At 57.2% G+C, this 57,671-nt stretch carries 45 protein-coding genes (2 of these 45 only partly in view); 26 read left to right on the forward strand and 19 right to left on the reverse strand.

The genetic code is table 11. The features are described from left to right. From SOM40_RS07365 to iagB, 4 genes are all read left to right on the forward strand, one after another. A protein-coding gene (locus tag SOM40_RS07365; RefSeq protein WP_320529739.1) for a type II secretion system protein M crosses the window boundary here: on the forward strand, positions 1–280 show its 3' portion. 206 nt of this gene lie to the left of the window's left edge; 280 of the gene's 486 nt are visible here — the last part of the coding sequence; its start codon lies beyond the left edge, outside the window; the stop codon is at positions 278–280. Next, positions 277–1,047, forward strand: coding sequence for a prepilin peptidase (locus SOM40_RS07370; RefSeq protein ID WP_320529738.1), 771 nt, complete (start codon positions 277–279; stop codon positions 1,045–1,047). The genes SOM40_RS07365 and SOM40_RS07370 overlap by 4 nt, the downstream gene beginning before the upstream one ends. A 158-nt stretch (positions 1,048–1,205) precedes the next feature. Beyond that, positions 1,206–3,887: a glycosyl hydrolase family 18 protein gene (locus SOM40_RS07375; protein ID WP_320529737.1), complete on the forward strand. Its 2,682-nt coding sequence runs from the start codon at positions 1,206–1,208 to the stop codon at positions 3,885–3,887. A 62-nt stretch (positions 3,888–3,949) separates the two neighbouring features. Then, positions 3,950–4,390 (forward strand): type III secretion system invasion protein IagB, encoded by a 441-nt coding sequence (gene iagB / locus SOM40_RS07380; RefSeq protein ID WP_106992817.1) that lies wholly within the window; start codon positions 3,950–3,952, stop codon positions 4,388–4,390. Here iagB and SOM40_RS07385 read toward each other — a convergent pair whose 3' ends face one another. The 4 genes from SOM40_RS07385 to poxB all read right to left on the reverse strand — a co-directional run bounded on the left by SOM40_RS07385 (position 4,391) and on the right by poxB (position 9,701). Continuing rightward, positions 4,391–5,404 carry a 3-beta-hydroxysteroid dehydrogenase gene (locus SOM40_RS07385; protein WP_106992818.1) on the reverse strand — a complete coding sequence of 338 codons (1,014 nt, stop codon included), beginning with the start codon at positions 5,402–5,404 and terminating at the stop codon, positions 4,391–4,393. A gap of 92 nt (positions 5,405–5,496) precedes the next feature. Beyond that, positions 5,497–6,933 (reverse strand): SDR family oxidoreductase, encoded by a 1,437-nt coding sequence (locus SOM40_RS07390; protein WP_320529736.1) that lies wholly within the window; start codon positions 6,931–6,933, stop codon positions 5,497–5,499. Between the two features lie 9 nt (positions 6,934–6,942). Further along, entirely contained in the window at positions 6,943–7,944 is a 1,002-nt protein-coding gene (gene ltaE / locus SOM40_RS07395) for a low-specificity L-threonine aldolase (RefSeq protein ID WP_262673126.1), read from the reverse strand. Positions 7,945–7,982: 38 nt separating this feature from the next. Beyond that, positions 7,983–9,701 carry a ubiquinone-dependent pyruvate dehydrogenase gene (gene poxB / locus SOM40_RS07400; protein WP_320529735.1) on the reverse strand — a complete coding sequence of 573 codons (1,719 nt, stop codon included), beginning with the start codon at positions 9,699–9,701 and terminating at the stop codon, positions 7,983–7,985. A 152-nt stretch (positions 9,702–9,853) separates the two neighbouring features. Between poxB and SOM40_RS07405 the strand changes: the two genes are divergently transcribed. Beyond that, on the forward strand, positions 9,854–10,288 hold the full coding sequence (locus SOM40_RS07405) for a DoxX family protein (protein ID WP_106992553.1): 435 nt from the start codon (positions 9,854–9,856) through the stop codon (positions 10,286–10,288). Between the two features lie 74 nt (positions 10,289–10,362). On the opposite strand, the gene hcr is transcribed toward SOM40_RS07405, so the two are convergent. The 4 genes from hcr to aqpZ all read right to left on the reverse strand — a co-directional run bounded on the left by hcr (position 10,363) and on the right by aqpZ (position 14,908). Beyond that, complete coding sequence (gene hcr / locus SOM40_RS07410; protein ID WP_320529734.1) at positions 10,363–11,331, reverse strand: NADH oxidoreductase; 969 nt, start codon at positions 11,329–11,331, stop codon at positions 10,363–10,365. Positions 11,332–11,341: 10 nt separating this feature from the next. Continuing rightward, positions 11,342–12,994, reverse strand: a complete 1,653-nt coding sequence (gene hcp / locus SOM40_RS07415; protein ID WP_166182001.1) for a hydroxylamine reductase — start codon at positions 12,992–12,994, stop codon at positions 11,342–11,344. A 143-nt stretch (positions 12,995–13,137) separates the two neighbouring features. Beyond that, entirely contained in the window at positions 13,138–14,037 is a 900-nt protein-coding gene (locus SOM40_RS07420) for a LysO family transporter (RefSeq protein ID WP_166182002.1), read from the reverse strand. 175 nt (positions 14,038–14,212) lie between these two features. After that, positions 14,213–14,908 carry an aquaporin Z gene (gene aqpZ, locus SOM40_RS07425; protein ID WP_261642539.1) on the reverse strand — a complete coding sequence of 232 codons (696 nt, stop codon included), beginning with the start codon at positions 14,906–14,908 and terminating at the stop codon, positions 14,213–14,215. Positions 14,909–15,277: 369 nt separating this feature from the next. Here aqpZ and SOM40_RS07430 point away from each other — a divergent pair, with 369 nt between their 5' ends. Further along, a complete protein-coding gene (locus SOM40_RS07430; protein ID WP_320529733.1) occupies positions 15,278–16,936 on the forward strand; it encodes an ATP-dependent endonuclease in 1,659 nt (552 codons plus the stop codon). Here SOM40_RS07430 and SOM40_RS07435 read toward each other — a convergent pair. After that, entirely contained in the window at positions 16,933–17,889 is a 957-nt protein-coding gene (locus SOM40_RS07435; RefSeq protein WP_312188780.1) for a VirK/YbjX family protein, read from the reverse strand. The genes SOM40_RS07430 and SOM40_RS07435 overlap by 4 nt on opposite strands. 159 nt (positions 17,890–18,048) lie before the next feature. Between SOM40_RS07435 and macA the strand changes: the two genes are divergently transcribed. Together macA and macB are read left to right on the forward strand one after the other, a co-directional pair. Next, entirely contained in the window at positions 18,049–19,164 is a 1,116-nt protein-coding gene (macA, locus tag SOM40_RS07440; protein WP_320529732.1) for a macrolide transporter subunit MacA, read from the forward strand. Continuing rightward, on the forward strand, positions 19,161–21,101 hold the full coding sequence (macB, locus tag SOM40_RS07445) for a macrolide ABC transporter ATP-binding protein/permease MacB (RefSeq protein WP_261642544.1): 1,941 nt from the start codon (positions 19,161–19,163) through the stop codon (positions 21,099–21,101). The genes macA and macB overlap by 4 nt, the downstream gene beginning before the upstream one ends. 79 nt (positions 21,102–21,180) lie before the next feature. On the opposite strand, the gene cspD is transcribed toward macB, so the two are convergent. Then, complete coding sequence (cspD, locus tag SOM40_RS07450; protein WP_106992562.1) at positions 21,181–21,402, reverse strand: cold shock-like protein CspD; 222 nt, start codon at positions 21,400–21,402, stop codon at positions 21,181–21,183. 322 nt (positions 21,403–21,724) lie between these two features. Between cspD and clpS the strand changes: the two genes are divergently transcribed. The 3 genes from clpS to SOM40_RS07465 all read left to right on the forward strand — a co-directional run bounded on the left by clpS (position 21,725) and on the right by SOM40_RS07465 (position 25,233). Further along, positions 21,725–22,045 carry an ATP-dependent Clp protease adapter ClpS gene (gene clpS / locus SOM40_RS07455; RefSeq protein ID WP_032617325.1) on the forward strand — a complete coding sequence of 107 codons (321 nt, stop codon included), beginning with the start codon at positions 21,725–21,727 and terminating at the stop codon, positions 22,043–22,045. A 30-nt stretch (positions 22,046–22,075) separates the two neighbouring features. Next, positions 22,076–24,352, forward strand: a complete 2,277-nt coding sequence (gene clpA / locus SOM40_RS07460) for an ATP-dependent Clp protease ATP-binding subunit ClpA (protein ID WP_106992563.1) — start codon at positions 22,076–22,078, stop codon at positions 24,350–24,352. Positions 24,353–24,813: 461 nt separating this feature from the next. Continuing rightward, positions 24,814–25,233 carry a class III extradiol ring-cleavage dioxygenase family protein gene (locus SOM40_RS07465; RefSeq protein WP_320529731.1) on the forward strand — a complete coding sequence of 140 codons (420 nt, stop codon included), beginning with the start codon at positions 24,814–24,816 and terminating at the stop codon, positions 25,231–25,233. 73 nt (positions 25,234–25,306) lie between these two features. On the opposite strand, the gene infA is transcribed toward SOM40_RS07465, so the two are convergent. The 5 genes from infA to trxB all read right to left on the reverse strand — a co-directional run bounded on the left by infA (position 25,307) and on the right by trxB (position 31,133). After that, entirely contained in the window at positions 25,307–25,525 is a 219-nt protein-coding gene (infA, locus tag SOM40_RS07470; protein WP_001040187.1) for a translation initiation factor IF-1, read from the reverse strand. A gap of 286 nt (positions 25,526–25,811) precedes the next feature. Beyond that, the gene (gene aat, locus SOM40_RS07475) at positions 25,812–26,516 is read right to left on the reverse strand and encodes a leucyl/phenylalanyl-tRNA--protein transferase (RefSeq protein WP_225759169.1); all 705 of its coding nucleotides are present in this window, start codon (positions 26,514–26,516) and stop codon (positions 25,812–25,814) included. Positions 26,517–26,563: 47 nt separating this feature from the next. Beyond that, complete coding sequence (cydC, locus tag SOM40_RS07480; RefSeq protein ID WP_320457119.1) at positions 26,564–28,285, reverse strand: heme ABC transporter ATP-binding protein/permease CydC; 1,722 nt, start codon at positions 28,283–28,285, stop codon at positions 26,564–26,566. Beyond that, complete coding sequence (gene cydD / locus SOM40_RS07485; protein ID WP_106992566.1) at positions 28,285–30,051, reverse strand: heme ABC transporter permease/ATP-binding protein CydD; 1,767 nt, start codon at positions 30,049–30,051, stop codon at positions 28,285–28,287. Before cydD ends, cydC begins: the two co-directional genes overlap by 1 nt. Before the next feature lie 113 nt (positions 30,052–30,164). Continuing rightward, the gene (gene trxB, locus SOM40_RS07490) at positions 30,165–31,133 is read right to left on the reverse strand and encodes a thioredoxin-disulfide reductase (protein ID WP_106992567.1); all 969 of its coding nucleotides are present in this window, start codon (positions 31,131–31,133) and stop codon (positions 30,165–30,167) included. A 550-nt stretch (positions 31,134–31,683) separates the two neighbouring features. Here trxB and lrp point away from each other — a divergent pair. The 10 genes from lrp (at position 31,684) to SOM40_RS07540 (ending at position 45,897) form a co-directional block, all read left to right on the forward strand. Beyond that, complete coding sequence (gene lrp / locus SOM40_RS07495) at positions 31,684–32,178, forward strand: leucine-responsive transcriptional regulator Lrp (protein ID WP_002439523.1); 495 nt, start codon at positions 31,684–31,686, stop codon at positions 32,176–32,178. Positions 32,179–32,311: 133 nt separating this feature from the next. After that, positions 32,312–36,199, forward strand: a complete 3,888-nt coding sequence (gene ftsK / locus SOM40_RS07500; protein WP_320457118.1) for a DNA translocase FtsK — start codon at positions 32,312–32,314, stop codon at positions 36,197–36,199. 131 nt (positions 36,200–36,330) lie between these two features. Beyond that, on the forward strand, positions 36,331–36,945 hold the full coding sequence (gene lolA, locus SOM40_RS07505) for an outer membrane lipoprotein periplasmic chaperone LolA (protein ID WP_225759165.1): 615 nt from the start codon (positions 36,331–36,333) through the stop codon (positions 36,943–36,945). 9 nt (positions 36,946–36,954) lie between these two features. Next, positions 36,955–38,298 carry a replication-associated recombination protein RarA gene (gene rarA, locus SOM40_RS07510; protein WP_106992571.1) on the forward strand — a complete coding sequence of 448 codons (1,344 nt, stop codon included), beginning with the start codon at positions 36,955–36,957 and terminating at the stop codon, positions 38,296–38,298. A 93-nt stretch (positions 38,299–38,391) separates the two neighbouring features. Continuing rightward, the gene (gene serS, locus SOM40_RS07515; RefSeq protein ID WP_106992572.1) at positions 38,392–39,684 is read left to right on the forward strand and encodes a serine--tRNA ligase; all 1,293 of its coding nucleotides are present in this window, start codon (positions 38,392–38,394) and stop codon (positions 39,682–39,684) included. A gap of 209 nt (positions 39,685–39,893) precedes the next feature. After that, positions 39,894–42,338 (forward strand): dimethylsulfoxide reductase subunit A, encoded by a 2,445-nt coding sequence (gene dmsA, locus SOM40_RS07520; protein ID WP_106992573.1) that lies wholly within the window; start codon positions 39,894–39,896, stop codon positions 42,336–42,338. Positions 42,339–42,348: 10 nt separating this feature from the next. Beyond that, positions 42,349–42,966 (forward strand): DMSO/selenate family reductase complex B subunit, encoded by a 618-nt coding sequence (locus SOM40_RS07525; RefSeq protein ID WP_166182017.1) that lies wholly within the window; start codon positions 42,349–42,351, stop codon positions 42,964–42,966. Between the two features lies 1 nt (position 42,967). Further along, positions 42,968–43,831 (forward strand): dimethyl sulfoxide reductase anchor subunit family protein, encoded by an 864-nt coding sequence (locus SOM40_RS07530; protein ID WP_225759162.1) that lies wholly within the window; start codon positions 42,968–42,970, stop codon positions 43,829–43,831. Between the two features lie 274 nt (positions 43,832–44,105). Further along, positions 44,106–45,254 carry an MFS transporter gene (locus SOM40_RS07535; RefSeq protein WP_225759161.1) on the forward strand — a complete coding sequence of 383 codons (1,149 nt, stop codon included), beginning with the start codon at positions 44,106–44,108 and terminating at the stop codon, positions 45,252–45,254. Between the two features lie 124 nt (positions 45,255–45,378). After that, complete coding sequence (locus tag SOM40_RS07540; protein ID WP_320457117.1) at positions 45,379–45,897, forward strand: anti-virulence regulator CigR family protein; 519 nt, start codon at positions 45,379–45,381, stop codon at positions 45,895–45,897. 34 nt (positions 45,898–45,931) lie between these two features. Here the strand turns inward: SOM40_RS07540 and pflA are convergent, their stop codons facing one another. From pflA to ycaO, 4 genes are all read right to left on the reverse strand, one after another. Then, complete coding sequence (gene pflA / locus SOM40_RS07545; RefSeq protein ID WP_106992578.1) at positions 45,932–46,672, reverse strand: pyruvate formate lyase 1-activating protein; 741 nt, start codon at positions 46,670–46,672, stop codon at positions 45,932–45,934. 203 nt (positions 46,673–46,875) lie between these two features. After that, the gene (gene pflB, locus SOM40_RS07550) at positions 46,876–49,158 is read right to left on the reverse strand and encodes a formate C-acetyltransferase (RefSeq protein WP_225759158.1); all 2,283 of its coding nucleotides are present in this window, start codon (positions 49,156–49,158) and stop codon (positions 46,876–46,878) included. A 51-nt stretch (positions 49,159–49,209) separates the two neighbouring features. Further along, positions 49,210–50,067, reverse strand: a complete 858-nt coding sequence (focA, locus tag SOM40_RS07555) for a formate transporter FocA (RefSeq protein ID WP_142488914.1) — start codon at positions 50,065–50,067, stop codon at positions 49,210–49,212. 405 nt (positions 50,068–50,472) lie between these two features. Then, positions 50,473–52,233 carry a 30S ribosomal protein S12 methylthiotransferase accessory factor YcaO gene (gene ycaO / locus SOM40_RS07560; protein ID WP_106992581.1) on the reverse strand — a complete coding sequence of 587 codons (1,761 nt, stop codon included), beginning with the start codon at positions 52,231–52,233 and terminating at the stop codon, positions 50,473–50,475. A 139-nt stretch (positions 52,234–52,372) separates the two neighbouring features. Between ycaO and SOM40_RS07565 the strand changes: the two genes are divergently transcribed. The 5 genes from SOM40_RS07565 to rpsA all read left to right on the forward strand — a co-directional run. Then, a complete protein-coding gene (locus tag SOM40_RS07565; RefSeq protein ID WP_106992582.1) occupies positions 52,373–53,065 on the forward strand; it encodes a DUF421 domain-containing protein in 693 nt (230 codons plus the stop codon). A gap of 162 nt (positions 53,066–53,227) precedes the next feature. Further along, complete coding sequence (gene serC, locus SOM40_RS07570) at positions 53,228–54,316, forward strand: 3-phosphoserine/phosphohydroxythreonine transaminase (protein ID WP_106992583.1); 1,089 nt, start codon at positions 53,228–53,230, stop codon at positions 54,314–54,316. A 68-nt stretch (positions 54,317–54,384) separates the two neighbouring features. Further along, complete coding sequence (gene aroA / locus SOM40_RS07575) at positions 54,385–55,668, forward strand: 3-phosphoshikimate 1-carboxyvinyltransferase (RefSeq protein WP_320457116.1); 1,284 nt, start codon at positions 54,385–54,387, stop codon at positions 55,666–55,668. Positions 55,669–55,855: 187 nt separating this feature from the next. Further along, the gene (gene cmk / locus SOM40_RS07580) at positions 55,856–56,539 is read left to right on the forward strand and encodes a (d)CMP kinase (protein WP_032617356.1); all 684 of its coding nucleotides are present in this window, start codon (positions 55,856–55,858) and stop codon (positions 56,537–56,539) included. 111 nt (positions 56,540–56,650) lie between these two features. Beyond that, positions 56,651–57,671: the 5' portion of a 30S ribosomal protein S1 gene (gene rpsA / locus SOM40_RS07585; protein WP_004860074.1), read on the forward strand. Its footprint extends 653 nt past the window's final position; 1,021 of the gene's 1,674 nt are visible here — the first part of the coding sequence; it begins with the start codon at positions 56,651–56,653; its stop codon lies off the right edge, out of view.

Genomic DNA, 57,671 nt, shown 5'->3' on the forward strand with positions numbered 1-57,671 from the left:
CAAAAATCATCTCCAGGTTCAGCAGTTGAAAACCAGCAATCCGCGCAGCGCGGTGGAAAACAGCGCCCATGAGATCAACCTGACCCTCAGCGACGTGCGTCAGGACGGACAGTCCCTGACCTTCGCCATTAACCGGGTGAACGTCTACGTGCTGAAAAACTGGCTGCGGGAGATGAATCTCGCCACCGGCGTGCAGCTGGAGAAGATGAACCTGACCCCGGTGGATCACCTCAGCGACGTGAAGGCGGATATCCAGCTGAGCTGGAAGAAAAGCGCATGATCAGCCCGGCGTTGTGTGCCGCCAGCGGCGTGCTGGGGGCGATCTTCGGCAGCTTTCTTGGGGTGGTGGTGGAACGCCTCCCGGGGTGGATGCGGGAAGAAGAGGGGGCCGGGAACCTGCTGTATCCGCCTTCGCACTGCCCCGCGTGCCAGCACCGGCTGCGCTGGTGGGAGAACATCCCGCTGGTCAGCTGGCTGATGCTGCGCGGGCGCTGCCGCTGCTGCCGCTCAGCAATCCCCCTGCGGGTGCTGATGGTGGAGCTGCTCAGCGCGCTCTTCTTCGCCCTCAGCGCCTGGCTGACACCCGATCTCCCGGTGCTGCTGGCTCTGTGGCTGCTGTGGTGCGGCCTGCTGCCGCTGGCAATGATCGACCTGCGGGAGCGGCTGCTGCCCGACTGCCTGACCCAGCCGCTGCTGTGGTGCGGGCTGCTGCTGAATCTGCATACCCACCTGCTGCCGCTCACCGATGCCCTGTATGGCGCAGTGGCAGGCTATCTGGCGCTGTGGCTGGTCTACCAGGGGCACCGGCTGGTGACCGGGCGGGAAGGGCTCGGCTACGGCGACTTCAAGCTGCTGGCGGCGCTGGGAGCCTGGTGCGGCTGGCAGGCGTTACCCTCGATCCTGCTGCTGGCGGCGCTGGGGGGTATTCTCGGCTGGGCGATCTGTTTCCGGCATCAGGACAATGACAACGTTATTCCCTTCGGCCCTTTTCTGGCGTTTGCCGGGCTGACCATCTTTATTCTGCAGCACGCCATCTTCACTTTTTAATTCATCGGTCAAGTTTTTCCTGAGTTTTTTTCGTGAAAGCGAAGGCGCGAAAAATAATGCAGGGAGCGATATCGTAACTCCGGGTTAAATAACCCTTTTACCATGCCGAATGGATCGCATGGTCTATTTAAGTTCACGTATATCAACAGGAATGAATAATGAAAATCATGCAGCCTAAATATCTGGCTTTATTTGTCGCTGCGGCGGTCAGCCCGGTATTTGCCGCAGTGCCGGGTAAACCGTCGCTGAGTAACGGGAATGACAAATTTGCCATTGTTGAGGTGGACCAGTCAGCGCAGGCCTATAACTCGCTGATTAAGGTCAAGGACGGCGCTGACGTGACCGTAGAGTGGAACGTTTACAGCGGCGATGTCCCGACATCGGCCAAAGTGCTGCTGGACGGCCAGGAAGTCTGGAGCGGGGCGGGTAGCGCCTCCGGCAAAGCCACCTTCAAGGTGAAAAAAGGCGGTCGCTACCAGGAGCAGGTCCAGCTGTGTAACGACAGCGGCTGCAGCACCAGCGACAGCAAGCTGATCATCGTTGCTGATACCGACGGTAGCCACCTGCTGCCGCTGAACACCACCATGAAGGAAAACAACAAATCCTTCGCCCAGCACTCCGATAAAGTGGTAGCGGCGTACTATCCAGAATGGGGTGTCTACGATCGTAAGTTCAACATCGATCAAATTGCTGCTGACAACGTGAACCACATTATTTATGGCTTCATTCCGATGTGCGGCGACAACATCAACGCCAGCGCCGGTAACGCGCTGGAAGCCCTGAAGAAAGCCTGCCAGGGCCGTCCGGATTACACCCTGGCGATCCACGATCCCTGGGCCGCGCTGCAGATGCCACAGGCTGGCGTCTCGAACTGGGATGACCCCTACAAAGGCACCTATGGCCAGATGATGGCGCTGAAAAAAGCGCATCCGGGCCTGAAAATTCTGCCATCTATCGGCGGCTGGACCCTCTCCGATCCGTTCTTCCAGATGCACGACAACGCCATCCGCGCCCGCTTTGTCTCCTCGGTGAAAGAGTTCCTGCAAACCTGGAAATTCTATGACGGCGTGGACATCGACTGGGAGTTCCCGGGCGGCGGCGGTGAGAACCCATCTCTCGGCAACCCGCAGGTGGATAAAGAGACCTACACCCTGCTGATGCGCGATCTGCGCGCGATGCTCAATGAGCTCTCCGCCCAGACCGGTCGCACCTACGAGCTGACCTCCGCCATTGGCGCAGGCACCTCGAAAATCGCCAACGTTGACTACAACGCGGCGCAGAAGTACATGGACTACATCTTCCTGATGAGCTACGACTTCTACGGCTCCTGGAGCATGACCGACCTCGGCCACCAGACCGCGCTGCACGCCCCAACCTGGAAACCGGATAGCGTAACCACCGAAGGCAGCGTTAACGCGATGCTGGCCCAGGGCGTTCAGCCGGGCAAAATCGTGGTCGGCGCGGCGATGTACGGCCGCGGCTGGACTGGCGTTCACGGCTACACCGGCGACAATCCGTTCACCGGCACCGCCACCGGCGCGATCCCTGGCTCCTGGGAGGCTGGCATCGTCGACTACCGCGATATCGTCAACAAATACAAAGGCAAAGCGGGCTGGGAATACAAATACGACGCCACCGCCGAAGCGCCATACCTGTTCAACAAGAGCACCGGCACCCTGATCACCTATGACGATGCCCGTTCCGTCGAGGCGAAAGGCAAGTTTGTGCTGAACAAAAACCTGGGCGGCCTGTTTGCCTGGTCCCTGGAATCCGATAACGGCGACATCCTCAATGCGATGAACGAAAGCCTGCTGAGCGGCTCTTCCTCTGACGTACCGGTGGTGACCAACCATGCGCCAGTCGCGTCCGCCAGCGATCAGACGGTCACCGGTCCGGCGAACGTGACCCTGGACGGCTCTGCCTCCAGCGATCAGGACGGCGATACCCTGACCTATATGTGGACGCAGATCGCCGGTCCTTCTGTCACCCTGACCAACAGCACCCGCGCCCAGGCCAGCTTCAGCGTGGCGGCCGTAGCGAATGACCAGACTCTGGCCTTCCGCCTGACCGTGACCGACAGCAAAGGGCTGAGCAGCACCGCTGACGTGCAGGTGGTGAACAAAGCGCCGAAAGCTAACCAGGCTCCGGTGATTAACACCATGGCACCGGTCTCGGTTGAAGCGGGTCAGCCTCTGTCCCTGCATGCCCAGGCTGCGGATCCGGATGGCGATGCCCTGACCTACGCCTGGAGCGTACCGGGTGACATGCACGCTACCGGCGCCGATACCGCCAACCTGAGCATTACCGCGCCAGAGGTGAGCAGCGACACTGATTACACCCTGAGTGTGGTGGTGAGCGACGGCAAAACTGCGGTGCAGGGTAACGTGGTCGTTACCGTCACGCCAAAAGCACAGGAGCCCGTCGATGACGTCACTCCGCCAGCCGATGATGTGACCCCGCCAGCCGACGACGTCACCCCGCCTGCGGATGATGCGACCGACAACGGCAGCTGTGACAGCAGCCCGGTAGACGGTAACGCCAGCAAATACGCAGCGTGGAGCAGCAGCAAGGTTTATACCAGCGGCAACACCGTCAGCTTCGATAACCTGGTCTGGAAAGCGAAGTACTGGACTCAGGGCAACCAGCCGGGATTCGGCGTGGATGCCTGGGAGCTGATGAGCGACGTGAAAATGGGCTGGATGCCGACCATGGTCTACAACGGCGGCGACACCACCACCTACGAAGGCAACGAGTACCGTGCCAAATGGTGGACCAAAGGTGACAAACCAGGCCAGAACGACGTCTGGGTGAAAGTGGGCGCGGCACCAGATTGTCAGTAATCTTCCGCACCTGATATGACGGGGGCTTTGCCCCCGTCTTTTTGCGTCTGGCGGGTATGAAAATGAAACGCTTACTTCTTCTGCTGTTGCTGCTCAGTCACAGCGCGCTGGCAAACTGCTGGGACAGCGCCGGGCAGCGCTATCACGTTGATCCGTATCTGCTGTTTGCCATTGCCAATGTGGAGTCCGGGATGAATCCCTATGCGGTGGGCTGGAACCATGACGGCACCCGGGATGTCGGGCTGATGCAGATTAACAGCATCCACTTTGCCGAGCTGCAGCGCGCCGGGATCGACGAGTATCGCCTGATCGCCGAGCCCTGCACCTCGATCATGGTCGGGGCCTCGATTCTGTCGGGGATGATCCGGGTGTATGGCTACAACTGGGAAGCGGTGGGGGCCTATAACGCCGGATTAAAAAAAGAGAACTACCCGCAGCGGATGATCTACGCCCACAAGGTGTGGCACAAATACCAGCAACTCAAATCCCGCAGCAGGCGTTAATCAGCGGGGCAGCTTACCATGATCCCGCAGCCAGGCGGCGGTGCGCTCAATGCCTTCATCCAGCGTCACCAGCGGTTTATAGCCCAGCTCGCTCTCGGCGCGTTGCGTATCGAGGGTAAAGTCAAAGTTCAGTTTCGACACCCCGTAGTGGGTCAGGGCAGGCTCTTTGGCCGCCTTATTCCCCAGCCGCTCCATGCTGCGGGCAATGATATCCAGCATCGGGTAGGGCACCGAGCGGATCCGGCACTCAATATTCAGCTCGTCGATCAGCTTCTGCACAATGCTGCGCAGGGAGCGCGGTTCGCCGTTGGTGATGTTATACGCCCGCCCGGAGGGCAGACCGTCGCACTCGCTCTGGCTGGCCAGCCACATGGCGTGAATGGCGTTATCGAAATAGGTCATATCCACCAGCGCATCGCCGCCGCGCGGCAACAGCACGCTGCCGTAGTGGTGCATCATCTGCGCCAGGCGCGGAATAAACACTTTGTCGTGCGGACCAAACAGGCTCTGCGGGCGCAGGATGGTGAAGCGGGTATGCGGGTTGGACTGCGCCAGCAGATCGATCACCTGTTCACTGGCGGCCTTGCTGCGGGCAAACTCGCAGGCGTAGCGCGCCGGACGAAAATCTTCCTGGATATCGCGATGGTGGTGGTAGTCGAAATAGAGCGACGGGGAGGAGAGATGGACAAAGTTGCGCACCCCCCAGGCCACGGCCCACTCGCCCAGACGGCGGGTGGCGCGCACGTTCGCCAGATCGAAAGCTTCCTGAGTTCCCCACGGCGAGGTAAAGCTGGAGCAGTGCCACAGCGTATCGATCCCGGCCAGCATCACTTTTGCCTGGGAAGAGACCAGTTCCGTCAGGTCGGCATGGACAAACTCTGCGCCCATTTTTTGCAGCAACTTACCCATCGCTTCATTGCGACCGGTGGCCCGAACGCTGATGCCTTTATTGCGCAAAAACTCCACCGCATTGCGGCCTAAGCCGCTGGTGGCGCCGGTAACCAGTACCTTCATATCGATCCACTGTTTTGAAAAGAATTTCGTGCGCATTCTTCCGTGAATTACGGCGCTATGCAATGGGAAACGTGAAAGATTCGGAGTTTTAATCAGACTTTTTCTGACTTTTGTTCTGCCAGAAGTGCAATACGCCGGGCCATGCCGCGGAAGATAAACAGGTGCGCCGGGATCATCAGCAGCCAGTAAAACAGGCCCGGCATGCCGTGCGGATGCCACCAGGCGCGGACGTCCAGCTCCCGGTGGTCGCCTTTATCTTTCAGGGTAAAGCATAACCGGCCGAGACCGGGGGCTTTCATGCCAAACAGCATCGCCAGTTGCTTTTCCGGCTCGACGATGATCACCTTCCAGCTGTCGACCGTATCGCCGGTTTGCAGGTATGGCGCCGCCGGACGGCCTTTCGCCAGCTTATGCCCAACCAGCAGATCCATCATCCCCCGGGTTTGCCACAGGATGTTGCCGAAGAAGTAGCCCTCTTTGCCGCCGATCTGATTCACCACCTGCCATAAGGCGGCCAGACTTGCGGGCGTTTTTACCGTACAACCGGCCTGTTTGGGAAAGTAGCCGTACTCCGGACGCCAGCGGGCGAAGGCCTGCGCGTCGTAGCCCCAGTCGCTGGAGTTGACCAGCTTCTCCTCCTCTTTCAGCGTATTGCGCACCGCGTCATCGAAGCGGATTAATTGCTGGGGGATCAGCGCCCGCAGGTCGCGGTCGTCGGCCAGCAGATCGTGCTTCAGCCCCTGAATTAAAGCTTTAGCGGTGGTCGGCGGCACGGAGGTGATAACGTTTAAAAACCACACCGAGATCCAGCGGGTCGGGAAGGGGATGGGGATCAGCGGACGGCGGCGGCCGCTCACCGCCATAAAGTGTTCGAACTGCTGCTGATAGCTCAGCACCTCAGGTCCGGCAGCCTCCAGCACCCGGTGCGCTGTGGCCGGGTGATTAAGCAGCTCCACCAGATAGTGCAGCAGATTCTCCAGCGCAATCGGCGTGGTGCGGGATCGCACCCAGCGCGGGGGCGTCAGCACCGGCAGGTTATAGACCATGTCGCGCATCACCTCGAAGGCGGCAGAGCCCGCCCCGACGATGATCCCGGCCCGCAGCTCGGTGAGGGGGATCCCCGCGCTGCGCAGCACCTCGGCGGTCAGCTGCCGCGCGCGCAGGTGGTCGGACTGCTCATGCTCCGGTGCCTGCAAGGAGCTGAGGAAGATGATCTGTTTAACCGGATGTTCCAGCAGCAGGTCGCGCACGTTCAGCGCCACCTGGCGTTCGTGGGCGATAAAATCCCCGCCTTCACCCATGCTGTGGACCAGATAGTAGAGGGTCTCTACCCCCTCAAGCAGCGCCCCCAGCTCCTGTGGCCAGTTGAGATCGATAGCATGGCAGGTCACGTTGGGCAGGCTCTGCTTTTGCAGACGCTCAACGTTGCGTGCCGCAGCCAGCACCTGATGCCCGCGTGCGCTCAGAGCGGTCACCAGATGTTGACCGATATACCCGCTGGCACCCAGGACCAGAATACGTTGCGGCACGTTAGCTCCTTAGCGCTGCAAAAATGCCTGCCAGTGAGCAACCACCTCGGCAAGCTGCTCGCGGTTGACGTCGAGATGCATCACCAGACGCACCACCGGCGAGGCGTTGATCAGCACCCCGCGCGCCTTCATAAACTCACCCAGCGCCGCGGCGTTGTCGTCCCCGACGCGGATAAACAGCATGTTGGTGTCGTGACGCATCACATCTGCACCGATCTCGCGCAGCTGCGTCGCCATCCACGCCGCATTGTCGTGATCGTCCTTCAGACGGGCGACGTTGTTTTTCAGGGCGTACAGACCCGCGGCAGCGAGGAATCCGGCCTGGCGCATGCCGCCGCCGGTCATTTTACGCCAGCGGTTGGCGCGTTTGATGTAGTCGGCGTTGCCCACCAGCAAGGAGCCCACCGGCGTGCCCAGCCCTTTGGAGAGGCAAATGGTGAACGAGTCGCAATATTGCGTAATCTCTTTCAGCTCGCAGCCATACTCCACCACGGCGTTAAAGATGCGTGCACCGTCGACGTGCAGCCCCAGCTTGCGCTCGCGGGTAAATTCCCACGCCGCTTTCAGGTACTCGCGTGGGAGCACTTTGCCGTTATGGGTGTTTTCGAGGCTCAGGAGTTTGGTGCGGGCGAAGTGAATATCGTCGGCTTTGATTTTGGCGGCGACTTTGTCCAGCGGCAGGGAGCCGTCAGGCGCGGCATCGATCGGCTGCGGCTGAATGCTGCCCAGCACCGCTGCGCCACCGGCTTCGTACAGGTAGTTATGCGCCCCCTGGCCGACGATATACTCCTCCCCACGCTCGCAGTGGCTGAGCAGGGCCACAAGGTTGGCCTGGGTGCCGGTTGGCAGGAACAGGGCGGCCTCGTGGCCGCTCAACTCGGCGGCATAGCGCTGGAGTTCGTTAACGGTCGGGTCGTCGCCGTAAACGTCGTCCCCGACCGGCGCGGCCAGCATCTCCTTGAGCATGGCCTGCGTCGGACGAGTAACGGTGTCGCTGCGTAAATCAATCATGGCATTTCCTTATTATTTTAAAGGCGATGCCGATTGTTTTACCTGAGCCAGTTGGTTTTGGCTAGCTCCAGAACTTCGTCACCACGGCCGCTGATGATGGCGCGCAGCATATACAGGCTAAAACCCTTGGCCTGCTCGAGTTTGATCTGCGGCGGGATCGCCAGTTCATCTTTGGCGACCACCACATCCACCAGCACCGGACCGTCGGTGGCGAAGGCGCGCTGGAGAGCGTCATCCACTTCGGAGGCCTTCTCCACGCGGATGCCGGTGATGCCGCAGGCTTCGGCGATGGCGGCGAAGTTGGTGTCGTGCAGTTCGGTGCCGTCAGTCAGATACCCCCCGGCCTTCATCTCCATCGCCACAAAGCCCAGCACGCTGTTGTTGAAGACGATGATTTTGATCGGCAGCTTCATCTGCGCCACCGAGAGGAAATCGCCCATCAGCATGCTGAAGCCGCCGTCGCCGCACATCGCCACCACCTGACGATCCGGCGCGGTGGCTTTGGCCCCCAGCGCCTGCGGCATGGCGTTGGCCATCGAGCCGTGGTTAAAGGAGCCAATCAGACGGCGCTTGCCGTTCATCTTCAGGTAGCGCGCCGCCCAGACGGTCGGGGTGCCCACGTCGCAGGTGAAGATGGCATCTTCATCGGCATAGTGGCTGATCTGCTGCGCCAGATACTGCGGGTGCAGCGCCTTGTCGCTGGGTTTCGCCAGGTCGTCCAGCCCTTTACGCGCATCGCGGTAATCGCTCAGGGCCTTGTCGAGGAACGTGCGATCGGTTTTCTCCTCCAGCAGCGGCATCAGCGCGGTGAGCGTGGCCTTGATATCGCCCACCAGAGCCATATCCACCTTGCTGTGCGCCCCGATGCTGGCCGGATTGATGTCGATCTGAATGATTTTGGCGTCGGTAGGGTAAAACGCGCGATACGGGAAGCGAGTGCCGAGCAGCACCAGGGTGTCGGCATTCATCATGGTGTGGAACCCGGACGAGAAGCCGATCAGCCCGGTCATCCCCACGTCGTAAGGGTTATCGTACTCCACGTGCTCTTTGCCGCGCAGAGCGTGGACAATCGGCGCCTTGAGCATACCGGCAAATTCCACCAGCTCTTCATGGGCCCCGGCACAGCCGCTGCCGCACATCAGGGCGATATTGCTGGAGTAGCGCAGGAGCTGCGCCAGTTTTTTCAGTTCCGCCTGAGCGGGCGTGACCACCGGCAGGGGAGCGGGATACCAGTGGCTGCTGGCGCTTTCCGGGGCTGCCTGCAGGGCGACATCGCCGGGCAGCACAATCACCGAGACGCCGCGATTTAAAATAGCGTTGCGCAGGGCCAGAGCCAGCACCTGCGGGATCTGCTCCGGCGTGGAGACCAGCTCACAGTAGTGGCTGCATTCACGGAACAGCTCCTGAGGATGCGTCTCCTGAAAATAGCCGCTGCCGATTTCACTCGACGGAATATGCGCGGCGATAGCCAGCACCGGGACGTTGTTGCGATGGCAGTCAAACAGGCCGTTGATCAGATGCAGGTTGCCCGGTCCGCAGGATCCGGCGCACACCGCCAGCTCGCCGGTGAGCTGGGCCTCGGCCCCGGCGGCGAACGCGGCGACCTCCTCATGACGGGTCGGCATCCACTCGATGGTGCCCATCCGGTTCAGGCTGTCGCTCAGGCCGTTGAGGGAATCCCCGGTGACACCCCAGATCCGTTTTACTCCGGCCTGTTCCAGCATTTTCGCGATGTAGTTCGCCACGGTTTGTTTCATGGTAGTCCGTCTCCTGAATGTGTTAACGCTTTCAAGCTTAGATGAAACTGACCGGCATGCTGGTTTAATCCCCCTGATTAATAGTTGCTTTCAATGTGCAATATTTCGTCATATTCTGGTGTTAACTCAGGTAAAAACAGGATGTAAATCAAATGGTTAAATCATTGTTAATTGCTGTTAATAAAAAGCTAATGTGCGACGATGCGGGCAAGCTGTTACTGCGCCTGGCGGTAGGGGGATTAATGCTGTTTCATGGCCTGCATAAGGCCATCGACGGGGTAGGAGGCATTGCAGGCATGCTGGCGGCGAAGGGGCTGCCGGGCTTTATTGCTTACGGTGTGCTGATTGGCGAAGTGGTGGCACCGATCCTGATTATCCTCGGTATTCTCACCCGTCCGTCGGCGCTGGTGCTGGCCTTTACCATGGTGGTGGCATGGCTGATGGTGGGCACCGGTAAAACCTTCGCGCTGGATGCGGTGGGAGCCTGGGCGATTGAGAGCCTGGTTTACTTCTTCGTGGGTGCGCTGGCGGTGGCATTTTTAGGGGCAGGGCGGTACGGGGTGGTGAGCGATCCCGTCTGGAAGTAGCGCCGGGCGGCACTGCGTTTGCCCGGCCTACGAGTTCCGTAGGCCCGGTAAGCGTAGCGCCACCGGGCGTTTTATCAGGCCAGCACCAAATCCCCCTGCGGATGACAGGAGCAGGCCAGCACATAGCCTTCCGCCACTTCGGCATCCGTCAGCGTCATGGTGCTGGAAACGGTATAGTTCCCGTCCACCACCTTCGTTTTACAGCAGCCGCACACGCCCGAACGACAGGCAGCCACCACCGGCACGTTATTGCTCTCCAGCGCTTCGAGCAGCGTGCTGCCCACGCGGCCAAAGAAGGTCTGCGCCGGCTGCAGTTTGGTGAACTTAAGCCCGCTGGTGGCGGCTTCCGCGACCGGGGTAAAGAACTGCTCTTTAAAGAAGCGGGTCACACCGAGGGCTTTCACCTCTTCCTCAACGATGTCCATATACGGCGCCGGACCACAGGTCATCACGGTGCGTGAGGCGAGATCCGGCACCTGTTGCAGCAACTCGCGGGTCAGGCGACCGGCCACGAAACCTTCGGTGGCGTTGGTTTCGGCCACCAGCGTGACCGGGTAGTTACGCCATTCGTCAGCGAAAATCACATCCTGCGGTGAACGCACGCTGAAGATCACCGCCACGTCGGCCTGCGGGCGGTTCTTCGCCAGCCAGCGACGCATCGACATCACCGGCGTCACGCCGCAACCGGCAGCCAGCAGCAGGAATTTATCTTCCGGCTTGTCGTCACAGGTAAAATCACCCTGCGCATCCGACAACCAGATGTAATCCCCACGCTTCACGTCGTGCGTCAACCACTGCGAGCCTGCCCCCTCATCAATGCGGCGGATGGTCAGCGTAATGTACTCGCTGATACCCGGCGTGGAGGAGATCGTGTACGCCCGCAGCGTCTCTGCTGAGTTACGCACGCTGACCAGCGCGTACTGCCCGGCACGATACGGATAATAGTCGTGACACAGCAGCGAAATCGTCCAGACATCCGGCGTTTCCTGATGGATGTGGTGAACCTGCATCCGCCATGGGCACTGATGGGTTGGCATTGTCATAGTTTACTCCTTACGCGCTCAGCAGTTGCTTCATGTCTTCTTCAACGGTGGTCACGGAACGCAGACCAAATTTCTCGTTGAGGACTGCCAGCAGGTCAGGGGTAAAGAAGCCAGGCGCGGTCGGGCCGGTGACGATGTTTTTCACGCCCAGCGACAGCAGGGTCAGCAGGATCACAATCGCTTTCTGTTCGAACCAGGAGAGCACCAGCGACAGCGGCAGGTCGTTCACGCCACAGCCGAGTTTTTCCGCCAGGGTCACGGCCAGGATGATCGCCGAGTAGGCATCGTTACACTGACCAGCATCGATCAGGCGCGGCAGGCCTTCGATATCCCCGAACTCCAGCTTGTTGAAACGGTACTTACCGCAGGCCAGGGTCAGGATCAGGCAGTCGTCCGGCACGCTGGTGGCGAAGTCGGTGAAGTAGTTACGCTCCCCGCGTGCGCCGTCGCAGCCGCCGACCAGGAAGATGTGACGCAGTTTCTCGCGGCTCACCAGGTCAATCAGGGAATCCGCCGCGCCCAGCAGGGTCTGACGGCCAAAACCAACGGTGATCAGGTGAGGAATTTCGCTGTACGGGAAGCCCGCCATCTGCTGTGCCTGGGCAATCACCGGACCAAAATCGTCACCTTCAAGGTGGCTCACGCCCGGCCAGCCGACAATGCTGCGGGTCCAGATACGGTCGTCGTAGGCGCCCACGGTTGGGTCGATGATGCAGTTAGAGGTCATCACGATTGGGCCAGGGAAGCGGGCGAACTCCACCTGCTGGTTCTGCCAGCCGCTGCCGTAGTTACCGATCAGGTGTTTGAATTTGCGCAGCTCCGGATAGCCGTGGGCAGGCAGCATCTCACCGTGGGTATAGACGTTCACGCCGGTGCCGTCGGTCTGCTCCAGCAGGTTGTAGAGATCTTTCAGGTCGTGACCGGAGATCAGGATACACTTGCCTTCGGTCGCCTTGACGTTGACCTGGGTCGGGGTCGGGTGGCCATATTTGGTGGTTTCACCGGCATCCAGAATGCTCATCACTTTGAAGTTCATCTGGCCGATTTCCATTGAACACTCCAGCAGGGCGTTCATGTCGGAAGGCCAGGTCCCCAGCCACGCCATGATTTTGTGATACTGGGCGTAGATGTCGTTGTCGTACTGATCCAGAACGTGCGCGTGTTCCATATAGGCCGCGGCACCTTTCAGGCCGTACAGGCACAGCAGACGCAGGCCGAGGATGTTCTCGCCGATCGCCGCTTTGTCTTTGTTCGGGGTAAATTCTGCCGCCTGGCGTTGCAGGTCGCCGAGGTCGTCGCTGACCAGCTGCAGGTCCGCCATCGGGTTATCGACGCGGGCAGTGGCATCCACGTTCAGGGCCTGGGCTTTCAGGGCGTCACGCAGGGCGATGGCTTCGCGGGCGTAGCCCACAATACGTGGCGAATCGAAGTTCACGTTGGTCAGGGTAGAGAAAAACGCGCGTGGGGCGAAGTTATCGACGTAGTGGTCGACAATGCCATATTCCCGGGCTTTTACCGCCCAGGCAGATAAACCCTGCAGGGAAGCAATCAGCAGATCCTGCAGATCGGAAGTTTCGGCGGTTTTACCGCACATGCCCTGTGCGTAGGAGCAGCCGTTGCCGGCTGGAGTACGGATAGTTTGTTCACATTGCACACAAAACATAATCACACCTGTTAAAGTTATATTTTAGATACATGTTTAAGATTATGCCTGTGGTGATAGCCTGTGAAGGGCTTTCTTCTACAAACGAAAGGGTTATTGATTTAGCGCAATTTTGGCGGCAGCAGGCTACCGCCAAAGAAGTATCAGGCGGAGAAGAAGGCCATCATGATCGGCACCAACAGGCTTAAAATAAAGCCGTGGACAATGGCGGCAGGAACCATCTCCAGCCCGCCAGAACGTTGTAACACTGGCAGGGTAAAGTCCATCGATGTGGCCCCGCACAGGCCCAGCGCCGTGGAGCGGCTGCGGCGCACCAGACCCGGGATCAGCATAATGGCGATCAGCTCCCGGCCAAGATCGTTAAAGAAGGCAGCGCTGCCAATTACCGGGCCAAAGGATTCGGTTAGCAGAATGCCGGACAGAGAATACCAGCCAAACCCGGAGGCCATTGCCAGGGCGGTATTGAGCGGCAGGTCGAGAATAAAGGCGTTGATGACCCCGCCCACCAGCGAACTGCCCACCACGATGACGGCGACCATCATACCCCGGCGGTTGAGGACGATCTGTTTTAAGGTCATGCCATTATTTCGCAGCTGAATACCAATCAGGAACAGCAGGAAAATCAGGGTATATTCGCTGGCCTCGGTGGCGTGCTGTAAAAAATCCATCCCGCTCAGCCCCAGTAAAAAGCCAATTACCACCACGCCGCATAATTTCAGTGACTCCAGGGCCATGGCGATACGCGACGGTAATTTCTCCTGATGGTGATGGTTTTTCCACGGAATAACGCGTTCCAGCCAGAACAGGGCCGCGATATTGCACAGCAAAATAACCGTCATCGTAATGAGAGAGTAATGCAGGATTGAGAGCAGGTTGGCCGCCAGATTATCGAGGAAGGCGAGGCTGATGCCCATAAAAAACAGAATGACGTAGACAATCCAGCTCAGTAAACGGTTGATCAGTTTTAACGCTGACAGCTGACGAAGAGGAATGAGATAACCCACAATCAGCGGGATCAGAATGATTAAGAGTCCTGAAAACATGAACAACCGGTCCTTTATATGAGTGGCGCTGTGACACTACCCAATTCAGACGGTTCAGTAAAGGTGAAAACAGTGCCGGAACAATGCGGCCTGATGCCCTCACCCCATCCCTCTCCCACAGGGAGAGGGCGCACACACTAAAAACGGCAACCCGCAGGTTGCCGTTTTGCTTTTATTAATCGCGCTTCTCAAGCAGAGTGCGATACAGCACGCCGCCAAGGATACCGCCGACAATCGGCATCACCCAGAACAGCCACAGCTGCTCAATGGCCCAGCCACCCTGGAAGATGGCAACCGCGGTGCTGCGCGCCGGGTTAACCGAGGTGTTGGTGACCGGAATGCTGATCAGGTGGATCAGGGTCAGCGCCAGGCCAATCGCAATCGGGGCAAAACCGGCTGGGGCGTGTTTGTCGGTAGCGCCGTGGATCACCAGCAGGAAACCGGCCGTCAGCACGATTTCAATCACGATGGCAGACAGCATGGAGAAACCGCCCGGGGAGTGCTCGCCAAAACCGTTTGAAGCAAAACCGCTGGCTGCGGCATCAAAGCCGACTTTACCGCTGGCAATAACATACAGAATAGCGGCAGCAATAATCCCGCCAATGACCTGGGCAATAATATAGCCGAGAATATCTTTTGCCGGAAAACGACCGCCCGCCCACAGACCTAATGTTACCGCCGGGTTAAAGTGCCCGCCGGAAATATGTCCTACGGCATACGCCATGGTTAATACTGTTAAACCGAAGGCCAGAGAAACACCGACAAAACCAATCCCTAATTCCGGGAAACCTGCCGCCAGCACTGCGCTGCCGCAGCCACCAAATACCAACCAGAATGTGCCAAAACATTCAGCTGCTAATTTTCTGAACATAACCACCTCAAAGAAAAAGAACGCAATCCTGCGTCATTGTTATTTATCGCCAATAGGGGCGATGAGTTTAAAGCGCCCCTATTCTAGAAATGAACATTTCCCCTCACCAGTTAAATAAATACGGTAAGTTTGATGTAGGGCAATGTGTTGCCTTTAATTGGAAAATGAAGACATGCAAAGCAGAGTGGCATTTCCGGCAGCAAGAATATTGGCCGGGAATCATTATTTCAAATGAAAGTTGTTGGTTAAATTCTTAATTTATCATTTCTGCTTTTCACTATTTCCCAGACAATCGGGTGTCCGTCCGGGCGCGCTGGCGTTATACTCCTGAAAACTTAAAGGAAAAAGTTCATCTCTCCCGGAGGGTACATGTTGCTTGAACGTGTGGAAATCGTGGGGTTCCGCGGCATTAACCGTCTGTCGCTGATGCTGGAGCACAATAACGTGCTGATCGGGGAAAACGCCTGGGGTAAATCCAGCCTGCTGGATGCCCTCACGCTGTTGCTCTCCCCGGAATCCGATCTGTACCATTTTGTCCGGGAAGATTTCTGGTTCCCTCCCGGGGATCTGCTGGGACGCGAACACCATCTGCATATTATTCTCACCTTCCGTGAAGCCGAGCCGGGCCGTCACCGCGTTCGTCGCTACCGCCCCCTGGCCGACTGCTGGGTGCCGTGCCAGGACAACTATCAGCGCATCTTTTATCGTCTGGAAGGTGAACTGGCTGATGACGACAGCGTGCTGACCCTGCGCGGGTTTCTCGATAACCACGGCAATCCTCTGCCGCTGGCGGATATCGACGAGCTGGCGCGGCATCTGGTGCGCCTGATGCCGGTGCTGCGCCTGCGCGACGCCCGCTTTATGCGCCGGATCCGCAACGGCACGGTGCCCAACATGCCCGACGTGGAGGTTACCGCCCGCGAGCTGGATTATCTGGCCCGGGAGCTGGTGGCCCGTCCGCAAAATCTCACCGATGGCCAGATCCGCCAGGGGCTGTCGGCGATGGTGCAGCTGCTGGAGCACTACTTTACCGAGCAAGGCACCTCGCCGGTCCGCAACCGCCTGATGCGGCGGCGCTCCCACGATGAACAGCGCAGCTGGCGCTACCTCGACATCATCAACCGGATGATTGACCGTCCCGGTGGCCGTTCGCACCGGGTGATCCTGCTGGGGCTCTTCTCGACGCTCCTGCAGGCCAAAGGCACCGTCCGGCTCGACCGGGATGCCCGCCCGCTGCTGCTGGTGGAAGATCCCGAGACGCGCCTGCACCCGATTATGCTCTCGGTGGCCTGGCACCTGCTGAATCTGCTGCCGTTGCAGCGCATCACCACTACCAACTCCGGCGAGCTGCTGTCGTTAACCCCGGTGGAGCACGTCTGTCGTCTGGTGCGTGAGTCGTCGCGTGTCACCGCTTTCCGCCTTGGGCCGGGAGGAATGAACGCCGAAGACAGCCGCCGAATCGCCTTCCACATTCGCTTTAATCGCGCCTCCTCCCTGTTCGCCCGCTGCTGGCTGCTGGTGGAAGGGGAGACCGAAACCTGGGTGATTAACGAGCTGGCCCGCCAGTGCGGTCACCACTTCGATGCCGAGGGGATCAAGGTGATTGAGTTCGCCCAGTCGGGCTTAAAACCGCTGATCAAATTTGCCCGGCGGATGGGCATTGAATGGCACGTGCTGGTGGATGGCGACGAGGCGGGCAAGAAATATGCCGCTACCGTGCGCGGGCTGATCAACAATGACAAGGAAGAGGAGCGCGAGCACCTGACGACGCTGCCCGCCTTGGACATGGAGCACTTCATGTACCGCCAGGGCTTCGCGGACGTCTTTCACCGGGTAGCGATGATCCCCGAGAATGCTCCGATGAACATACGACGGGTGATCGTGAAAGCCATTCACCGCTCGTCGAAGCCCGATCTGGCGATTGAGGTGGCGATGGAAGCCGGGCGGCGCGGGGTTGAAGCGGTGCCGCCCCTGTTGCGGAAGATGTTCTCCCGCGTGCTGTGGCTGGCGCGCGGGAGAGCCGATTAACGGCGGGTCGCCTGGTTGACCTGATCGATCAGGCTGTCCAGCAGGGCAAAGCGGCGGCGGTACTCGGCGCGCTTTTTGCTGGCGATCTCGTCCATCGGTTTACGCGGCATGGCGAGCGGCAGGCGGAAGTTGCCCTCGTCGGTGCGCTCGCCGCCGAGTGACTGCCAGAAGCTGTCGTAATCGGCCAGCAGTTTGCCCTCTTTTTTCTTCCGGTAGCGCCAGCTGCGGTAGATATGGGTGCTGTTGCTGACGGCCACGATCTGCTCCACGGCAAGGGCGCTGCCCAGCGTCATGGCAGCCTCCACCAGCAGGCGTTTCGGGAACAGGCCGTGACAGGCCTTGGTGGCGCTCTGGATCGCCTCGTGCGGGACAAAGGCTTTCGCTCCCTGCATCCCGCCGATAAACAGCGTCGCGGTACCGTTAATCTGGCACAGCGTGAAGGTTATCTCCGCCAGCACCGTCTGCTCCGCGTCGCAAAACGCCAGCGTGGCTTCACCCTCTTTATCCAGAAACGCATCGGCGCACAGGCGCAGGGTAAACTGCTGTTCGTCTTTGCCGGTCAGGGTCAGCAGCGTTACCCCTTCCCGGGAGAGATAGCCGTTCATCAGCGCGGCCGGAAGCAGACGCTGCATCGTCTGATAGTGCCAGCTCAGCGCCTGCAGGGTTTGCTGACGGTTAATGGCGACGGACAACCACGGGCGGTGCAGGCGGCAGGGCAGCCCCGGCTGAACCTGCAGCAGCTGCAGTAACTGCGGCTGTTGCGCCAGGTTTGTCAGCAGGCGGGCGGTGCTGAATGGCGTCATCAGCGATCGCAGCATAAACTTGCGGCGGTAGGCCGGATTGCGCCAGGCCAGCCCGGGGGTTAATGTCCCGGAGGCCAGACGTTGAAAGAGTTGCCAGCCCGATGTGGGTTGCGGCTGGAGTGAATAAGATGACTCTGCGATGGATGACATAATAAATTCCGGTCTTGTTGCCAGAACTCTATTTCAGCAGGGGTTTAATCAACCTCTCCTCAACGATTTTCACCCATCCTTAAAAGCAGGGGTTTCGTTGAGGAACGGTTTAGTTAGAATCAACAGTTATGTAAGCCAGAATAGCTATTTGGAATATTTATGAACTTTAAGGGAAAACGCAGGAAGCTGTTTCTGCTGCTGGTGCTGATTGTACTGGTGGCTGGATTCTGGCTGTGGCAGGTGCTTAACGCCCCGGTGCCGCATTATCAGACGCTGATTGTCCGTCCGGGCGAGCTGCAACAGAGCGTGCTTGCCACCGGCAAGCTGGACGCGCTGCGCAAGGTGGACGTCGGGGCTCAGGTCAGCGGTCAGCTGAAAACGCTGTCGGTGGAGATTGGCGACAAGGTGAAAAAGGGGCAACTGCTGGGGGTCATCGACCCGGAGCAGGCCGAAAACCAGATCAAAGAGGTGGAAGCGACCCTGATGGAGCTGCGGGCCCAGCGTAGCCAGGCCGAAGCAGAACGTAAGCTGGCCCAGGTGACCCTGAGCCGTCAGCGGCAGCTGGCCACCACCCAGGCGATCTCGCAGCAGGATCTGGATACCTCGACCACCGAACTGGCGGTTAAGCAGGCGCAGATCGGCACCATCGACGCGCAGATCAAACGCAACCAGGCCTCGCTGGACAGCGCCAAAACCAACCTCGATTACACCCGTATCGTCGCCCCGATGGCCGGAGAAGTGACGCAAATCACCACCCTGCAGGGGCAGACGGTGATTGCCGCCCAGCAGGCGCCGAACATCCTGACCCTGGCGGATATGGGCACCATGCTGGTGAAGGCCCAGGTCTCCGAGGCGGATGTGATCCACCTCAAGCCGGGGCAAAAAGCCTGGTTTACCGTGCTGGGGGATCCGCAAACCCGCTACGAAGGGGTGCTGAAAGATATTCTTCCGACCCCGGAGAAGGTTAACGACGCCATCTTCTATCACGCCCGATTTGAAGTCCCTAACCCGCAGGGGGTGCTGCGCCTGGACATGACCGCTCAGGTGCATATCCAGCTGGCCGGGGAGAAAAATGTGCTGACCATTCCGCTGGCGGCGCTGGGTGAACCGGTGGGCGACAACCGCTACAACGTGAAGGTGCTGCGAAACGGCGAGACACGCGAGCGTGAGGTGAGCCTTGGCTCGCGCAACGACACCGACGTGGTGGTGGTGAAAGGGCTGGAAGAGGGTGAAGAGGTCGTCATCAGCGAGAGCCAGCCCGGGGCGGCTAAATGACGGCCCTGCTGGAGCTGAATGATATCCGCCGGAGCTATCCCTCCGGCGACGGGCCGGTGGAGGTGCTGAAGGGCATCACCCTGCAGGTCGAGGCCGGAGAGATGGTGGCGATTGTCGGGGCCTCGGGCTCGGGTAAATCGACGCTGATGAACATTCTCGGCTGCCTGGATAAACCCACCAGCGGCACCTACCGGGTGGCAGGGACCGATGTCGCGACCCTGGACAGCGATGCGCTGGCGAAGCTGCGGCGGGAACATTTCGGTTTTATCTTCCAGCGTTACCACCTGCTCTCGCACCTGAGTGCGGCGCAGAACGTCGAAGTGCCGGCGGTCTATGCCGGTGTGGAGCGCAAAAAACGCCTTGAGCGGGCTCAGGCGCTGCTTACCCGGCTGGGGCTGGGGGAGCGGGTGGATTACCAGCCTTCGCAGCTCTCCGGCGGCCAGCAGCAGCGGGTGAGTATCGCCCGGGCGCTGATGAACGGCGGACAGGTGATCCTCGCCGATGAACCGACCGGGGCGCTGGACAGTCACTCCGGGGAAGAGGTAATGGCGATCCTGCATCAGCTGCGGGATCAGGGGCATACGGTGATCATCGTCACTCACGATCCGCAGGTGGCCGCGCAGGCCGGACGGATCGTGGAGATCCACGATGGCGAACTGGTCAGCAATCCGCCACCCGGCCTCAACGCCACCCGACGTCAGGAGGTGGCGTTGCCTCCGCCGTCCGGCTGGCGGCAGTTTGCCAGCAGCTTCCGCGAAGCGCTGACCATGGCCTGGCTGGCGATGGCCGCCAACAAGATGCGCACCCTGTTGACCATGCTCGGGATCATCATCGGTATCGCCTCGGTGGTGTCGATTGTGGTGGTGGGCGATGCCGCCAAACAGCTGGTGCTGTCGGATATCCGCTCCATCGGCACCAATACCATTGACGTCTATCCCGGCAAAGATTTTGGCGACGATGAGCCGCAGTATCAGCAGGCGCTGAAATATGACGATCTGGCGGCGATTCAGAAGCAGCCGTGGGTCAACTCCGCCACCCCGGCGGTGTCACAGAACCTGCGTCTGCGCTACGCCAATATTGACGTGGCGGCCAGCGCCAACGGCGTCAGCGGCGATTACTTTAACGTCTACGGCATGACCTTCAGCGAGGGGACAACTTTCAATGCGGAACAGCTGGCGGGCCGGTCGCAGGTGGTGGTGCTGGATGCCAACTCCCGGCGGCAGCTGTTCCCCAATAAAGCGAAAGTGGTGGGCGAAATTATCCTGGTGGGGAATATGCCCGCGACGGTGATCGGCGTGGCGGAGGAGAAGCAGTCGATGTTTGGCAGCAGCAAGATCCTGCGCGTCTGGCTGCCGTACACCACCATCTCCGGGCGCATTATGGGGCAGTCCTGGCTGAACTCAATCACCGTTCGGGTGAAGGAGGGCTACGACAGCGCCCAGGCGGAACAACAGCTCGAGCGCCTGCTGACCCTACGTCACGGGAAGAAAGATTTCTTCACCTGGAACATGGACGGGCTCTTGAAAACGGCTGAAAAGACCACACGTACTCTTCAGCTCTTCCTCACGCTGGTGGCGATCATCTCCCTGCTGGTCGGGGGGATTGGGGTGATGAATATCATGCTGGTGTCGGTGACCGAGCGTACGCGCGAGATCGGCATCCGCATGGCGGTGGGCGCCCGAGCCAGCGACGTGCTGCAGCAGTTTTTAATTGAGGCGGTGCTGGTCTGTCTGGTGGGCGGCGCGCTGGGGATCACACTTTCCCTGCTTATCGCCTTCACGCTGCAGCTGTTTTTACCCGGCTGGGAAATTGGTTTTTCACCAATGGCGCTGTTAACCGCCTTCCTCTGTTCTACCTTTACCGGGGTGCTGTTTGGCTGGCTGCCGGCCCGAAATGCCGCCCGGCTGGATCCGGTGGATGCGTTAGCCCGGGAATAAGTCTGTTGGCCCGCAAATAAAAATGCCAGCGCATCGGGCTGGCATTTTGAGTGCGGGGTGTACACAATGAAACAGAGGGCTATGCCACCGCTTCAACTTCGATGGGCACAATAACGCTGGCATGATTGCCTTTTGGCCCGAGGTGTACATCAAACCGAACGGCTTGTCCGGCTTTCAGCGTTCTGTAACCATCCATCTGAATGGTGGAGTAATGCGCGAAGATGTCTTCGCCGCCGCCTTCAGGGCAGATAAAACCAAACCCTTTGGCGTTGTTGAACCACTTAACTGTACCCGTTTCCATGCTTCGACATCCTTCGTAAATCTTATTGAGTTAGATGTAATGAACCGGTGCTGGAGTGGGGGGCTGTTCAAAACCTCGCCAACTCACGCCTGTACAATTTAGATAAACCAAAGGCAGCGTCAAGCATTTGCCGGGGCAGGGAGGGGAAAAATGCGTCAAAATTTGAAGCAGTTAACGCTATTGGCGGGTATTGTGACAGACATCGCGGATGGCAATAATAGATGTGAGTTATCTGACATCTGAGGTAGATTCAGGTTATGTATAGCCTCCAGTCAGCATCAGAACCGCGACCGGAGAGCGTAAACGAAGATGACGACTGACAATGGGTAAGACGAACGACTGGCTCGATTTTGACAAGCTGGCGGAAGATAAAGTGCGCGACGCGCTAAAACCGCCATCTATGTATAAAGTTATGTTAATGAACGATGACTACACGCCGATGGAATTTGTTATTGACGTGCTACAAAAGTTCTTTTCTTATGATGTAGAACGTGCAACGCAACTGATGCTTACCGTTCACTATCATGGCAAAGCCATCTGCGGTGTTTTTACTGCAGAAGTCGCAGAGACGAAGGTGGCGATGGTGAACCAGTATGCGAGGGAGAACGAGCATCCGTTGCTGTGTACGCTGGAAAAAGCCTGAATAAGGCAATGAAAATTGGGGGAGGTGCCTATGCTCAATCAAGAACTGGAACTCAGTTTAAACATGGCTTTCGCCAGAGCGCGTGAGCACCGACATGAGTTTATGACGGTCGAGCACTTGCTGCTTGCACTGCTCAGCAATCCATCCGCCCGCGAAGCGCTTGAAGCCTGCTCCGTGGACCTGGTGGCGCTGCGTCAGGAACTTGAAGCCTTCATCGAACAGACCACACCTGTACTGCCCGTCAGTGAAGAGGAGCGCGACACGCAGCCGACGCTCAGCTTCCAGCGTGTACTCCAGCGTGCGGTATTTCACGTCCAGTCCTCCGGACGTAGCGAAGTCACCGGTGCCAACGTGCTGGTTGCCATCTTCAGCGAGCAGGAGTCGCAAGCCGCCTACCTGCTGCGCAAACACGAAGTCAGCCGCCTCGATGTGGTCAACTTCATCTCTCACGGAACGCGAAAAGACGAGCCGAATCAGGCATCGGATTCCGGCCATCAGGCCAACAGCGAAGAGCAAGCAGGCGGGGAGGAACGTATGGAAAACTTCACCACCAATCTTAACCAGCTTGCCCGCGTCGGCGGTATTGACCCGCTGATTGGCCGCGAAAAAGAGCTGGAACGGGCGATTCAGGTCCTGTGCCGCCGTCGTAAGAACAACCCGCTGCTGGTGGGGGAATCGGGCGTCGGTAAAACGGCGATTGCCGAAGGGCTGGCCTGGCGTATCGTGCAGGGCGACGTTCCGGAAGTGATCGCCGATTGCACCATCTACTCGCTGGATATCGGTTCCCTGCTGGCCGGGACCAAATACCGTGGTGATTTTGAAAAACGTTTCAAAGCGCTGCTGAAACAGCTGGAGCAGGATACCAACAGCATCCTGTTTATCGACGAGATCCATACCATCATCGGCGCCGGTGCGGCATCCGGTGGCCAGGTGGATGCGGCCAACCTGATCAAACCGCTGCTCTCCAGCGGCAAGATCCGGGTGATTGGCTCGACCACCTACCAGGAGTTCAGCAATATTTTCGAAAAAGACCGCGCCCTGGCGCGTCGCTTCCAGAAAATCGACATTACTGAACCGTCGGTGGAAGAAACAGTCCAGATCATCAACGGCCTGAAACCGAAGTACGAAGCGCACCACGACGTGCGTTATACCGCCAAAGCGGTGCGTGCGGCGGTGGAGCTGGCGGTGAAATATATCAACGACCGTCATCTGCCGGATAAAGCGATTGACGTGATCGACGAAGCGGGCGCGCGTGCGCGTCTGATGCCGGTCAGCAAGCGCAAGAAAACGGTCAACGTGGCGGATATCGAATCCGTGGTGGCCCGCATCGCGCGTATCCCTGAGAAGAGCGTTTCTCAGAGCGACCGCGATACGCTGAAAAACCTCGGCGATCGCCTGAAAATGCTGGTCTTTGGTCAGGATAAAGCCATTGAGGCCTTAACCGAAGCCATTAAGATGGCCCGCGCCGGGCTGGGGCATGAGCACAAGCCAGTCGGTTCTTTCCTGTTCGCCGGCCCGACCGGGGTAGGGAAAACCGAGGTGACGGTCCAACTCTCCAAAGCGCTGGGCATTGAACTGCTGCGCTTTGATATGTCCGAGTATATGGAGCGTCACACCGTCAGTCGTCTGATCGGTGCGCCTCCGGGCTATGTCGGCTTTGACCAGGGCGGCCTGCTCACCGATGCGGTGATTAAGCATCCGCACGCAGTTCTGCTGCTCGATGAGATCGAGAAAGCGCACCCGGACGTCTTTAACCTGCTGCTGCAGGTGATGGATAACGGGACGCTGACCGACAACAACGGGCGCAAAGCGGACTTCCGCAACGTGGTGATGGTGATGACCACCAACGCCGGGGTGCGTGAGACCGAGCGTAAATCCATCGGCCTGATCCACCAGGATAACAGCACCGATGCGATGGAAGAGATCAAGAAGGTCTTTACGCCGGAGTTCCGTAACCGTCTGGACAACATTATCTGGTTCGATCACCTGTCTACCGAGGTGATCCATCAGGTGGTGGATAAGTTCATCGTCGAGCTGCAGGTTCAGCTGGATCAGAAAGGGGTCTCCCTGGAAGTGAGTCAAGAAGCCCGCGACTGGCTGGCTGAGAAAGGCTACGATCGTGCGATGGGTGCGCGTCCGATGGCGCGAGTCATCCAGGACAACCTGAAGAAACCGTTGGCTAACGAACTGCTGTTTGGTTCGCTGGTGGATGGGGGGCAGGTGACCGTGGCGCTGGATCAGGCGAAGAACGAGCTGACGTATGACTTCCAGAGTGCGGCGAAGCATAAGCCGGAAGCGGCTCACTAAGCTTGTTGAGTGTTGATAAAAACCGGGCGATAGCCCGGTTTTTTTATGCCTGCTTTTCACTGCAAGCTCGATCGGTTCCCTCTCCCTTGAGGGAGAGGGTTAGGGTGAGGGGGAATGCGCGCACACTATCGTCAAAATTTTGCGAGGCGTTATCCAGAATTTAAACAGGGATATTGCTGGATAAAACCCCAGTAATAGAATGGCGATGCACCTGCAAAATCAGGTGCCAGGATTGGCGTCCTGACCAAACCTCGGAAATGATGTTGCATGCGCAACTATCAGCGGTTTCGTTCACTCTTTTGAAAGCTGCGGATATAATCCGTACGTTCATATTATGGTGGGCTGGGCCTGGGCTTCTCTGAAGCGCCGATTTTTCCGAGGGTAGTCGGTACGCCAACCTGGTTCAGTCCACCGCCTGAGTTGGCGTTCGGGTGGTCAGCAAAAAATTACTTTCGGAGATTATGATTATGGAAAATTACAGCATCACCCAGCTTTATAGCGAACTCGAACTCAGCACTCCCGATCTCTCCACGCTCGCCGCGCGCTGCAACCTGCTCACCGAAATCCTGGTCGATTGCAATTCGCTGCCGCAGACGCAGCCCGTCTGCCGCTGTCTTGCGGCATACCTGGACGCATTCAGAAGTGAGCTGGAAAAATCGATGACCGATTTCCGCGTGCTGGATGAGGATGAGATACCGCCAGCACACAAACAGGAGTGGCTGCTGGACAGCACCGAAGCCCAGTGCGATTACTGCCAGGCGTTAAACCATGTGCTGCTGGTGTCGCATTTTGACCGCGAAATGCTGCCGCATCTCACCGGCCTGCTGCATGAGATCAGCCATGCGATGCTGGCCGATCTGACGGTGGTGCGTGTCCACTGACGCTACGCATAAAAAAAGGCCGGGATAACCCGGCCTTTAGTATTCTCTCTACGCCATTCGCGGCGAAAAACTCTTAGCGACTACGGAAGACAATGCGGCCTTTGCTCAGGTCGTACGGGGTCAGCTCGACAGTCACTTTGTCGCCCGTCAGAATACGGATATAGTTCTTACGCATTTTACCGGAGATATGCGCGGTAACGACGTGACCGTTTTCCAGTTCTACGCGAAACATGGTGTTAGGCAACGTTTCAAGAACGGTACCCTGCATTTCAATATTGTCTTCTTTGGCCATCTAATCCTCTGGGGTATCACTACCAAGTTTTGAACCGGCAAGATAATGCCGAAATTCATCAATTAAGTAAAGATTTGTGCGTTTAAAACGCAGCAAAGCAGTTTCAGCGTATTACCCGGACGTCACGGTTCGACCGTACGAAAAGCGCATACGTAAAGGGGAGGTGGCAGGATAAACGATAGGGCGTTATCGGATGCGAACTATTCCCAAACGGCGGCGGGGCAACAGGCAGAACCTACTCTGCGGCAGAATTATAGCACCTTGAGGAAAAATATGCGGAAAACATTTATCTCTGGGGCGTAAATAACGTGCCGGGGACCCAGAAATTCTGCGGTAATTTCTGCATGCGCAGCGTTGCCAGCTGCGCCAGATATTCATGGCGGGAGATCTCAACCGCACCCAGCGAGGCGGTATGCTCGTTCAGCACCTGACAATCCATCAACTGGCCGCCGTTGCGGGTAAAGCGTTCGCAGAAAACCAGCAGCGCGGTTTTGGAGGCATTCACCGCGCGGCTGAACATCGACTCGCCGCAAAACAGGGTGCCCTGCGCCACGCCGTACATTCCGCCCACCAGCTCGTCCTTATCCCACACCTCAATCGAGTGGGCGTAACCCAGCTCGTGCAGGCGGTGATAGGCGGTGATCACCTCAGGAGTGATCCATGTCCCTTCAAAGCGATCGGCGGCACACCCCTCAATCACCTGACCAAACGCGTGATTGAGGGTGACGCGATAGGGGGAGCGGGCGTGAAAGCGCTTCATGCTGCGGCTGATATGAAACTGTGCGGGCCACAGAACGGCGCGGGGATCGGGCGACCACCATAAGATTGGATCGCCGGGTGAAAACCACGGAAAAATCCCCCGCTGGTAGGCCATTAACAGACGCGACGGGCTCAGATCGCCGCCCAGGGCCAGCAAACCATTAGGTTCGCGCAGCGCCCCTTCCGGAGAAGGGAACGCAAGAGAATGACGAGAGAGCTGGACCAGGCGCATGACAACAAAACTCCAGTACGCGAAGTGGGGATCGGTTCAAATATAGACTACAGACGCTGTTTGAACTGGTAGTAGCGACCCTGTTTTGCCAACAGTTCTGCGTGACTACCTTGCTCAATAATCTGTCCGTTGTCCATCACAATAATTTGATCGAAATCCACCAGACCGCGCAGGCGATGCGTCACCATCAGCACCGTTTTGCCCTGCATCTCTTTTTCCAGTAAATCAAGGATTTGCCGCTCTGTTGTGGCGTCAAGCCCCTCGGTAGGTTCGTCCAGTAACATCAGGGGCGCATCGTGCAGCAGCGCGCGCGCAATTGCCAGGCGACGCAGTTCCCCGCCGGAGAGCTGACGACCCCCTTCACCGAGCCAGCTGTTCAGCCCCTCGTCTTCCAGCAGCTTGTGCAGACCCACCTTTTCCAGTATCGCGGTTAATAGATCATCGCCAGTGCCGGGGGCGGCTAACAGCAGGTTATCACGCAGGGTAGCGCTGAAAAGATGGACCCGCTGCGGTACCACGCTCACCGTTTTACGCAGCGCGGACTCGCTCATCTCTGATACAGGGGTATCGTTGAACAGGATCTGGCCCTGAGCCGGATCCCATGCCCGGGTCAGGAGTTGCAGCAGGGTCGACTTCCCGCAGCCGGTGCGACCCAGCACCGCAACGTGCGCGCCTGCGGGGATGGTCAGGTTAATATGGTCCAGCGCCGGTTGCGCCTGGCCTTCATACGCAAAGCTGACATCCGCCAGTCGGAGGGCCAGGTGCTCAGGCACGTCGGACAGGGTGGTGCTGAACGTTACTTCCGGTTGCTGACCGGTGATCTGGGTGATGCGCAGCGCGGATGCCACCACCTGGCCCAGATGCTGAAAGGCTCCGGTCACCGGCGCCAGCGCTTCAAACGCCGCCAGCGCACAGAAGACAAACAGCGCAATGAGCGGGCCCGGCTGGGTGTTACCGCCCACGCCGCCGGACGCCAACCACAGCATCGCCATCACGGCGATCCCGCCAATCAACAGCATCAACGCCTGGGACAGAGCCGTCAGCTCCGACTGTTTGCGCTGGGCTTCGTGCCAGTTCAGCTCGGTATTTTCCATCTGCGCCCGGTAGCGACGGCTGGCGCCAAAAATCGTCAGCTCTGCCTGACCCTGCAGCCAGCCCGTCAGCTGCTGGCGATATTCGCCGCGCAGACGGGTCAGGTTTTCACCGGTCGGCTTCCCGGCGCGGTAAAACAGCGGCGGCAGCAGAAACAGCGTCAGAATCATGATCCCGCCGAGCACCAGAGCGATGTTGACGTCCAGCAGGCTCAGCCCGAGTGTAACAACCACAATCACCACCAGCGCCCCTACCAGCGGGGAGATAACGCGCAGGTAAAGATGATCGAGGGTATCGACATCCGCGACGACGCGGTTCAGCAGTTCACCCTGGCGATAGCGCGCCAGCCCGGCAGGGGAGAGGGGCAGCAGCTTGCTGAAGGTGGTGACGCGCAGGTGCTGCAGCACGCGGAAGGTGGCGTCATGGCTGACCAGACGCTCGAAGTAGCGCCCGGCGGTGCGGGTGATGGCCGTGCCGCGCACCCCTGCAGCAGGCAGCATATAGTTGAAGCTGTATAGCCCGGCAAACCCGGCGACCGCGGAGGCAGAGAGGAACCAGCCCGAAAGGGTTAACAGGCCGATACTGGCCAGCAGGGTGATGATCGCCAGCACCACGCCAAGGATCAGCATCCATTTGTGGCGCATATAGAGCGCCAGATAAGGCAGTAAAGCGCGCATCAGATCTCCTCCTGACGGTTCGCCAGCAGAGCCGCAAACGGCCCCTGTGCCGCTGCGAGCGTGGCGTAATCGCCCTGCTCGACAAGCTGTCCGTTGTCCATGACCCAGATCTGATCCCAGTGGGCAATGCCCTCCAGCTGGTGGGTCACCATCAGCGTAGTTTGCTGCTGCGAGGCGGCATCCAGGGCCAGCATTACGCGCTGTTCGCTGTGCGCATCCAGGCTGGCAGCGGGTTCATCCAGGAGTAAAAGCTGGCAGGGGTTGAGCAGGGCGCGGGCCACGGCGATACGCTGTGCCTGACCGACGGACAGCCCCGCCGACTGATCGCCGACAATCGTATCTACCCCGTTTGGCAGCAGGGGCAGGAATTCACTCACCCAGGCGCGATCGAGCACCGACTGCAGCTCTTCGTCGCTGGCATCCGGGCGCGCCAGCAGCACGTTTTCTCGCAGCGTGGCCGCCGGAAGCTGCGGGTTCTGACCCACCCAGCTTAAATGGGTGCGCCATTCATCAGGATCGAGCGCAGAGAGTTCGGCCTGATTGATGCGCAGCGAGCCGCTGTAGGCCATAAAACCGGATAGGGCATTCAGGAGCGAGCTCTTGCCCGAGCCGCTGGTGCCCACCAGCACCACCCGCTGACCTCCCGCGAGGCTGAAGTTCAATGGCCCCGCCAGCACCTTGCCCTCCGGCGACAGCACGCAGAAATCTTCTGCGTCAATGCTAACCGGTTTACTGGTGTTCAGGGTCACGTCCCCGCGCTGCGGATGGGCCAGCGGTGTTTCGAGGAACGTTTTCAGGCTATCGGCCGCGCCCACGGCCTGGGCCTTCGCATGATAGAAGGTGCCCAGATCGCGCAGCGGCTGGAAGAACTCCGGCGCCAGAATCAATGTCAGGAAGCCCGCTGAGAGGGTCACGGCGGTGCCGTAATGTCCAAAATCGAGGGCGCCCAGGTAGGAGAAACCAAAATAGACGGCGACCAGCGCAATCGACAGGGAGGTAAAGAACTCCAGCACCCCGGAGGATAAGAACGCCAGGCGTAACACCTCCATGGTGCGCTGACGGAAGTCCTGGGAGGCGTGGCGGATGTTGTCGGTTTCGGCTTCACCGCGACCAAAAATACGCAACGTTTCCATGCCGCGCAGACGGTCGAGGAAGTGACCGCTGAGACGACCCAGGGCCAGGAAGTTACGGCGATTGGCATCGGCGGCACCCATGCCGACCATCGCCATAAATAGCGGGATCAGCGGGGCGGTGCCCAGCAGGATCAGCGCCGCAACCCAGTTATACGGGAAAATCGCGAGTACGATCAGCACGGGAACGAATACGGCCAGCGCCATCTGCGGCAGATAGCGGGCGTAGTAGTCATGCATATCGTCGATTTGCTCGAGGATAAGCGTTGCCCAACTGCCGGCGGGTTTGCCCTGAATCCAGGCGGGGCCGGCTTCCTGCAATCTGTCGAGCACCTGACGGCGAATTTCGTAGCGAATATTCTGCCCGGCATGAAAACCCACGCGCTCACGCAGCCAGACGACCCAGGCACGCAGAATAAAGACCAGAATCAGCACAATGAAAGGCAGCAACAACGCCTCGCGTGGGATGTTTTCCATGATCATATGGTTAAGAATGCGGGCCAGCAGCCATGCCTGACCGACAATCAACACGCCGCTGATAAACCCTAAAAGACGGGAAATATTCAGCCAGCGGCGGGAAAGAACGCTTTGCTGTTTAAGCCAGCGTGTTAACTCTTGTTGACGGGTTTTTTCCATTGCGTGCTTTGCAGGTGATGTTATTAGGTATTGGGCACGGCAATGTTACATCGCAGAGACAATAAAGGCGACTTATCGCCGCCTTTTTTACGTTTGTTGCTGATTTGTAAAAATTATTTACTCTGATCGGCCAGTCCGTCGAGATAACGTTCTGCATCCAGCGCCGCCATACAACCGGTGCCCGCAGAGGTGATCGCCTGACGATAAATGTGGTCCATCACGTCGCCCGCAGCGAACACGCCCGGGATGCTGGTCTGGGTCGCATTGCCGTGGATCCCGGACTGCACTTTGATGTAGCCGTTTTCCAGTTCCAGCTGACCGTCGAAGATCGCGGTGTTCGGGCTGTGGCCGATAGCCACAAACAGACCCGCCACTTCGAGGGTTTCGACGTTGTCAGTGTTGCGGGTATCGCGGATACGCAGACCGGCCACGCCCATCTGATCGCCGGTCACTTCTTCCAGGGTGCGGTGGGTGTGCAGCACAATATTGCCGCTGGCCACTTTGTCCATCAGACGCTTGATCAGGATTTTTTCCGCGCGGAAGGTATCACGGCGGTGAATGAGGTGCACTTCAGAGGCGATATTCGCCAGGTACAGTGCCTCTTCCACAGCGGTGTTGCCGCCGCCGATGACCGCGACCTTCTGGTTGCGATAGAAGAAACCGTCGCAGGTGGCGCAGGCGGAAACGCCGCGACCTTTAAAGGCTTCTTCAGACGGCAGGCCCAGATAACGGGCAGAGGCGCCGGTCGCAATGATGAGCGCGTCGCAGGTATATTCCGCGTTGTCACCGGTAAGACGGAACGGACGGTTTTGCAGATCGACCTTGTTGATGTGGTCAAAAATGATTTCAGTATCAAATTTGGTGGCATGCTCGTGCATGCGCTCCATCAGCAGCGGTCCGGTCAGGCCTTCAGGATCGCCTGGCCAGTTTTCCACTTCGGTAGTGGTAGTCAGCTGACCGCCTTTTTCCATGCCCGTAATCAGTACCGGTTGCAGGTTAGCGCGAGCAGCGTAGACCGCAGCGGTGTATCCCGCAGGTCCGGAACCAAGGATGAGAAGTTTACTGTGTTTGGCCGTGCCCATGAGAACCCCATTGTTGTTGGCAGACATTTTCCCGGATTGTAGGGAATTTATGGCCGTAAAAAAAGGGCGCAGCGATTTTGTTAACGATATGTGTAATAGAAATGGCCAATCAACGGCGAGGCAGGGAAAGTGATTTTATAACAATAATCATGGCTAATCGCTCGAAACGACGGCGATAAAATGAGGATTAATCGCCGGACGTAATGAATATCCGGCATGTTGTACTAAAAATCGATGTTTTGCTTTGACAATCCCCTGCGCTTTTGCGAAAACATTCAAGGAAGAAAAAAAACGGTCTTTGTGTAACGCATAGTCATGCACAAAATCACCATTTTTACCGGGTCAGCGAAATCTACGCATGGTGTGGACAGATGCCATACGTGATGTTGATGGCCGCCTCTGGGCAACGGTCTTCATACCACATAAACCCCAATCGAATCGCGCAAACTATAAAACAGGCGATGCGATTAACCGCGGGGAAAGACTCTGAACAGTGAAGTGCACAGGGTCCTGGCAGGAGTTAGGGAAGGAATACAGAGAGACAATAATAATGGTAGATAGCAAGAAGCGCCCTGGCAAAGATCTCGACCGTATCGATCGTAACATTCTTAATGAATTGCAAAAGGATGGGCGTATTTCCAACGTCGAGCTTTCAAAACGTGTGGGACTTTCCCCGACGCCATGCCTCGAGCGTGTGCGCCGACTGGAAAGACAGGGTTTTATTCAGGGCTATACAGCGCTGCTGAACCCGCATTATCTGGATGCCTCACTTCTGGTATTTGTTGAGATTACTCTGAATCGTGGTGCGCCGGATGTGTTTGAGCAGTTCAATTCCGCCGTACAAAAACTGGAAGAAATTCAAGAGTGTCATCTGGTTTCCGGTGATTTCGACTACCTGTTGAAAACCCGCGTACCTGATATGTCTGCATACCGTAAGCTGCTGGGCGAAACCCTGCTGCGACTGCCTGGCGTGAACGACACCCGTACCTACGTGGTAATGGAAGAAGTCAAACAGAGCAATCGTCTGGTTATTAAGACGCGCTAACACGGAACAGGTGCATTATCAGCGTACTTTGATTACACTCCTGGTAATCCATACAGCAACAGTGTCGGGCCTCCCGGCACTGTTGTCCGTTTAGCACTCAGGCAGGAATTGCCTGATACCTGGAGAGCCTGTTTTGAGCCAGGAATATACCGAAGACAAAGAAGTCAATTTAACCAAGCTCAGCAGTGGGCGCCGACTCCTTGAGGCGTTACTGATCCTTGTTGCTCTTTTTGCCGTCTGGTTGATGGCAGCCTTACTCAGTTTCAATCCCTCCGATCCCAGCTGGTCACAGACCGCATGGCACGAGCCTATCCATAATTTAGGCGGCGTACCGGGCGCCTGGCTGGCGGATACGCTGTTCTTTATCTTTGGCGTGATGGCCTACACCCTTCCCGTCATCATTATTGGTGGTTGTTGGTTTGCCTGGCGCCATCGCCAGAACGATGACTACATCGACTATTTTGCCGTTTCGCTGCGCCTGATTGGTGCGCTGGCGCTGATCCTCACCTCCTGCGGTCTGGCGTCCATTAACGCCGATGACATCTGGTACTTTGCCTCCGGCGGGGTGATTGGCAGCCTGCTGAGTACCGCGCTGCAGCCGATGCTGCACAGCAGCGGTGGCACCATCGCGCTGCTCTGCGTCTGGGGCGCAGGGCTGACGCTGTTTACCGGCTGGTCATGGGTCAGCATTGCTGAAAAAATTGGCAGCGTGATCCTGAATATCCTGACCTTTGCCAGCAACCGTACCCGTCGCGATGACACCTGGGTCGACGAAGAGTACGAAGACGATGACTACGACGAAGCCGAGCCGAGCCCCGCGCGTCGTGAATCCCGTCGCGCCCGCATTATGCGTGGCGCGCTGGCGCGCCGTAAGCGCATGGCCGAGAAGTTCGCGAATCCATTAGGTCGCAAGACGGATGCAGCCTTGTTCTCCGGGAAACGGATGGACGACGAAGAGGTGGCATACAGCGCCCGCGGCGTGGCCGCCGATCCGGATGATGTCCTGTTCTCCGGCAATCGTGCGCTGGCCTCCGACTATGATGAGTACGATCCGCTGCTCAACGGTCACTCGGTGGCTGAGCCGCTTGCCGCCGCTGCCGCAGCGACCACCGCCACTCAGGCCTTTGCTGCCCCGGTTGATCCGGTGACCCCGCCAACGCCATCGATGCCGGATGCCCATCTGCAGCCGCCTGCGGTTGAATGGCAAGCGGAACCCGCAGCGCCAGCCGCGCCGATCTATGCGGAGCCACAACCTTATGCCGCCGTCGCGCCGCAGGAGCAGTGGCAGCCGCCTTATCAACCTGAACCGGTGTACGCGCAGCCGCAGTACGAACAACCGCAGCATGTGCAACCGCAGTACGAGCAGCCTCAGTACGAGCAGCCTCAGTATGAGCAACCTCAGTACGAGCAGCCTCAATACGAGCAGCCACAGCAGTATGAACCGCAGCAGGCCGTCTATCAGCCTGAGCCGGTCGTCGAGGCGCCGCCGGTTGAAGAGGTGAAACCGACCCGTCCGCCGCTTTACTACTTCGAAGAAGTGGAAGAGAAACGTGCCCGTGAGCGCGAGCAGCTTGCGGCCTGGTATCAGCCAGTGCCCGAGGCGGTACAAGAACCTGCCCCGGTAAAAGCTGCTGAGATCCCATCTATTCCTGTCCCGGCCGTAGAGCCTGCATCCGTTGTCGCACCGGTGGCGGCAAGCGTGCAGCAGGCAACAGCCGCAGGAGCCGCTGCGGCCAGCGCTGCAGCACCATTATTCAGCCTGGCGACCAGTGGCGCACCGCGTCCACAGGTAAAAGAGGGCATTGGTCCACAGCTGCCGCGTCCTAACCGCGTACGCGTTCCAACTCGCCGTGAACTGGCCTCGTATGGCATCAAGCTGCCTTCTCAGCGAATGGCGGAAGAGGAAGCACGTAAAGCCGGGAGTCAGCAGTATGATGACGGCCAGTACGACGATGATGTCGATGAAATGCAGCAGGATGAGCTGGCTCGCCAGTTCGCCCAGCAGCAACAGCAGCGTTATGGCGAGGAGTACCAGCCTGAGCCACAGCAATATCAGGCCCAGGACAACGAAGATGATGCCGCCGAGGCGGAGCTGGCTCGCCAGTTTGCTGCCACGCAGCAGCAGCGTTACGCCGGGGAACAACCGACAGGGGCGAACCCGTTCTCGCTGGCGGATTTTGAATTCTCACCGATGAAAGATCTGGTGGATGATACGCCGAGTGAACCGCTGTTCACGCCAGGGGTAATGCCGGAAGCCGAGCCGCCGCGCCAGGCGTTCACGCCGCCGCAGCCTGCACAGCCGCAGCAGTACGCGCAGCCACAACAGCCTGCACAGCCGCAGCAGTATGCGCAGCCTCAGCAGCCTGTACAGCCGCAGCAATATGCGCAACCTCAGCAGCCTGTACAGCCGCAGCAATACGCGCAACCTCAGCAGCCTGCACAGCAGCAACCTGCGGTTCAGCCTCCACCGCAGCAGCAGAGCCTGATCCATCCGTTACTGATGCGTAACGGTGACAGCCGTCCGCTGCAGAGACCGACCACGCCGCTGCCGTCATTTGACCTGCTAACACCGCCGCCAACGGAAGTCGAGCCGGTTGATACCTTCGCCCTGGATCAGATGGCGCGCCTGGTTGAACTCCGCCTGGCCGATTTCCGTATTAAAGCGGATGTGGTGAATTATTCACCGGGTCCGGTGATCACCCGTTTCGAGCTGAATCTGGCCCCGGGTGTGAAAGCCGCGCGTATTTCCAACCTCTCCCGCGACCTGGCGCGTTCGCTGTCCACCGTGGCCGTACGCGTGGTCGAGGTTATTCCGGGCAAACCTTATGTTGGCCTGGAGCTGCCGAACAAAAAACGTCAGACCGTTTACCTGCGCGAAGTGCTGGATCACGCTAAATTCCGCGATAACCCGTCGCCGCTGAGCGTGGTGCTGGGTAAAGACATCGCCGGTGAACCGGTGGTGGCCGATCTGGCGAAAATGCCGCACCTGCTGGTGGCAGGTACCACAGGCTCCGGTAAGTCTGTCGGCGTGAACGCCATGATCCTCAGCATCCTCTATAAAGCGCAGCCAGAAGATGTGCGCTTCATCATGATCGACCCGAAAATGCTGGAACTGTCGGTATACGAAGGCATTCCGCATCTGCTGACCGAAGTCGTGACCGACATGAAAGATGCCGCCAACGCCCTGCGCTGGAGCGTCAACGAGATGGAGCGCCGCTACAAGCTGATGTCCGCGCTGGGCGTGCGTAACCTCGCGGGTTATAACGAGATCATCGCCGAAGCGGCGAAGATGGGACGTCCGATCCCGGATCCGTACTGGAAGCCGGGCGACAGCATGGATGCCGAGCATCCGGTGCTGGAAAAACTGCCGTACATCGTGGTGCTGGTGGACGAGTTTGCCGACCTGATGATGACCGTCGGTAAGAAGGTGGAAGAGCTGATCGCCCGCCTGGCGCAGAAAGCGCGTGCCGCGGGCATCCACCTGGTGCTGGCGACCCAGCGTCCGTCGGTGGATGTGATCACCGGCCTGATTAAGGCCAACATCCCGACCCGTATCGCCTTTACCGTGTCGAGCAAAATCGACTCCCGTACCATTCTCGACCAGGGGGGCGCGGAATCGCTGCTCGGTATGGGGGATATGCTTTACTCCGGCCCGAACTCCACCTCTCCGGTGCGTGTCCATGGTGCCTTTGTGCGTGACCAGGAAGTGCATGCCGTGGTGCAGGACTGGAAAGCGCGCGGTCGTCCGCAGTATGTCGATGGCATCACCTCTGACAGCGAAAGCGAAGGCGGCGGTGGTGGCGGCGCGGATAGCGGTGAAGAGCTCGATCCACTGTTCGATCAGGCCGTTAACTTCGTCACCGAGAAACGCAAAGCCTCCATCTCCGGGGTTCAGCGCCAGTTCCGTATCGGCTACAACCGCGCGGCGCGTATCATTGAGCAGATGGAAGCGCAGGGCATCGTCAGCGAGCAGGGGCACAACGGCAACCGTGAAGTACTGGCCCCGCCGCCGTTTGAATAATCCCCCCTCGATTGCAAAGATGGGTAAATCAGCAATAATTAAGCATTTTCTTCTGTCGCCTGCCTGCGGGCAGGTCCAGAATAGTTGACAGAAAACCCCCATTTCGGGATGACGCTTTGTAAGGACTACCAATGAAAAAAATTGCAATCACCTGTGCATTACTGACCAGCGTTGTGGCGAGCAGCGTCTGGGCTGACGCCGCCAGCGACCTGAAAAACCGTCTGGATAAAGTGAGCAGCTTCCACGCCAGCTTCACCCAGAAAGTGACTGACGGCAGCGGCAATGCGGTGCAGGAAGGTCAGGGTGACCTGTGGGTGAAACGTCCAAATCTGTTCAACTGGCACATGACCCAGCCGGACGAAAGCATTCTGGTGTCCGACGGGAAAACCCTGTGGTTCTTCAACCCGTTTGTTGAGCAGGCTACGGCGACCTGGCTGAAAGATGCCGCCAGCAACACGCCGTTTATGCTGATTGCCCGTAACCAGTCCAGCGACTGGCAGCAGTACAACATCAAACAGAACGGCGATGACTTCGTGCTGACCCCGAAAGGCAGCAGCGGCAACCTGAAGCAGTTCACCATTAACGTCAGCACTAATGGGACCATCAATCAATTCGGTGCGGTTGAGCAGGACGATCAGCGCAGTAGCTATCAGCTGAAATCCCAGCAGAACGGGACGGTTGATGCATCCAAATTCACCTTTACCCCGCCGAAGGGCGTGACGGTGGATGACCAACGTAATAAGTAAGAGGCGTGCGTGAGCAACCTGTCGCTCGATTTTTCAGATAATGCGTTTCAACCTCTGGCCGCCCGTATGCGGCCAGAAAATTTAGCGCAGTATATTGGCCAGCAGCACCTGCTGGCTGCGGGCAAACCCTTGCCACGCGCCATTGAGGCCGGGCATCTGCACTCCATGATCCTCTGGGGGCCGCCAGGCACTGGTAAAACGACGCTGGCGGAAGTGATTGCCCGCTATGCCGATGCCGACGTCGAGCGTATCTCCGCCGTCACCTCCGGGGTGAAGGAGATCCGCGAAGCCATCGAGCGTGCCCGCCAGAACCGTAACGCCGGTCGCCGCACTATCCTGTTTGTCGATGAGGTCCACCGCTTCAACAAGAGCCAGCAGGATGCTTTCCTGCCGCACATTGAAGACGGCACTATCACCTTTATCGGTGCGACCACTGAAAACCCCTCGTTTGAACTCAACTCTGCACTGTTGTCCCGCGCCCGCGTCTATCTCCTGAAATCGTTAACCACTGAAGACATTGAGCAGGTGCTGACCCAGGCGATGGACGATAAGGCCCGGGGCTACGGCAGCCAGAATATTGTGCTGCCAGACGATACCCGTCGCGCCATTGCTGAGCTGGTGAACGGGGATGCGCGCCGGGCGCTGAATACCCTGGAGATGATGGCCGATATGGCCGAAGCCGACGACAGCGGCAAGCGGGTATTGCTCCCGGCGCTGCTGACCGAAATCGCCGGGGAACGCAGTGCGCGCTTTGATAACAAAGGTGACCGTTTCTACGACCTGATCTCAGCGCTGCATAAATCGGTGCGCGGCAGCGCGCCCGATGCCGCGCTCTACTGGTATGCGCGCATTATTACCGCCGGGGGCGATCCGCTGTACGTGGCCCGTCGCTGTCTGGCGATTGCCTCGGAAGATGTCGGCAATGCCGACCCGCGTGCCATGCAGGTGGCGCTATCAGCCTGGGACTGCTTCACCCGCGTCGGGCCCGCTGAAGGCGAGCGCGCCATCGCCCAGGCGATTGTCTATCTGGCCTGCGCCCCGAAAAGCAATGCGGTCTACACCGCATTCAAAGCGGCGATGTCCGATGCCCGCGAACGCCCTGATTACGATGTACCTGACCACTTACGTAATGCCCCGACCAAACTGATGAAAGAGATGGGCTATGGTCAGCAATATCGCTACGCCCACGACGAGCCCAACGCCTACGCCGCCGGGGAGGAGTATTTCCCGCAGGAAATGGCACAAACACGCTATTATCGCCCGACAAACAGAGGCCTTGAGGGCAAGATTGGTGAAAAGCTCACCTGGCTTGCCGGACAGGATCAAAATAGCCCTATAAAACGCTACCGTTAGGGCTATCGTTGCGGTAATGTTGGCAATGTATCTGATGACCGCAGGCTGCGGTCATTTCCTCCTATTTTTTAATTCGATAAGCACAGGATAAGCATGCTCGATCCCAATCTGCTGCGTAACGAGCCAGACGCAGTCGCTGAAAAACTGGCACGCCGGGGCTTTAAACTGGATGTAGATAAGCTGCGCGCTCTTGAAGAGCGTCGTAAAGTTCTGCAGGTACAAACCGAAAACTTGCAGGCAGAGCGTAACTCTCGATCGAAATCCATCGGCCAGGCGAAAGCGCGCGGGGAAGACATTGAGCCATTACGCCTGGAAGTGAACAAACTCGGTGAAGAACTGGATCAGGCGAAAGCGGATCTGGACGTTCTTCAGGCCGAGATTCGTGATATCGCGCTGGCGATCCCGAACACCCCTGACGACAGCGTCCCTGTCGGTAAAGACGAAGATGACAACGTCGAAGTGAAACGCTGGGGCACCCCACGCGAGTTCGATTTCGAGGTTCGCGATCACGTCACGCTGGGCGAAATGCACGCGGGGCTCGATTTTGCGGCGGCCGTTAAGCTGACCGGTTCCCGCTTCGTGGTCATGAAAGGCCAGATTGCCCATCTGCACCGTGCGCTGGCCCAGTTTATGCTGGATCTGCACACCGAGCAGCACGGCTACAGCGAAACCTACGTTCCGTATCTGGTTAACCACGATACGCTGTACGGTACTGGCCAGCTGCCGAAATTTGCCGGCGATCTGTTCCATACCCGTCCGCTGGACGAAGAGGCCGACAGCAGCAACTACGCGCTGATCCCAACCGCAGAAGTGCCGCTGACCAACCTCGTACGTGATGAGATCATCGACGAAGACGACCTGCCGATCAAACTGACCGCACACTCACCGTGCTTCCGTTCTGAAGCTGGCTCTTATGGCCGTGATACCCGTGGTCTGATCCGTATGCACCAGTTCGACAAAGTTGAGATGGTACAGATTGTGCGTCCGGAAACCTCTATGGAGGCGCTGGAAGAGATGACCGGTCACGCGGAAAAAGTGCTTGAGCTGCTGGGTCTGCCGTACCGCCGCATGGCGCTGTGCACCGGCGATATGGGCTTTGGCGCCTGCAAAACCTTCGATCTGGAAGTGTGGGTTCCGGCGCAGGGCACTTATCGTGAAATCTCCTCCTGCTCTAACGTGGGCGATTTCCAGGCGCGTCGTATGCAGGCACGCTGCCGCAGCAAGTCCGCTAAGCAAACCCGCCTGGTGCACACCCTGAACGGCTCCGGCCTGGCAGTGGGTCGTACCTTGGTGGCAGTGCTGGAAAACTACCAGCAGGCTGACGGTCGTATCGAAATTCCTGAAGTTCTGCGCCCTTACATGAAAGGCCAGCAGTACATCGGCTAATCTGCCTTAACATAAAAAAAGCGCCTGCGGGCGCTTTTTTTATGCCCCGCTTTTGACATCAGGCAATACCCCCTCCCTCCAAAGGGGTAATACTCTCCAGGCAGTTGATTAGCATAAACCTCTGCTAATGCAATCACTCCTTTATATAAATAACTATATAGCGGTTGCTGCCGCACAGGGATCTTTGTGAGCAATCAAAGTGAGAGTCTATGAAAATAAAAACGCCTGATGCCTTGCTGGCTGCCGAGGTTAGCCGTCGCGGGCTGATGAAAACCACCGCGATTGGCGGCCTGGCAGTTGCCAGTAGCGCATTGTCTTTGCCTTTTTCACGTCTGACGTCTGCGGCTGAAGCCGTTGCTGCCGTGAAGCCGGATGAAAAGGTGGTCTGGAGCGCCTGTACGGTGAACTGTGGCAGTCGCTGCCCGTTGCGAATGCATGTCATCGACGGTGAGATCAAATACGTTGAGACCGACAATACCGGGGATGATAACTACGAGGGGTTACATCAGGTGCGCGCCTGTCTGCGCGGCCGTTCGATGCGCCGTCGCGTCTATAACCCGGATCGCCTGAAATACCCGATGAAACGTGTCGGCAAGCGCGGGGAGGGCAAATTCGAGCGTATCAGCTGGGACGAGGCCTTCGATACCATTGCCAGCAATATGCAGCGCCTGATTAAAGACTACGGCAACGAGTCTATCTACCTTAACTACGGCACCGGCACCCTCGGCGGAACCTTGACCCGCTCCTGGCCGCCGGGCAAAACCCTGATTGCCCGCCTGATGAACTGCTGCGGGGGCTACCTCAACCATTACGGTGACTACTCTACCGCGCAGATTGCTGCAGGCCTCAACTACACCTACGGCGGCTGGGCCGATGGCAACAGCCCGTCGGATATCGAAAACAGCCAGCTGGTGGTGCTGTTCGGCAACAACCCCGGCGAAACGCGAATGAGCGGCGGCGGGGTGACCTACTACGTCGAACAGGCACGACAAAAATCGAATGCCCGGATGATCGTCATCGACCCACGCTACACCGACACCGGGGCAGGGCGCGAGGATGAGTGGATCCCGATCCGCCCGGGAACCGATGCGGCGCTGATCTCTGCCCTGGCCTGGGTGATGATCGAGGAGAATCTCGTCGATCAGCCATTCCTCGATAAATACTGCGTTGGCTACGATGAGAAAACGCTGCCGGAAGGCGCGCCGGCGAACGGCCACTACAAAGCCTATATTCTTGGTCAGGGCAACGATGGGATCGCCAAAACCCCGGCCTGGGCTGCGGCCATTACCGGTATTCCTGAAGCGCGTATCGTGAAGCTGGCGCGTGAAATCGCCGGGGCGAAACCAGCCTTTATCTCCCAGGGCTGGGGTCCGCAGCGTCATGCCAATGGCGAGCTGGTGTCGCGTGCTATCGCCATGCTGGCGATTCTGACCGGCAACGTGGGGATCAATGGGGGCAACAGCGGGGCGCGTGAAGGCTCGTACTCCCTGCCGTTTGTGCGCATGCCAACCCTGGAAAATCCGGTTCAGACCAGTATCTCAATGTTTATGTGGACCGACGCTATCGAACGCGGCCCGGAGATGACCGCCACCCGCGATGGGGTGCGCGGCAAAGAGAAGCTCGACGTACCGATCAAGATGATCTGGAACTACGCCGGGAACTGTCTGATCAACCAGCACTCACAGATCAACCGCACCCACGATATTCTGCAGGACGACAAAAAATGCGAGCTGATTGTGGTGGTGGATTGCCATATGACCTCGTCGGCGAAATATGCCGATATCCTGCTGCCGGACTGCACCGCCTCTGAACAGATGGACTTCGCCCTGGATGCTTCCTGCGGCAACATGTCGTACGTGATTTTTGCCGATCAGGCGATTAAACCGCGTTTTGAGTGCAAAACCATCTATGAGATGACCACTGAACTGGCAAAACGCATGGGCGTTGAGCGGCAGTTTACTGAAGGCCGCACCCAGGAAGGGTGGATGCGTCACCTGTATGAGCAGTCGCGCCAGGCTATTCCGGAGTTGCTGCCGTTTGATGAGTTCCGTCAGCAGGGCATGTTCAAGCAGCGTGACCCGGAAGGGCATCACGTGGCCTATAAAGCCTTCCGCGCCGATCCCGCCGCGAATCCTCTCACCACGCCGTCAGGTAAAATTGAGATCTACTCCGCAGAACTGGCGCAGATCGCCGCGACCTGGGAGCTGGAGCAGGGCGATGTGATCGATCCACTCCCGGTCTACAGCCCGGGCTTTGAGAACTACGACGATCCGCAGAGCAAAGATTTCCCGCTGCAGCTCACCGGCTTCCACTACAAAGCGCGCACCCACTCCACTTACGGCAACGTTGACGTGCTGAAGGCGGCCTGTCGGCAGGAGATCTGGATCAACCCGCTGGACGCGCAGCGCCGCGGGATCGCCAACGGCGACCGGGTGCGGATCTTCAACGGGCGAGGCGAAGTGCATATCGAAGCCAAAGTGACGCCGCGCATCCTGCCGGGTGTGGTGGCGTTAGGCGAAGGGGCCTGGTACAACCCGGACGCGAACCGCGTCGATCAGGCAGGCTGCATTAACGTGCTGACCACCCAACGCCCGTCGCCGCTGGCAAAAGGCAACCCCTCTCACAGTAACCTGGTTCAGGTTGAAAAGGCGTAAGGAGTAGCTGATGACCACTCAGTATGGATTTTTTATTGATTCCAGCCGCTGCACCGGGTGCAAAACCTGCGAACTGGCGTGCAAGGATTACAAGGACCTGACCCCGGACGTCAGCTTCCGCCGCATCTATGAGTACGCGGGCGGCGACTGGCAGGAGGACAACGGGGTCTGGCAGCAGAATGTGTTTGCTTACTATCTCTCCATCGCCTGCAACCACTGCGAGGATCCGGCCTGCACCAAAGTCTGCCCCAGCGGGGCGATGCACAAGCGCGACGACGGCTTTGTGGTGGTGAATGAGGATGTCTGCATCGGGTGTCGCTACTGCCATATGGCCTGCCCGTACGGCGCCCCGCAGTACAACGCCGCCAAAGGCCATATGACCAAGTGTGACGGCTGCCATGAGCGTGTCGCCGACGGTAAAAAACCAATCTGCGTCGAGTCCTGCCCGCTGCGGGCCCTGGACTTCGGCCCGATTGAGGAGTTGCGTCAGAAACACGGCAAGCTGGCCGCCGTCGCCCCGCTGCCGTCGGCGCACTTCACGAAGCCGAGTATCGTCATTAAACCCAATGCCAACAGCCGACCCACGGGTGATACCACCGGCTATCTGGCCAATCCGAAGGAGGTGTGAGATGGGAAGCGGATGGCATGAATGGCCGTTAATGATTTTTACGGTTTTCGGACAGTGTGTGGCGGGCGGTTTTATCGTTCTCGCCCTGGCGTTGTTAAAAGGCGATCTGAACAGGGAGCAACAGCAGCGGCTGGTGTTGAGCATGTTTGGTCTGTGGGTGCTGATGGGGATCGGCTTTATTGCCTCCACGCTGCACCTCGGTTCGCCTATGCGCGCGTTCAACTCTCTGAATCGTGTAGGGGCGTCTTCCCTCAGCAACGAGATCGCCAGCGGGGCGATCTTCTTTGCGGTCGGGGGCCTGGGCTGGCTGCTGGCGGTACTGAAAAAACTGCCGGCAGGCTTACGCACTCTGTGGCTGATTGTGACCATGGTGCTGGGCGTGGTGTTCGTCTGGATGATGGTGCGGGTCTATAACACCATCGACACGGTCCCGACCTGGTACAGCGTCTGGACGCCGATGAGCTTCTTCCTGACCCTGTTTATCGGCGGCCCGCTGCTGGGCTTCCTGCTCCTGCGCGTGGCGGGCGTTGACGGCTGGGCAATGCGTTTACTGCCCGCCGTGACGCTGCTGGCGCTGGCGGTGAGTACGGTCGTGGCCCTGGTGCAGGGCGCGGAGCTGGCGACCATTCACAGTTCCATTCAGCAGGCCTCGGCCCTGGTGCCCGATTATGGCTCGCTGATGGCCTGGCGTGTGGTGCTGCTGGCGGCGGCGCTGGTGTGCTGGATTGTGCCGCAGCTGAAAGGTTATCAGCCTGCGCTCCCGCTGCTGTCGCTGGCATTTGTGCTGGTACTGGCGGGTGAGTTGATTGGCCGCGGGGTGTTTTACGGTCTGCATATGACGGTTGGAATGGCTGTCGCCAGTTAACACTGATGATTGTTATATAAAGCCGGGACTTAGAGCCCGGCTTTTCTTTTTTCAATCATGAAATTTTTCAACTGTCGTCTGGTTTTAATTTTGGAGCTAAATAAACAAAAACAAACACATAAATTATATTGATAGCGGACTTTGCATTAGCAGGATGAGTTTTTTCAATCGACAGGGAACATATTGTGCGTGCGGCACAATCGGGTGGATTGACTTTGTTTTTGCCAGTGGCATGATGCGCACGAAATCTGAACTTCCTCACGGTTTTTAATCCATGTCGACCTATACCCGGCCAGTGCTCCTGTTGCTCTGTGGCCTGCTTTTGCTGACCCTCGCGATCGCGGTGTTAAATACACTCGTTCCGCTGTGGCTCGCCCATGAAAACTTACCTACCTGGCAGGTGGGTATGGTCAGCTCGTCCTTTTTTACCGGTAATCTGCTGGGCACCCTGATGACGGGAAGCCTGATTAAACGTTTTGGTTTTAATCGCAGCTATTATCTGGCCTCGCTTATTTTTGCCGTCGGCTGTGCCGGGTTAGGGCTGATGGTCGGTTTCTGGAGCTGGATGGTCTGGCGCTTTATCGCCGGCGTTGGCTGCGCCATGATCTGGGTGGTGGTTGAAAGCGCCCTGATGTGCAGCGGTACTTCCCGCAACCGGGGGCGTCTGCTGGCGGCCTATATGATGGTCTATTACGTCGGCACCGTGCTGGGCCAGCTGATGGTCAGCAAATTGCCCACCGACCTGATGAGCGTCCTGCCGTGGGTGACCGGCATGGTGCTGGCTGCCATTCTGCCACTGCTCTTTACGCGTATTGTGAACCAGAGCAGCGAGCATCAGGAGGCGACCCACATCTGGCCGATGCTCAGACTGCGTCAGGCGCGTCTGGGGGTGAACGGCTGCATTATTTCCGGGATTGTGCTGGGCTCGCTGTATGGCCTGATGCCGCTCTATCTGAACCATCAGGGAGTCAGTGATTCCGGGATCGGTTTCTGGATGGCGGTGATGGTCAGCGCCGGGATTGTCGGGCAGTGGCCGGTTGGCCGTCTTGCCGACCGCTTTGGACGCCTGCTGGTGCTGCGCGTTCAGGTCTTTGTAGTGATCATGGGCTGTCTCGCCATGCTGAGTAATGCCGCGATGGCGCCGGCGCTGTTTATTCTGGGTGCGGCGGGCTTTACCCTCTATCCGGTGGCGATGGCCTGGGCCTGTGAGAAAGTCGAGCACCATCAGCTGGTGGCGATGAACCAGGCGCTGTTGCTGAGCTATACCATCGGCAGCTTGCTGGGGCCGACTTTTACCTCGATGCTGATGCAGAACTTTTCCGACAATCTGCTGTTTATCATGATTGCCAGCGTGTCATTTATTTATCTGTTAATGCTTCTGCGTAAAGTGGGCGAACATCCAACGCCGGTGGCGCATGCCTGATTAAATAAAAGCCTGTCGCTGACAGGCTTTTTTGTCTCTGTCACATCTAAGAGTTTTACGCATTGTTTGTGTATCGCGCCGGGTGATAATTTGGATGTGTTTTATCACTAAAAAGGCAGCGATCATGTCTGCTCGTCGTTTTATCCCTACAGCGCTGGCAGTAGTCTTGTCTTTAACCCTGGCAACGGCACCCGCTATGGCTAATCCGGGCAATGGAAACGGAAATGGAAATGGCCACGGCAACGGGCAAGGTAATAGCGGCAATCATGGTAACGGCAATTCCGGTAAAGGGAATGCTGGTAACCAGGACCATAAACAAAATAATGGTCACCAGAATTCAGGCAAATCAAATAAGAGCGTTAAAGACGATGTCGATGCACGCGTCAGTTACGACCATGCCCGGCACCTGGCGTTGAATTACGGCTTAACGGGGTATGATTCGCTGCCGCCGGGCATTGCGAAAAACCTGGCTCGTGGTAAACCGCTGCCTCCAGGCATCGCGAAGAAGACCGTTCCGGCATCGATGTTAGGTCAATTACCTTCTTATCCGGGCTATGAATGGCGGGTGGTCGGAAAGGATCTGGTCTTAATTGCGTTGAGTACTGCGATTGTGACCACCATTATTAATGGCGTCTTTAACTAGACAACAAAACGCCCGGCTTTTACCGGGCGTTTTATTAATACATGACTTTGTGACCGTATTGCTCGAGAATGCCTTTGACGCGTTCCATGGTCTCTTTCTTCGGCGGCTTAACGCCATCGAGCTTATACTCTTCGCCCATCGCCACCCATTTATGTTTGCCCAGCTCGTGATACGGCAGTAATTCAATTTTTTCAACGTTGCCCATATCACGCGTGAACTCACCCAGGCGGTGAGCAGAATCGTCATCATCTGACCAGCCCGGCACCACCACATAACGGATCCAGGTTTTAATCCCTTTGCCAGAAATGTATTTCGCGAACTCCAGGGTGCGATGGTTAGAGACGCCGACCAGATTCTGGTGAATTTCGTCGTTCATCTGCTTAAGATCCAGCATCACCAGGTCGGTGACTTCCAGCAGCTCATCAATCACCGGATCGTAGCGACGGACAAAGCCGTTGGTATCCAGGCAGGTATGAATGCTCTCTTTATGACAGGCGCGGAACCAGTCGCGAACAAACTCTGCCTGCAGGATCGCTTCTCCGCCGGAAGCAGTCACGCCGCCGCCAGAGGCATTCATAAAGTGGCGATAGGTCACCACCTCTTTCATTAATTCATCAACGGTGACTTCTTTGCCACCATGGGTATCCCAGGTGTCGCGGTTATGGCAGTACAGGCAGCGCATCAGGCAGCCCTGGAAGAAAGTAATAAAGCGGATGCCCGGGCCATCGACGGTGCCACAGGACTCAAAGGAGTGAATGCGACCAATAGTTGACATTGCGGTGATATCTCCAGATTCGGCCCGTCCGGGGCCTGTGTATACGCACAACTCAAGCGGCTGTGTCGAGTCTGTTTTGGCTGTTATCCATTCATTATAGATAGCGGGCAAAAGAGACTGCGGTACGGGAGGTGTTAAAAAGGCCCCACTTGCGTGGAGCCTTTATTGTACGCGTTTTACGGCGTCATTTCAGTCAAATCCACTTACATGGACTGAGTGAAAGTACGGGTAATAACGTCTTTCTGCTGTTCTTTAGTCAGCGAGTTGAAACGTACTGCGTAGCCAGAAACACGGATGGTCAGCTGAGGATATTTCTCAGGATGTTCCATCGCATCGAGCAGCATTTCACGGTTCATGACGTTCACGTTCAGGTGCTGACCACCTTCGATGGACGCTTCGTGGTGGAAGTAACCATCCATCAGACCCGCGAGGTTGGTTTTACGCACTTCGTCGTCTTTACCCAGCGCATTTGGCACGATAGAGAAGGTGTAAGAGATACCATCTTTCGCGTAAGCAAACGGCAGTTTAGCAACGGAGGTCAGAGAGGCAACAGCACCTTTCTGGTCACGGCCGTGCATTGGGTTAGCACCTGGTCCGAATGGCGCGCCAGCACGACGACCGTCTGGGGTGTTACCGGTTTTCTTACCATAAACCACGTTAGAGGTGATGGTCAGAACAGACTGAGTCGGGATAGCGTTACGGTAGGTGGTCAGTTTCTGAATTTTCTTCATGAAACGTTCTACCAGGTCAACCGCCATGTCATCAACGCGAGCATCGTTGTTACCAAACTGCGGGTATTCGCCGTCGATTTCGAAGTCTACAGCCAGGCCGTCTTCGTCACGAATTGGTTTAACTTTCGCATATTTGATAGCGGACAGGGAGTCAGCAGCAACGGACAGACCTGCGATACCACATGCCATGGTGCGAACAACGTCACGGTCGTGCAGCGCCATCAGAGAGGCTTCGTAGCTGTACTTGTCGTGCATGTAGTGGATGACGTTCAGTGCGGTAACGTACTGTTTAGCCAGCCAGTCCATGAAGTGATCCATACGTTCCATCACTTCGTCGAAGTTCAGCAGATCGCCTTTGATTGGTTCAGATTTAGGACCAACCTGGATTTTCAGTTTTTCATCAACGCCGCCGTTGATAGCATACAGCATGGTTTTCGCGAGGTTAGCGCGAGCACCGAAGAACTGCATTTGCTTACCAACAACCATTGGGCTTACGCAGCAAGCGATCGCGTAGTCGTCGTTGTTGAAGTCAGGACGCATCAGGTCATCGTTCTCATACTGAAGAGAAGAGGTGTCGATGGATACTTTAGCGGCAAATTTTTTGAAGTTCAGTGGCAGTTTTTCAGACCACAGAATAGTGATGTTCGGCTCCGGAGACGGCCCCATGGTGTACAGGGTGTTCAGGAAACGGAAGCTGCTTTTGGTCACCAGGGTACGGCCATCTACGCCCATACCGGCGATAGATTCAGTTGCCCAGATTGGGTCACCGGAGAACAGTTCATCATACTCAGGGGTACGCAGGAAGCGAACCATACGCAGTTTCATGACCAGGTGGTCAATCATTTCCTGTGCTTCGAGCTCGTTGATTTTGCCTGCTTTCAGGTCACGTTCGATGTAGGCATCCAGGAAGGTGGATACACGACCGAAGGACATTGCTGCGCCGTTCTGAGATTTAACCGCTGCCAGGTAACCGAAGTAGGTCCACTGGATAGCTTCCTGAGCGTTGGTCGCAGGACCGGAGATGTCGTAGCCGTATTTAGCTGCCATCTCTTTGATCTGACCCAGCGCACGGTGCTGTTCGGAGATCTCTTCACGCAGACGGATAGTCGCTTCCAGGTTTACGCCGTTTTCCATGTCAGACTGCAGGGACACGAACTGGGCGTATTTGTCTTTCATCAGGAAGTCGATACCGTACAGCGCAACGCGACGGTAGTCACCGATGATACGGCCACGGCCATACGCATCTGGCAGACCGGTCAGGACGCCTGATTTACGGCAGTTCAGGATGTCTTTGGTGTAAACGTCAAACACGCCCTGGTTGTGGGTTTTGCGGTATTCGGTGAAGATTTTCTTCAGCATCGGGTCCAGCTCGCGATCGTACGCTTTGCAGGAACCTTCAACCATTTTGATACCACCGAACGGGATAATCGCACGTTTCAGTGGCGCTTCAGTTTGCAGACCAACGATCTTCTCGAGGGATTTGTTGATATAACCCGCGTCGTGAGAAGTAATGGTAGACGCGATGGAGGTGTCGAAATCAACAGGCGCGTGAGTGCGGTTTTCCTGCTTAACGCCTTCCATAACGCTGTCCCACAGGGCAGTGGTAGCGTCGGTAGCACCGGCCAGGAAGGATTCGTCACCTTCATATGGAGTGTAGTTTTTCTGGATGAAGTCACGAACGTTGACTTCATTCTGCCAATCACCTTTGGCAAAACCTTCCCATGCTGTGGCTAACTTTTCATTAAGTTCGGACATGTAACACCTACCTTCTTAAGTGGATTTTTTATTTACTGCCTGAGAAAACCATTAATGATGGTTATCGCCACGCAGGTAAATGACCCAGTATGTCAACCCAACCAGCAGACCACCGCCAATAATGTTCCCGATTGTGACTGGGATCAGGTTATCAGTAATGAAGTTCATAACGGTCAGGTGAGAGAAACTTTCCGGGCTGGAACCTACTGCGGTCCAGAACTCCGGGCTGGCAAAATCACGGATTACAATACCCAGAGGGATCATAAACATGTTTGCAATACTGTGTTCAAAGCCGCTGGCAACGAACATGGCGACAGGCAGAACCATGATCATGGCTTTGTCCATCAGGCTGCGTCCGGAGTAGCTCATCCAGACGGCCAGGCAGACCATCAGGTTGGCGAGAATGCCAAGCGCAACGGCTTCAATAAATGTGTGATGTACTTTGTGGTCGGCGGTCTGCAGGACATTAAGCCCCCACGCGCCGTTAGCGGTCATATATTCACCCGACAACCACATCAGCAGGACAAACAGCAGGCAGCCAATCAGGTTTCCAACGTAAACGTTGAGCCAGTTTTTTGCCAGTTGGCCCCAGGTAATCTTACCGCTGGCTTTCGCGACGACGATAAGCACCGTAGAGGTAAAGAGGTCAGCGCCGCAGATAACGCACAGGATCAAACCCAGTGAGAAACAGATGCCGCCGATAAGCTTGGCGATACCGAAAGGCATCCCGGCAGTACCGGTGGTGGCGGTGATATAGAAAACAAAGGCAATGGAGATGAACACCCCGGCAGTGATGGCCAGGAAGAACGTCGTCATCGGTTGTTTCGTTGCTTTATAGACACCCGCTTCTTCGGCAACTTTCGCCATGGCAGCTGGGAGTAAAAGATCAAAAGGGTTGTCAGCTTTCACACTAACTCTCTCTTTATTAAGTCGGCGACGAGATACTAACAAAGCATTATAGAAGAGAAATTGATGTAGATCATATCTCGCCTGGCTTATAGGCCCGCAAAGTGCGTGGTTTTTCGGCAAATGCGGAGTAAGTATTTGATTATCCGTATAAAAATAAATTTTAAATCTTACAAAATGATTTGATTTTTTTCTTCCGACGCTCTCCCGGACAGTTAATTATAATGGAGTATTTCATATAAAAAGTAACAATAACCGTCAGGTCGCCATTATTATAGCTACCAATATTTAACTTTATTATTACAATTAAATTTTATCGCCGTAGAAATAAAAAACGGGGCAATAAAATTGCCCCGTAATATAACGTAGGCGAATGTATACGCCTACTATCTGTAATGTTATGTAACGTTATTTAGCCCAAAAAGCGCTTTTGGCCTTCTGCAGTTTCTCATAGGCCTTCAGCAACGACTGGTGAGCAGGGAAGGCTTTCAGATCGCTATCCACCGCCTGCAGGCCGTGGAATGGCGCTTCGCCGCTCAGGGCCGCGCTGGCGTTCTCTACCGCTTCGGCACCGTACATGCGGGTGAAGGCGTTCAGATATTGCAGCGGCTGACGATCCTCTTCCTGGGACAGCAACAGCAGCGTCTGCAGGCAACGGTAGTAGTTCGCACGCTCTGCGCTGAATACTGAGGCATTGAACTCGATAGTCCACTCGGTCCAGATCAGCGCCTGCTCCAGGTCGCCGCCCGCCAGTGCCAGCATCGCCTTCAGCTCACCGATACGCAGAGTGTACCAGCCGTTGTCTTTGCCCGTCGCCAGGCCCAGCAGCTCGCGCACGCGGGTAAAGTCGTCGTGGCCTTCGTCGTCCAGCTGGGTGATGAGGTTCAGGTAATCCTCTTTCTCCCATGCGCTCTCCGGCAGGGCCAGCAGGGTTTCGCGCAGGTGCGCACCCATGCTGTTATTCGCCAGCCACAGATCTTCCACCGGATAGATATCGGACATGCCCGGGACCAGAATACGGCATGCATAGACGCTGAGGTGCTCGTAATCCGCGATGTACACTTCCTGGCCTTCGGCAGTGAAGATCGCCATCAGGGTGGCAAACTCTTCTTCCGTGGTGCCGGCGAAGCTCCAGTCAACAAACGGATAATCCGCGTCCTGCTTGAACATATCCCAGGAGATAGAGCCGCTGGAGTCGATGAAGTGCGTCTCCAGGTTGGCGTGCTCAGCCACTTCTTCGTCATCGAAGGTCGGCGGGGTGAACACGTCGAGATCTTTCAGGCTACGACCCTGCAGCAGCTCGGTGACGGTACGCTCCAGCGCTACGCCAAAGTCCGGGTGCGCGCCGAAGGAGGCGAAGCAGGTGCCGTTCGCCGGGTTGAACAGTACCACGCAGATCACCGGGTACTTACCGCCCAGGGAGCCGTCATAGGCAAAGATTGGGAAACCTTCGGCTTCCAGTTTGGCGATAGACTCCACCACGCCCGGGTAGCGGGCCAGCACGTCAGCCGGGATCTCCGGCAGGCTGATGGATTCCGCGATAATGCGGTTCTTAATATGACGCTCAAACACCTCGGACAGGCCCTGAACACGCGCTTCGTTGCGGGTGTTACCGGCGGACATGCCGTTGGAGACATACAGATTGCCGATGATATTCATCGGAATATAGACGGTTTGCTCATCAGACTGACGGGTAAACGGCAGGGCGCAGATACCGCGATCTTCATTACCTGACTGCAGGTCGATCAGCATGCTGGCGGTCAGCTGATTGTCCAGATCGTAAAACGCGCGCAGGCGATCGTCGAGGATCCCTTCCGGCAGTTCGTCGTCTTCCGTCAGCGGGAACCATTTTTCATTTGGATAGTGAACAAACGGGCCATTCGCCACGGTGTCGCCCAGCCAGAAATCGGCAAAGAAGTAGTTGGTGGACAGACGCTCAAAATACTCACCCAGCGCAGAGGCCAGTGCCGCTTTTTTGGTGGCACCTTTGCCGTTGGTAAAGCACAGCGCGCACTCTTTATCGCGAATATGCACAGACCAGACGTGAGGGACCGGGTTAAGCCAGGAGGCTTCTTCGATATTAAAGCCCAGGTCGGTCAGTTTTTGCTGGAAGCGAGCGATGGAATCTTCCAGGGCGGCGTCTTTGCCGGGGATAAACGTTTGAGTCATGGCGATCACTTATATCGTACGGAAAGCGCGCAATGATACGGGTTTTACATGGCAGGCGCTATCTCCCCAGCGGTTTCGGCGAAAATAAAAGGCTGGGCTATGCTTATATTCAGTAACCTACTGTAAAGGAATATAAAAAATGAAAGCATTCGATCTTCACCGAATGGCCTTTGATAAAGTACCCGTTGAGTTTTTAGGTGAGGTCGCGCTGCGAAGTCTCTATACCTTTGTACTGGTTTTCCTGTTCCTCAAACTTACAGGGCGGCGCGGCGTGCGTCAGATGTCGCTCTTCGAAGTGTTAATCATTCTGACGCTGGGGTCGGCGGCGGGTGACGTGGCCTTTTATGACGACGTACCGATGATCCCCGTCTTTATCGTTTTTGTCACCCTGGCGTTGCTCTATCGGCTGGTGATGTGGCTGATGTCGAAAAGTGAAAAGCTGGAAGATCTGCTTGAGGGTAAACCGGTCGCCATTGTCGAAGAGGGCAAGCTGGCCTGGGAAAAAGTTAAGCGCGCCAACATGACCGAGTTTGAGTTCTTTATGGAACTGCGGGTGAGCAGCGTCGAGCAGCTTGGACAGGTGAAGCTGGCCATTATGGAGACCAACGGGCAGATAAGCGTCTATTTTTACGACGATGACCAGGTTAAGCCCGGACTGTGCATATTGCCGGATGAATTTGTGGAACGTTTTATGACAATACCCGAAGTCGGCGACTATGCCTGTCGACGTTGCGGCCATGTTGAGATGCTACAGGCCGGGGCGCATCAATTATGTCCACGCTGCACGAATCCGGAATGGACGAAGGTTAGCCGGGCCAAACGCATCACCTGACAGCCATTTTGTCGGTTTTGTGACAACCCGCTGGCAGAATGTATTGTGTGACGGCGGGCACATTTCCTGGGTCATAAGTTTTAGACATTGCGGCGCGTGTCACTGAATGATAAAACCGATATCCACAGTTATAACTTATGGCTTTTAGCGTGGTGAGGGGAAATGGCTCAGGTCTTTAATTTTAGTTCAGGTCCGGCAATGTTACCGGCGGATGTACTCAAACAGGCTCAACAGGAGCTGTGCGACTGGAACGGTCTTGGCACCTCGGTGATGGAAGTCAGCCACCGTGGTAAAGAGTTTATTCAGGTGGCAGAAGAGGCAGAAGCAGATTTTCGCTTCCTGCTAAATATCCCCTCAAATTACAAAGTATTATTCTGCCACGGTGGCGGACGCGGTCAGTTCGCGGGCATTCCGTTGAACCTGCTGGGTGACAAAACCACCGCGGACTACGTTGATGCCGGTTACTGGGCGGCCAGCGCAGTAAAAGAAGCGCACAAATATTGCTCCCCGAACGTGATCGATGCCAAAGTCACCGTCGACGGTTTACGCGCGGTGAAGCCGATGAGCGAATGGCAGCTCTCCCGGGATGCAGCCTACCTGCACTACTGCCCGAATGAAACCATCGACGGCATCGCCATCCATGAAGAGCCCAACTTTGGCGAGAACGTGGTGGTGACGGCGGACTTCTCCTCTACCATTCTCTCTGCGCCGCTGGATGTCAGCCGCTATGGCGTGATCTACGCCGGCGCGCAGAAAAACATCGGCCCGGCCGGTCTGACCCTGGTGATCGTGCGTGAAGATCTGCTGGGTAAAGCCCACAAATCCTGCCCGTCGATTCTCGATTACACCGTGCTGAACGATAACGACTCCATGTTCAACACCCCGCCGACCTTTGCCTGGTACCTCTCTGGCCTGGTCTTTAAATGGCTGCGAAATAACGGCGGCGTGGCGCAGATGAACAAGATCAACCAGCAGAAATCTGAGCTGCTGTACAGTGTGATCGACGGCAGCGATTTCTACCGCAATGACGTCGCCAAAGCTAACCGCTCCCGCATGAACATCCCGTTCCAGCTGGCTGACAGCAATCTCGATAAACTGTTCCTGGAAGAGTCCTTCGCCGCAGGTCTGCACGCGCTGAAAGGCCACCGTGTGGTGGGCGGAATGCGTGCATCTATTTATAACGCCATGCCGTTCGAAGGCGTTCAGGCCCTGACCGACTTCATGACTGATTTCGAACGTCGCCACGGTTAATTGCGCCCCTGTTTACCCCGCGGCCAGGCTGCGGGGTTTTTATTATGTTGAATTGAGAGTTAAGTTTCATGGAATCCCTGACGTTACAACCTATCGCGCGGGTAGATGGCACCATTAATCTGCCTGGTTCAAAAAGTGTCTCGAACCGCGCCTTGCTGCTGGCAGCGCTGGCCAACGGCACCACTGTTCTCACTAACCTGCTGGACAGCGATGACGTTCGCCATATGCTCAATGCGCTGAAAGCGTTGGGAGTCCACTATACCCTGTCCGCCGATCGCACCCGCTGCGAAGTGACCGGCAATGCCGGGGCCCTGCACTCCGCTGAGGCGCTGGAGCTGTTCCTCGGTAATGCCGGTACGGCAATGCGTCCGCTGGCGGCGGCCCTGTGCCTGGGCTGCAACGACATCGTACTGACCGGCGAGCCGCGCATGAAAGAGCGCCCGATTGGCCACCTGGTGGATGCGCTGCGTCAGGGCGGCGCGCAGATTGAGTATCTGGAGCAGGAAAACTATCCGCCGCTGCGTCTGCGCGGTGGCTTTACCGGTGGCGAAGTGGCGGTGGACGGTAGCGTCTCCAGTCAGTTCCTGACCGCGCTGCTGATGACCGCACCGCTGGCGCCGCAGGACACCACGATCACCATCAAAGGTGAGCTGGTATCCAAACCTTACATCGATATCACTCTGCACCTGATGAAGACCTTTGGCGTAGAAGTTGAAAACCACAGCTACCAGCGTTTCGTGGTGCGCGGTGGGCAGCAGTACCAGACGCCAGGTAACTACCTGGTAGAAGGCGATGCCTCATCGGCCTCCTACTTCCTGGCCGCAGGCGCCATTAAAGGTGGCACTGTCAAAGTGACCGGTATCGGCCGCAACAGCGTGCAGGGCGACATTCGCTTTGCCGATGTGCTGGAGAAGATGGGCGCGGTGGTCACCTGGGGCGATGACTTCATCTCCTGTACCCGCGGTGAACTGAACGCCATCGATATGGACATGAACCATATCCCGGATGCGGCGATGACCATTGCCACGGCGGCACTGTTTGCCAAAGGCACCACCACGATGCGTAACATCTATAACTGGCGCGTTAAAGAGACCGATCGCCTGTTCGCGATGGCCACTGAACTGCGCAAAGTAGGTGCCGAAGTGGAAGAGGGCGAGGACTATATCCGCGTGACGCCACCGGCCCAGCTGCAGGCGGCGGAAATTGGCACCTACAACGACCACCGGATGGCGATGTGCTTCTCGCTGGTGGCGCTGTCGGATACCCCTGTCACCATTCTCGATCCGAAATGCACCGCGAAAACCTTCCCGGACTATTTCGACCAGCTGGCGCGTATCAGTACGCTTGCCTGACGATCCTCTGCCGCACCGCCCGGTGCGGCACTTAATTACTTACACTTCATGACGCTGTCATCGTCCAATTCTTCTACACTCAGCTTCAATCATTCCGTAATTTGCACGCAAAGGTAACAGTTGTGCACGTTGATGCGTATAATGCGCGGCGTTTACACAACGGTATGCCTACTTTAAGGAGAAAAAGATGACGGCAATTGCCCCGGTTATCACCATTGACGGGCCGAGTGGTGCAGGGAAAGGTACTCTGTGCAAAGCAATGGCGGAAGCATTGCAATGGCATCTTTTAGATTCGGGCGCAATCTATCGTGTGCTGGCGCTGGCTGCTCTGCATCACCATGTTGATGTGGCTTCTGAAGAGGCGCTGGTGCCGCTGGCCGCTCATCTGGACGTGCGTTTTGTCTCTACTAACGGCAACCTGGAAGTGATTCTGGAAGGGGAAGACGTCAGCGGTGAGATCCGCACCCAGGACGTGGCGAATGCCGCCTCCCAGGTTGCTGCTTTCCCGCGCGTTCGCGAGGCGCTTTTACGCCGCCAGCGCGCCTTCCGCGATGCACCGGGCCTGATCGCCGACGGACGCGACATGGGCACCGTGGTTTTCCCGGATGCGCCGGTCAAAATTTTCCTCGACGCGTCCTCGGAAGAGCGCGCGCAGCGCCGCATGCTACAGTTGCAGGAAAAGGGCTTTAGTGTTAACTTTGAACGTCTTTTGTCCGAGATAAAAGAACGCGACGACCGCGACCGTAATCGCGCCGTTGCGCCGCTTGTTCCCGCAGATGATGCATTAGTTCTGGATTCTACCAGTTTAACTATTGAGCAAGTGATTGAAAAAGCGCTACAATATGCGCGCCAAAAACTGGCAATCGCGTAATCGCGACAGATTTAGCAGTACCCCCGCTGCAATGGATTGACGGCGGGTATGTGAAACAACCCCATCCGGCATGGAGCCAGGTGGACGTTAATATTAACCTGAAGATTAAACATGACTGAATCTTTTGCTCAACTATTTGAAGAATCCTTAAAAACAATCGAAACCCGTCCGGGTTCCATCGTTCGTGGTGTTGTTGTTGCTATCGACAAAGATATCGTACTGGTTGACGCCGGTCTGAAATCTGAGTCCGCCATTCCGGCAGAGCAGTTCAAAAACGCCCAGGGCGAGCTGGAAATCCAGGTTGGTGACGAAGTTGACGTTGCTCTGGATGCAGTAGAAGACGGCTTCGGTGAAACCCTGCTGTCCCGTGAGAAAGCTAAACGTCACGAAGCTTGGATCACGCTGGAAAAAGCTTACGAAGAAGCTGAAACTGTAGTCGGTGTTATCAACGGCAAAGTTAAAGGTGGCTTCACTGTTGAGCTGAATGGTATTCGTGCGTTCCTGCCAGGTTCACTGGTAGACGTTCGTCCAGTTCGTGACACCCTGCACCTGGAAGGCAAAGAGCTTGAGTTCAAAGTAATCAAGCTTGACCAGAAGCGTAACAACGTTGTTGTTTCCCGTCGTGCCGTTATCGAATCCGAAAACAGCGCAGAACGCGATCAGCTGCTGGAAAACCTGCAGGAAGGCATGGAAGTCAAAGGTATCGTTAAGAACCTCACTGACTACGGCGCATTCGTTGACCTGGGCGGCGTTGATGGCCTGCTGCACATCACCGACATGGCGTGGAAACGCGTTAAGCACCCAAGCGAAATCGTGAACGTGGGCGACGAAATCACTGTTAAAGTGCTGAAGTTCGACCGCGAGCGTACTCGTGTATCCCTCGGCCTGAAACAGCTGGGCGAAGATCCATGGGTTGCTATCGCTAAACGTTACCCAGAAGGTACTAAACTGACTGGTCGCGTTACCAACCTGACCGACTACGGCTGCTTCGTTGAAATCGAAGAAGGCGTTGAAGGCCTGGTGCACGTTTCCGAAATGGACTGGACCAACAAAAACATCCACCCATCCAAAGTTGTTAACGTTGGTGATGTAGTGGAAGTTATGGTTCTGGATATCGACGAAGAACGTCGTC

This window comes from Leclercia sp. CFBP8987 (assembly GCF_034044995.2).
Taxonomy (GTDB): Bacteria; Pseudomonadota; Gammaproteobacteria; order Enterobacterales; family Enterobacteriaceae; genus Enterobacter; species Enterobacter tamurae.

Coding starts and splice junctions, on each gene's coding strand:
- iagB (WP_106992817.1), top strand. CDS start 3,950: ATGAAACGCTTACTTCTTCTGCTGTTGCTGCTCAGTCACAGCGCGCTG.
- trxB (WP_106992567.1), bottom strand. CDS start 31,133: ATGGGCACGGCCAAACACAGTAAACTTCTCATCCTTGGTTCCGGACCT.
- SOM40_RS07370 (WP_320529738.1), top strand. CDS start 277: ATGATCAGCCCGGCGTTGTGTGCCGCCAGCGGCGTGCTGGGGGCGATC.
- SOM40_RS07375 (WP_320529737.1), top strand. CDS start 1,206: ATGAAAATCATGCAGCCTAAATATCTGGCTTTATTTGTCGCTGCGGCG.
- cydD (WP_106992566.1), bottom strand. CDS start 30,051: ATGGAAAAAACCCGTCAACAAGAGTTAACACGCTGGCTTAAACAGCAA.
- aqpZ (WP_261642539.1), bottom strand. CDS start 14,908: ATGTTCAGAAAATTAGCAGCTGAATGTTTTGGCACATTCTGGTTGGTA.
- SOM40_RS07465 (WP_320529731.1), top strand. CDS start 24,814: ATGATTATGGAAAATTACAGCATCACCCAGCTTTATAGCGAACTCGAA.
- pflA (WP_106992578.1), bottom strand. CDS start 46,672: ATGTCAACTATTGGTCGCATTCACTCCTTTGAGTCCTGTGGCACCGTC.
- macB (WP_261642544.1), top strand. CDS start 19,161: ATGACGGCCCTGCTGGAGCTGAATGATATCCGCCGGAGCTATCCCTCC.
- SOM40_RS07405 (WP_106992553.1), top strand. CDS start 9,854: ATGGTTAAATCATTGTTAATTGCTGTTAATAAAAAGCTAATGTGCGAC.
- SOM40_RS07535 (WP_225759161.1), top strand. CDS start 44,106: ATGTCGACCTATACCCGGCCAGTGCTCCTGTTGCTCTGTGGCCTGCTT.
- infA (WP_001040187.1), bottom strand. CDS start 25,525: ATGGCCAAAGAAGACAATATTGAAATGCAGGGTACCGTTCTTGAAACG.
- cspD (WP_106992562.1), bottom strand. CDS start 21,402: ATGGAAACGGGTACAGTTAAGTGGTTCAACAACGCCAAAGGGTTTGGT.
- aat (WP_225759169.1), bottom strand. CDS start 26,516: ATGCGCCTGGTCCAGCTCTCTCGTCATTCTCTTGCGTTCCCTTCTCCG.
- macA (WP_320529732.1), top strand. CDS start 18,049: ATGAACTTTAAGGGAAAACGCAGGAAGCTGTTTCTGCTGCTGGTGCTG.
- SOM40_RS07565 (WP_106992582.1), top strand. CDS start 52,373: ATGAAAGCATTCGATCTTCACCGAATGGCCTTTGATAAAGTACCCGTT.
- lrp (WP_002439523.1), top strand. CDS start 31,684: ATGGTAGATAGCAAGAAGCGCCCTGGCAAAGATCTCGACCGTATCGAT.
- SOM40_RS07540 (WP_320457117.1), top strand. CDS start 45,379: ATGTCTGCTCGTCGTTTTATCCCTACAGCGCTGGCAGTAGTCTTGTCT.
- ltaE (WP_262673126.1), bottom strand. CDS start 7,944: ATGATTGATTTACGCAGCGACACCGTTACTCGTCCGACGCAGGCCATG.
- serS (WP_106992572.1), top strand. CDS start 38,392: ATGCTCGATCCCAATCTGCTGCGTAACGAGCCAGACGCAGTCGCTGAA.
- dmsA (WP_106992573.1), top strand. CDS start 39,894: ATGAAAATAAAAACGCCTGATGCCTTGCTGGCTGCCGAGGTTAGCCGT.
- SOM40_RS07530 (WP_225759162.1), top strand. CDS start 42,968: ATGGGAAGCGGATGGCATGAATGGCCGTTAATGATTTTTACGGTTTTC.
- cmk (WP_032617356.1), top strand. CDS start 55,856: ATGACGGCAATTGCCCCGGTTATCACCATTGACGGGCCGAGTGGTGCA.
- SOM40_RS07430 (WP_320529733.1), top strand. CDS start 15,278: ATGTTGCTTGAACGTGTGGAAATCGTGGGGTTCCGCGGCATTAACCGT.
- clpA (WP_106992563.1), top strand. CDS start 22,076: ATGCTCAATCAAGAACTGGAACTCAGTTTAAACATGGCTTTCGCCAGA.
- SOM40_RS07435 (WP_312188780.1), bottom strand. CDS start 17,889: ATGTCATCCATCGCAGAGTCATCTTATTCACTCCAGCCGCAACCCACA.
- SOM40_RS07420 (WP_166182002.1), bottom strand. CDS start 14,037: ATGTTTTCAGGACTCTTAATCATTCTGATCCCGCTGATTGTGGGTTAT.
- SOM40_RS07385 (WP_106992818.1), bottom strand. CDS start 5,404: ATGAAGGTACTGGTTACCGGCGCCACCAGCGGCTTAGGCCGCAATGCG.
- pflB (WP_225759158.1), bottom strand. CDS start 49,158: ATGTCCGAACTTAATGAAAAGTTAGCCACAGCATGGGAAGGTTTTGCC.
- hcr (WP_320529734.1), bottom strand. CDS start 11,331: ATGACAATGCCAACCCATCAGTGCCCATGGCGGATGCAGGTTCACCAC.
- cydC (WP_320457119.1), bottom strand. CDS start 28,285: ATGCGCGCTTTACTGCCTTATCTGGCGCTCTATATGCGCCACAAATGG.
- ycaO (WP_106992581.1), bottom strand. CDS start 52,233: ATGACTCAAACGTTTATCCCCGGCAAAGACGCCGCCCTGGAAGATTCC.
- serC (WP_106992583.1), top strand. CDS start 53,228: ATGGCTCAGGTCTTTAATTTTAGTTCAGGTCCGGCAATGTTACCGGCG.
- SOM40_RS07525 (WP_166182017.1), top strand. CDS start 42,349: ATGACCACTCAGTATGGATTTTTTATTGATTCCAGCCGCTGCACCGGG.
- aroA (WP_320457116.1), top strand. CDS start 54,385: ATGGAATCCCTGACGTTACAACCTATCGCGCGGGTAGATGGCACCATT.
- lolA (WP_225759165.1), top strand. CDS start 36,331: ATGAAAAAAATTGCAATCACCTGTGCATTACTGACCAGCGTTGTGGCG.
- clpS (WP_032617325.1), top strand. CDS start 21,725: ATGGGTAAGACGAACGACTGGCTCGATTTTGACAAGCTGGCGGAAGAT.
- hcp (WP_166182001.1), bottom strand. CDS start 12,994: ATGTTTTGTGTGCAATGTGAACAAACTATCCGTACTCCAGCCGGCAAC.
- poxB (WP_320529735.1), bottom strand. CDS start 9,701: ATGAAACAAACCGTGGCGAACTACATCGCGAAAATGCTGGAACAGGCC.